Annotated in this window: 55 protein-coding genes, 1 other RNA gene and 1 pseudogene (1 of these 57 only partly in view); 12 read left to right on the top strand and 45 right to left on the bottom strand. The window is 40.6% G+C overall.

Annotated features, from left to right (window positions below):
• From xerD to PCY16_RS03785, 6 genes are all read right to left on the bottom strand, one after another.
• Positions 1–728, bottom strand: the 5' portion of a protein-coding gene (xerD, locus tag PCY16_RS03810; RefSeq protein ID WP_195413367.1) for a site-specific tyrosine recombinase XerD. Its footprint begins 34 nt before the window's first position; only the first 728 of its 762 coding nucleotides appear in the window; it begins with the start codon at positions 726–728; its stop codon lies off the left edge, out of view.
• Positions 682–1164, bottom strand: coding sequence for a cyclic-di-AMP-binding protein CbpB (gene cbpB, locus PCY16_RS03805; RefSeq protein ID WP_195413366.1), 483 nt, complete (start codon positions 1162–1164; stop codon positions 682–684). The genes xerD and cbpB overlap by 47 nt, the downstream gene beginning before the upstream one ends.
• A complete protein-coding gene (locus tag PCY16_RS03800) occupies positions 1161–1682 on the bottom strand; it encodes a metallophosphoesterase (protein ID WP_073685703.1) in 522 nt (173 codons plus the stop codon). The genes cbpB and PCY16_RS03800 overlap by 4 nt, the downstream gene beginning before the upstream one ends.
• The gene (locus PCY16_RS03795) at positions 1664–2638 is read right to left on the bottom strand and encodes a nucleoside-triphosphate diphosphatase (protein ID WP_195413365.1); all 975 of its coding nucleotides are present in this window, start codon (positions 2636–2638) and stop codon (positions 1664–1666) included. The genes PCY16_RS03800 and PCY16_RS03795 overlap by 19 nt, the downstream gene beginning before the upstream one ends.
• On the bottom strand, positions 2631–3446 hold the full coding sequence (racE, locus tag PCY16_RS03790) for a glutamate racemase (protein WP_195413364.1): 816 nt from the start codon (positions 3444–3446) through the stop codon (positions 2631–2633). The genes PCY16_RS03795 and racE overlap by 8 nt, the downstream gene beginning before the upstream one ends.
• 63 nt (positions 3447–3509) lie before the next feature.
• A complete protein-coding gene (locus tag PCY16_RS03785; RefSeq protein ID WP_002883695.1) occupies positions 3510–3761 on the bottom strand; it encodes a YneF family protein in 252 nt (83 codons plus the stop codon).
• 245 nt (positions 3762–4006) lie between these two features.
• Between PCY16_RS03785 and PCY16_RS03780 the strand changes: the two genes are divergently transcribed.
• Positions 4007–4549 (top strand): TetR/AcrR family transcriptional regulator, encoded by a 543-nt coding sequence (locus PCY16_RS03780; RefSeq protein WP_060972193.1) that lies wholly within the window; start codon positions 4007–4009, stop codon positions 4547–4549.
• A gap of 32 nt (positions 4550–4581) precedes the next feature.
• Here PCY16_RS03780 and PCY16_RS03775 read toward each other — a convergent pair whose 3' ends face one another.
• Positions 4582–5835: a diaminopimelate decarboxylase gene (locus tag PCY16_RS03775; protein WP_195413363.1), complete on the bottom strand. Its 1254-nt coding sequence runs from the start codon at positions 5833–5835 to the stop codon at positions 4582–4584.
• Positions 5836–5972: 137 nt separating this feature from the next.
• On the opposite strand from PCY16_RS03775, the gene PCY16_RS03770 reads away from it, so the two are divergent.
• Positions 5973–7109 (top strand): DUF5105 domain-containing protein, encoded by a 1137-nt coding sequence (locus PCY16_RS03770; RefSeq protein ID WP_070575863.1) that lies wholly within the window; start codon positions 5973–5975, stop codon positions 7107–7109.
• 37 nt (positions 7110–7146) lie between these two features.
• On the opposite strand, the gene PCY16_RS03765 is transcribed toward PCY16_RS03770, so the two are convergent.
• The 3 genes from PCY16_RS03765 to PCY16_RS03755 form a co-directional block, all read right to left on the bottom strand.
• A complete protein-coding gene (locus PCY16_RS03765) occupies positions 7147–7836 on the bottom strand; it encodes a Bax inhibitor-1/YccA family protein (RefSeq protein ID WP_049545705.1) in 690 nt (229 codons plus the stop codon).
• Between the two features lie 23 nt (positions 7837–7859).
• The gene (locus tag PCY16_RS03760) at positions 7860–8363 is read right to left on the bottom strand and encodes an HD domain-containing protein (RefSeq protein ID WP_002883682.1); all 504 of its coding nucleotides are present in this window, start codon (positions 8361–8363) and stop codon (positions 7860–7862) included.
• A 101-nt stretch (positions 8364–8464) separates the two neighbouring features.
• Entirely contained in the window at positions 8465–9202 is a 738-nt protein-coding gene (locus PCY16_RS03755; protein WP_073949339.1) for an RNA methyltransferase, read from the bottom strand.
• Between the two features lie 102 nt (positions 9203–9304).
• On the opposite strand from PCY16_RS03755, the gene PCY16_RS03750 reads away from it, so the two are divergent.
• Together PCY16_RS03750 and yidC are read left to right on the top strand one after the other, a co-directional pair.
• A complete protein-coding gene (locus PCY16_RS03750; protein WP_037597401.1) occupies positions 9305–9583 on the top strand; it encodes an acylphosphatase in 279 nt (92 codons plus the stop codon).
• 86 nt (positions 9584–9669) lie between these two features.
• On the top strand, positions 9670–10587 hold the full coding sequence (yidC, locus tag PCY16_RS03745; protein ID WP_037598962.1) for a membrane protein insertase YidC: 918 nt from the start codon (positions 9670–9672) through the stop codon (positions 10585–10587).
• A 167-nt stretch (positions 10588–10754) separates the two neighbouring features.
• On the opposite strand, the gene greA is transcribed toward yidC, so the two are convergent.
• The 11 genes from greA to PCY16_RS03690 all read right to left on the bottom strand — a co-directional run bounded on the left by greA (position 10755) and on the right by PCY16_RS03690 (position 24027).
• Positions 10755–11237 (bottom strand): transcription elongation factor GreA, encoded by a 483-nt coding sequence (gene greA, locus PCY16_RS03740; RefSeq protein ID WP_002883697.1) that lies wholly within the window; start codon positions 11235–11237, stop codon positions 10755–10757.
• A gap of 84 nt (positions 11238–11321) precedes the next feature.
• Entirely contained in the window at positions 11322–13298 is a 1977-nt protein-coding gene (gene mltG / locus PCY16_RS03735; RefSeq protein WP_195413362.1) for an endolytic transglycosylase MltG, read from the bottom strand.
• 96 nt (positions 13299–13394) lie between these two features.
• Positions 13395–13889, bottom strand: a complete 495-nt coding sequence (locus PCY16_RS03730) for a GNAT family N-acetyltransferase (protein ID WP_195413361.1) — start codon at positions 13887–13889, stop codon at positions 13395–13397.
• A gap of 59 nt (positions 13890–13948) precedes the next feature.
• Positions 13949–15277: a UDP-N-acetylmuramate--L-alanine ligase gene (murC, locus tag PCY16_RS03725; protein WP_002889872.1), complete on the bottom strand. Its 1329-nt coding sequence runs from the start codon at positions 15275–15277 to the stop codon at positions 13949–13951.
• A gap of 26 nt (positions 15278–15303) precedes the next feature.
• Positions 15304–16020, bottom strand: a complete 717-nt coding sequence (locus tag PCY16_RS03720) for a hypothetical protein (protein WP_002886515.1) — start codon at positions 16018–16020, stop codon at positions 15304–15306.
• 155 nt (positions 16021–16175) lie between these two features.
• Positions 16176–19271, bottom strand: a complete 3096-nt coding sequence (locus tag PCY16_RS03715; protein WP_195413360.1) for a DEAD/DEAH box helicase — start codon at positions 19269–19271, stop codon at positions 16176–16178.
• A 105-nt stretch (positions 19272–19376) separates the two neighbouring features.
• On the bottom strand, positions 19377–21377 hold the full coding sequence (locus PCY16_RS03710; protein WP_195413359.1) for a cell division site-positioning protein MapZ family protein: 2001 nt from the start codon (positions 21375–21377) through the stop codon (positions 19377–19379).
• A 2-nt stretch (positions 21378–21379) separates the two neighbouring features.
• A complete protein-coding gene (locus tag PCY16_RS03705) occupies positions 21380–22546 on the bottom strand; it encodes a class I SAM-dependent RNA methyltransferase (protein WP_064525716.1) in 1167 nt (388 codons plus the stop codon).
• A 142-nt stretch (positions 22547–22688) separates the two neighbouring features.
• Positions 22689–23056: RNase P RNA component class B (gene rnpB, locus PCY16_RS03700), an RNA gene on the bottom strand.
• 14 nt (positions 23057–23070) lie between these two features.
• On the bottom strand, positions 23071–23403 hold the full coding sequence (gene gpsB / locus PCY16_RS03695) for a cell division regulator GpsB (protein WP_037598953.1): 333 nt from the start codon (positions 23401–23403) through the stop codon (positions 23071–23073).
• Between the two features lie 108 nt (positions 23404–23511).
• Positions 23512–24027, bottom strand: a complete 516-nt coding sequence (locus PCY16_RS03690; protein WP_195413358.1) for a DUF1273 domain-containing protein — start codon at positions 24025–24027, stop codon at positions 23512–23514.
• 76 nt (positions 24028–24103) lie between these two features.
• Between PCY16_RS03690 and recU the strand changes: the two genes are divergently transcribed.
• Together recU and pbp1a are read left to right on the top strand one after the other, a co-directional pair.
• Positions 24104–24700: a Holliday junction resolvase RecU gene (gene recU / locus PCY16_RS03685; RefSeq protein WP_002886506.1), complete on the top strand. Its 597-nt coding sequence runs from the start codon at positions 24104–24106 to the stop codon at positions 24698–24700.
• Positions 24700–26991, top strand: coding sequence for a penicillin-binding protein PBP1A (gene pbp1a / locus PCY16_RS03680; protein ID WP_195413357.1), 2292 nt, complete (start codon positions 24700–24702; stop codon positions 26989–26991). The genes recU and pbp1a overlap by 1 nt, the downstream gene beginning before the upstream one ends.
• A 103-nt stretch (positions 26992–27094) precedes the next feature.
• Here the strand turns inward: pbp1a and pepC are convergent, their stop codons facing one another.
• The 14 genes and pseudogenes from pepC to leuS form a co-directional block, all read right to left on the bottom strand.
• The gene (gene pepC, locus PCY16_RS03675; protein WP_195413356.1) at positions 27095–28432 is read right to left on the bottom strand and encodes an aminopeptidase C; all 1338 of its coding nucleotides are present in this window, start codon (positions 28430–28432) and stop codon (positions 27095–27097) included.
• Between the two features lie 101 nt (positions 28433–28533).
• Positions 28534–28977, bottom strand: coding sequence for a DUF805 domain-containing protein (locus tag PCY16_RS03670; protein ID WP_195413355.1), 444 nt, complete (start codon positions 28975–28977; stop codon positions 28534–28536).
• Positions 28978–28992: 15 nt separating this feature from the next.
• Positions 28993–29814, bottom strand: a complete 822-nt coding sequence (gene nadE / locus PCY16_RS03665) for an ammonia-dependent NAD(+) synthetase (protein WP_073688877.1) — start codon at positions 29812–29814, stop codon at positions 28993–28995.
• Between the two features lie 11 nt (positions 29815–29825).
• The gene (locus tag PCY16_RS03660) at positions 29826–31280 is read right to left on the bottom strand and encodes a nicotinate phosphoribosyltransferase (RefSeq protein WP_195413354.1); all 1455 of its coding nucleotides are present in this window, start codon (positions 31278–31280) and stop codon (positions 29826–29828) included.
• Positions 31281–31464: 184 nt separating this feature from the next.
• On the bottom strand, positions 31465–32766 hold the full coding sequence (locus tag PCY16_RS03655; protein ID WP_195413353.1) for an ABC transporter permease: 1302 nt from the start codon (positions 32764–32766) through the stop codon (positions 31465–31467).
• Positions 32735–33418 carry an ABC transporter ATP-binding protein gene (locus tag PCY16_RS03650; RefSeq protein ID WP_183137067.1) on the bottom strand — a complete coding sequence of 228 codons (684 nt, stop codon included), beginning with the start codon at positions 33416–33418 and terminating at the stop codon, positions 32735–32737. The genes PCY16_RS03655 and PCY16_RS03650 overlap by 32 nt, the downstream gene beginning before the upstream one ends.
• A 211-nt stretch (positions 33419–33629) precedes the next feature.
• The gene (locus PCY16_RS03645; protein WP_183137066.1) at positions 33630–34340 is read right to left on the bottom strand and encodes a MerR family transcriptional regulator; all 711 of its coding nucleotides are present in this window, start codon (positions 34338–34340) and stop codon (positions 33630–33632) included.
• An 89-nt stretch (positions 34341–34429) separates the two neighbouring features.
• Positions 34430–34855 carry a DUF3021 domain-containing protein gene (locus tag PCY16_RS03640; RefSeq protein ID WP_014633849.1) on the bottom strand — a complete coding sequence of 142 codons (426 nt, stop codon included), beginning with the start codon at positions 34853–34855 and terminating at the stop codon, positions 34430–34432.
• Between the two features lie 9 nt (positions 34856–34864).
• Positions 34865–35320: a LytTR family DNA-binding domain-containing protein gene (locus tag PCY16_RS03635; RefSeq protein WP_014633848.1), complete on the bottom strand. Its 456-nt coding sequence runs from the start codon at positions 35318–35320 to the stop codon at positions 34865–34867.
• A gap of 18 nt (positions 35321–35338) precedes the next feature.
• Positions 35339–36181 (bottom strand): ABC transporter permease, encoded by an 843-nt coding sequence (locus PCY16_RS03630; RefSeq protein WP_195413352.1) that lies wholly within the window; start codon positions 36179–36181, stop codon positions 35339–35341.
• Entirely contained in the window at positions 36181–37047 is an 867-nt protein-coding gene (locus tag PCY16_RS03625) for an ABC transporter ATP-binding protein (protein ID WP_195413351.1), read from the bottom strand. The genes PCY16_RS03630 and PCY16_RS03625 overlap by 1 nt, the downstream gene beginning before the upstream one ends.
• A 267-nt stretch (positions 37048–37314) precedes the next feature.
• Positions 37315–38544, bottom strand: a pseudogene (locus tag PCY16_RS03620) (acyl-CoA thioesterase/BAAT N-terminal domain-containing protein); the annotation flags it as partial.
• 58 nt (positions 38545–38602) lie between these two features.
• Positions 38603–39058 (bottom strand): MarR family winged helix-turn-helix transcriptional regulator, encoded by a 456-nt coding sequence (locus PCY16_RS03615; RefSeq protein WP_195413350.1) that lies wholly within the window; start codon positions 39056–39058, stop codon positions 38603–38605.
• A 181-nt stretch (positions 39059–39239) separates the two neighbouring features.
• Positions 39240–41741, bottom strand: coding sequence for a leucine--tRNA ligase (leuS, locus tag PCY16_RS03610; RefSeq protein ID WP_195413349.1), 2502 nt, complete (start codon positions 41739–41741; stop codon positions 39240–39242).
• Between the two features lie 193 nt (positions 41742–41934).
• On the opposite strand from leuS, the gene PCY16_RS03605 reads away from it, so the two are divergent.
• Entirely contained in the window at positions 41935–42702 is a 768-nt protein-coding gene (locus tag PCY16_RS03605; RefSeq protein ID WP_195413348.1) for a DeoR/GlpR family DNA-binding transcription regulator, read from the top strand.
• Entirely contained in the window at positions 42695–43504 is an 810-nt protein-coding gene (locus tag PCY16_RS03600) for a Cof-type HAD-IIB family hydrolase (protein ID WP_155164412.1), read from the top strand. Before PCY16_RS03605 ends, PCY16_RS03600 begins: the two co-directional genes overlap by 8 nt.
• 130 nt (positions 43505–43634) lie before the next feature.
• Here PCY16_RS03600 and PCY16_RS11230 read toward each other — a convergent pair whose 3' ends face one another.
• The 5 genes from PCY16_RS11230 to pbp2a all read right to left on the bottom strand — a co-directional run bounded on the left by PCY16_RS11230 (position 43635) and on the right by pbp2a (position 47705).
• Positions 43635–44123, bottom strand: a complete 489-nt coding sequence (locus PCY16_RS11230) for a phosphatase PAP2 family protein (protein ID WP_145516993.1) — start codon at positions 44121–44123, stop codon at positions 43635–43637.
• 128 nt (positions 44124–44251) lie between these two features.
• Positions 44252–44791, bottom strand: coding sequence for a transcription termination/antitermination protein NusG (gene nusG, locus PCY16_RS03590; protein WP_002883644.1), 540 nt, complete (start codon positions 44789–44791; stop codon positions 44252–44254).
• Between the two features lie 200 nt (positions 44792–44991).
• The gene (gene secE / locus PCY16_RS03585) at positions 44992–45168 is read right to left on the bottom strand and encodes a preprotein translocase subunit SecE (RefSeq protein ID WP_002883656.1); all 177 of its coding nucleotides are present in this window, start codon (positions 45166–45168) and stop codon (positions 44992–44994) included.
• Positions 45169–45176: 8 nt separating this feature from the next.
• Positions 45177–45329: a 50S ribosomal protein L33 gene (rpmG, locus tag PCY16_RS03580; protein ID WP_081051369.1), complete on the bottom strand. Its 153-nt coding sequence runs from the start codon at positions 45327–45329 to the stop codon at positions 45177–45179.
• A gap of 48 nt (positions 45330–45377) precedes the next feature.
• Positions 45378–47705 (bottom strand): penicillin-binding protein PBP2A, encoded by a 2328-nt coding sequence (gene pbp2a, locus PCY16_RS03575; RefSeq protein ID WP_195413347.1) that lies wholly within the window; start codon positions 47703–47705, stop codon positions 45378–45380.
• Between the two features lie 65 nt (positions 47706–47770).
• On the opposite strand from pbp2a, the gene PCY16_RS03570 reads away from it, so the two are divergent.
• The 4 genes from PCY16_RS03570 (at position 47771) to PCY16_RS03555 (ending at position 50266) form a co-directional block, all read left to right on the top strand.
• Positions 47771–48640 (top strand): RluA family pseudouridine synthase, encoded by an 870-nt coding sequence (locus PCY16_RS03570; RefSeq protein ID WP_195413346.1) that lies wholly within the window; start codon positions 47771–47773, stop codon positions 48638–48640.
• A 182-nt stretch (positions 48641–48822) separates the two neighbouring features.
• Positions 48823–49155 carry a TM2 domain-containing protein gene (locus PCY16_RS03565; RefSeq protein ID WP_045769224.1) on the top strand — a complete coding sequence of 111 codons (333 nt, stop codon included), beginning with the start codon at positions 48823–48825 and terminating at the stop codon, positions 49153–49155.
• Complete coding sequence (locus PCY16_RS03560) at positions 49155–49460, top strand: DUF2752 domain-containing protein (RefSeq protein ID WP_145516997.1); 306 nt, start codon at positions 49155–49157, stop codon at positions 49458–49460. The genes PCY16_RS03565 and PCY16_RS03560 overlap by 1 nt, the downstream gene beginning before the upstream one ends.
• A 101-nt stretch (positions 49461–49561) precedes the next feature.
• Positions 49562–50266, top strand: a complete 705-nt coding sequence (locus tag PCY16_RS03555) for a superinfection immunity protein (protein ID WP_145516998.1) — start codon at positions 49562–49564, stop codon at positions 50264–50266.
• A gap of 75 nt (positions 50267–50341) precedes the next feature.
• Here PCY16_RS03555 and groL read toward each other — a convergent pair whose 3' ends face one another.
• The 5 genes from groL to PCY16_RS03530 form a co-directional block, all read right to left on the bottom strand.
• Positions 50342–51961: a chaperonin GroEL gene (gene groL, locus PCY16_RS03550; RefSeq protein WP_070838903.1), complete on the bottom strand. Its 1620-nt coding sequence runs from the start codon at positions 51959–51961 to the stop codon at positions 50342–50344.
• A 44-nt stretch (positions 51962–52005) separates the two neighbouring features.
• Positions 52006–52293: a co-chaperone GroES gene (gene groES, locus PCY16_RS03545; protein WP_002883604.1), complete on the bottom strand. Its 288-nt coding sequence runs from the start codon at positions 52291–52293 to the stop codon at positions 52006–52008.
• 165 nt (positions 52294–52458) lie between these two features.
• Positions 52459–53262 (bottom strand): ABC transporter ATP-binding protein, encoded by an 804-nt coding sequence (locus tag PCY16_RS03540; protein ID WP_002889814.1) that lies wholly within the window; start codon positions 53260–53262, stop codon positions 52459–52461.
• On the bottom strand, positions 53262–55202 hold the full coding sequence (locus tag PCY16_RS03535; protein WP_084915090.1) for an ABC transporter substrate binding protein: 1941 nt from the start codon (positions 55200–55202) through the stop codon (positions 53262–53264). Before PCY16_RS03535 ends, PCY16_RS03540 begins: the two co-directional genes overlap by 1 nt.
• Positions 55203–55808: 606 nt before the next feature.
• Positions 55809–57671 carry a proline--tRNA ligase gene (locus PCY16_RS03530; protein WP_096832809.1) on the bottom strand — a complete coding sequence of 621 codons (1863 nt, stop codon included), beginning with the start codon at positions 57669–57671 and terminating at the stop codon, positions 55809–55811.

The raw sequence follows: 57671 nt of genomic DNA, 5'->3' as shown, positions 1-57671 counted from the left end.
CTTTTTAGTCCCAGTAAACGAGCAAGTTCAAAGGCGCCCATTCCCTTTTCAATTTGTCTAAGAATAAATTGCTGACGCAAGACTTGAGCAGTCACATTCGATAAGCCACAGTCACTAACATAAGTCTGGATTTGCTTATACAGCCATTGTCGAGTATAGACCTTACCCAAAAGCAATCCCTGACTGTTCACATCTTTTATAGCCAACAAATACTGTTTCAAATCTGCTTCAAGTCTAAGAACACGCTTAGTCGTTCCCTTGGCCACAGTTACAACACCAAAATCCAAGTCGATATCAGACCAGTCCAACTCCAAAATCTCTGAAGGCAAGAGCCCCAACTCTAGAATCAGCAGACAGGCCAGTTTCCCAGCCCCTTCACGTCCCTCGTAAAGCGACGAAAGATCCAGTATCTGCAACTTATCCTCCTGAGAAGGTAGCGTTACCATCTCTGATAGTTTGAAAAATTTCGCTAATTCACCCTTTTGATAGAGATATAGCAAAAATTGATTGACCGCAGAGCGCTTACGTTTTTGTACGGATGGCTTCCATTCCTTGAGTTGGTTTTCATAGAGCTTTAAAGTGGTTTGATCAATTTGTCCTGAAATCAAAGTTGTAAACTGCTTAAGATCATAAGCATAAGCTTGCTTTGAACTCTCTGAAATGACCTTAGTAGCCAGAAAATCAGTGATCTGAGTTGTCAGTTGTTTTTGGAATGATGATATAGTCATGTGTAAAGTCATGTAAGAGGCTATTAACCGCCTTTAGAATCGATTTTCGTGTGATAATTCCTTTGAAAATACCTTGGCTATCAACCACAGGAAGGAAAGGATTATCAACTAACTTGTGCATTATCTCGTTTAGATTAGCATTATCTTCCACTGTTTCCACGACATCTGATGTCATCGGCCCGATATCACGGTTAACCATCTCCCACTCTTGCAAGTTATGTTCATCTTGATAACGCTTAATATCTGTCAAAGATATGGTCCCAAGATAATGCTTATCCTTAGTCAAAACGGGAACGCGCGAATAACCGTTACTCGTCAAAAGCAAAACCACATGATCAGCGTTATGACTATCAATAAAAATAGCAACCTGATCTGATGGAATTAAATAATTATCTAAACGAGCCAACAAAAAATCTTCAAATTCTTTAGCAATCATCGTTCAAATTCCTGTGTAAGTTCTGAATAAAGTTCATGGTCACGTGTGTAATATTCCACACGAATTTTTGCATCGTTTATAATCACCTTAGCATAAAGTTTCTCATGGATAGGTCCACGTGGCTGTGAAACAGAACCTGGGTTGATAAACACTGTCTTACCATTTCGCCAAGCTGTTGCCGCATGCAAGTGGCCATAAAGACAAATATCAGCATCCTCTTGTTGCGCCCAAAGATCTAACTTGTCCCAGGTAAAATTAATGCCATAGAGATGACCATGTGTTTGTGCAATAATCACATCTCCAAGTTTAACGACCAAACGTTCTGGATAACCTGAATCATAATCACAGTTTCCTCGAACTACATAGATACCTTTCCAAATAGGATCACTTGATTCTAACTCCGAATCTCCGTTGTGGAAAATGGCATCCACCTTTCCTTGATAACGATTTTTTATATCTGCTACAATATCACGATCCCCATGGGAGTCGCTCATTACGATTATTGTTTGTTCTGCCATGCTGGGAAGACCTCCATAAGTTTCTTAACAGCTTGTCCACGGTGAGATTGTTCATTTTTCTCTTCTGCAGAAAGCTCTGCTGCTGTTTTACCCGTATTACCAACTAAAAAGAGAGGATCATAACCAAAACCATTGTCACCTTTAGGTTCTCGGCCAATATAACCCTTCCAGTCGGCATCAACAACCAAACTATCACGTCCAGGTGCTGCAACAACTAGGGTTGTATGGAAGTTCGCCGTACGTTTGCTATCATCAAGCACCATAGCGAGCTCATGCAATAATTTAGCATTATTTTCAGCATCTGTGGCATCAGGGCCTGCAAAGCGTGCAGACCAAACACCTGGTAAACCTCCAAGAACATCTACCTGCAAACCAGAGTCATCTGAGAGGACCATTTTACCAGTTAATTCAGAAATGGTTTCCGCCTTCAAGCGTGCATTTTCCTCAAAGGTCATACCTGTTTCAGCAACTTCAGGAAGGTCTGGATAATCATTAAGATTCTCTACCTTAATGCCTAGTTTTCCAAATAGTTTACGAAATTCCTTAGTTTTTCCTTCATTGCGGGTCGCAATCAATAGGACATCACCAAAATCTGATTTGTTATCAGAACCAAAGAAATCACTCAAGGTGACACCTTCTCTTGGCACATGGACATAGACAAGCTTATCCCCTTCACTAACTACCAAGGCCCCTTGATGTTGCGTAACAGCTAGGTCACGACCAGTTTCCTCTTTCAAGCAATCCAAAATAAAGGATACCAAGCGAATGTCTGAAGAATGTTTAGCAATATGTAACTGGAAACCACTAACAGCCAAAACGTTAGTCAAGGCTTGGAAAAGGTCAACAAATTGTTCATAGGCCTCATCACCACCAAAACAAGTCAAGTGATTGTAGCTTCCAAAACTAGCCAAATACCAGTCTTGTTCGTCTTTATATTCTAAAATTGATTTAGTCATTTTCTAACTCCTTGTCCAAATCGACATGTTGGACAGCAACTTCTTCACCCAGCCATTGTTCTGCGATTTCTTTAAAACCAAGCACACTAGCTGTGGTGTAATATTCTTCCATCTTGTCTTCGACTTCACGGCTACGATTAATTTCAAAATAATTGAGCAAAACGGAAACATCACGAACTGTTTCAGCTCCGCTATCAATTAGCTTGACACTTGGCCCCATTACATTCTGGATGATAGGACGTAAAAGCGGGTAATGGGTGCAACCTAAAACCAAGGTATCTACCTTACCGACTAAAGGTGCCATGCTCTCATAAACAATCTTTTTAGCCACACTTGAGTTAATTTCATTGGATTCAACAATAGGAGCAAAGCGAGGACAAGATAAACTCAAGACATTCATTTGTGGTGCCAGATGCTTAATTTTTTGTTCATAGATGTTAGAGGCAATCGTCATAGGAGTCCCAATGACGCCAATATGACCCGATTGACTAGACTTAATGGCAGCACTAGAACCAGGCAAAACCACACCTAGCACTGGGATATCCAAGGCTCCTTTGATTTCCTCCCAAACTACTGCTGTTGCCGTATTACAAGCAATAACGATCATTTTTACATCTTTGGTCAGAAGAAATTTAACCAACTGCCAGGTATACTCTCTGATTTGTTCTGCTGGTCTAGGACCATATGGCGCCCTAGCAGAGTCACCAATATAAACAATAGACTCGTGAGGCAACTGACGTTTAAGTTCACGTACCACCGTCAGTCCTCCGACACCAGAATCTAAAAATCCTATAGGTCGATTATCCATCTTGCCTCCTTATCCCCTAGGTTACATGTAAAAAGCTGAGATTCACGTCCCAGCTCCCCACCATTATTTTTTCTTTTTCTTGCTATCTGCAAGTGCTTGTTTTTGTTGTTTGATAATTTGGTTATATGTTTGACGCACTTTTGCTTCATTTGGCTTTTGACCCGCAGCCGACATCATGGTACGAACAGCGTCCACATTCAAACGAGGATTTTCAGCCAATTCTTTCTCCATTTGTTTGCGGGCAAAGTATGCGCCTCCATAAAAACCACCTAAAAGGGCTACAAAAACAAGAATAATCCAAAGGACGGTGTTCATAAATTTAATTCTCCTATAACGTTGATTTACCTTATATTATAGCAAAAATGGACCCTACTGACAAATAAGACGTTGGTTCTTAAAAACGTATAGAAAAAAAGTTTTTTCGTTTAAAATATCGATAAAATGAGAGTTTCAGTATTTTTCACTTACAACTGTAAAGGACTTGTAAGATTTCTAGAAAAAAAATAGGTTATTATATAAGTTGTGGAATTATTATTATGTTTATATAAAGGGGTTTATTTATGCTCAAGGAAGCAACTATTTCCGAACGAAAAATTGTCAACGCATTTATTGAACTCTTAGAAGAGAGTTCACTCGAACAAATCAGCATCACAGACATCATCAAGAAGGCAAATCTCAGCAGACCAACTTTCTACTACTACTATTCAAATAAAGAAGATTTGGTTGAAACAACCTTCTCAAAGATTTTAGATAAAGTTTCAAGTATTCTTCAGGAAGACATGACCTACCAAGAGGGTGTTGTTACTGAAATGCTAGGATATCTTAAAGAAAATCAAAGACTCTGTCTCACCTTAATGACACACATTCCAAACATCAATGAGATGATTCGTGAATTCATTATCGAGACCATCCTTAACTCTGATATCGAAAATGTTACAGAGCTCATGGAACAAAGCTATCATATTCCTGCCAAATATTCATTGGAAATTTATGTTAGCACTATTGTTACCATTTTAACACTCTGGCTCAAAGAAGGCTGTGTCGAATCCCCTGAGGAGTTAGCCGATATCATTCTTGAAGCTGTAATCATTAAAGTAAAATAAGCTAGGGCCTTTAAGGCCTAGCTTATTTTTTGTTAAATGTCAAAATCAAAACCATCAAGAGTAGCAAAGTAATCATCCATCGTCTCTGCACGGCGGATCATACGAGCCGTTCCATCTTCTTGGTAGAGAATTTCTGCAGAACGAAGACGTCCATTATAGTTGTAGCCCATTGAGAAACCATGTGCACCTGTGTCGTGGATAACCAAGGTATCTCCAATACGAGCTTCTGGCAATTCACGGTTCTTAGCAAACTTATCATTATTTTCACAAAGAGAACCTGTCACATCAACTACTTGAATGTCACCATCTGGATTAGTCATATTCGTGATGTGGTGGTAGGCATCGTACATAGCTGGACGAAGCAAGTTAACCGCAGAAGCATCTACACCAACGTAACGACGATAAGTGTCCTTAATATGAAGAACCTTAGTAACAACAAGGCCATGAGGTGCTGTCATGAAACGTCCAAGTTCAGTGTAAATACTGATATGTCCAAGATCATTCGGAACAAGGATCTCATCAAATTTAGCATGAACCCCTTCACCGATAACAGCAATGTCATTTTGCTTATTAGCCGGTGTGTAGTCTACCCCAACACCACCTGATAAATTGATAAAGTCAAGACTAACTCCAAGTTCATTCTTGATTTCTACTGCCAATTCAAAGAGTTGAGCAGCCAAGGTTGGATAGTACTCATTCGTTACTGTATTTGACGCTAGGAAAGCATGCAAACCGAATGATTTCACTCCTTTTTCTTTAAGGTAGGCATAACCTTTGAAGAGTTGTTCCTTAGTCATCCCAAATTTTGATTCTTCAGGATGATCCATGATATCAGTACCAAGAGAGAAGACACCTCCTGGGTTAAAACGCAAAGAAAGGGTTTCAGGAAGCCCTGCAGACTCTTCCAAGAAAAAGATATCTTCGTAAGCATCAAGGTTAATTGTCGCATTAATATCACGCGCGTAAACAAACTCTTCTGCACGTGTATCATTAGATGTAAAGCTAATCGCGCTACTATCAAAACCAATTTTCTTACTCATGACAAGCTCTGTATCGGTCGCACAATCGACACCACACCCTTCTTCTTTCAAAATTTTGAGGATTGCTGGATTAGGTGTGGCCTTTACAGCAAAGAATTCTTTAAAACCTGGATTCCATGAAAAAGCTGCATTAACTGCACGTGCTGTTTCACGAATACCTTTTTCATCGTAAAGATGGAAAGGTGTGGGAAATTCTGCAGTGATTTGTTCAAGTTTATCAGCTGCAATAAAAGGTGTTTTTGTCATTTTATTCTCCATTTTTTTACAATAGTAATCTTATTATAGCATAAGAAAAGGCTTGAAACCCAATTTTCTAATAATCTCAAGGCATATTTCATGATACAATAGACCTATAACCTAAATAAAATAACGGGGGATTATTTATGAAAAAATATCTTTACTCTGGGGCTCTTGCTCTAGCAGCCATCTTAACGCTCTCAGCATGTGCCAAGCCAAAACTTGATGCCAAGCTTTCTGTTAACGATATTGTCTATATGTCAGGAAGCGACCTCAAGCTCAAGGATGACCAAACCCTAGTCGAAGTCTCATTCAAACTCGAGAATACTTCGGAAGATATGGAAAATGAGCTCAAAACATCTGCTAAACAATTCTACCTCAAAGATAAAGATGGTAAAAAAGTCACAGCAAGCAAGATCGACAAGGGTGACCTCCCTACTCTCTTCAACAAAAATAAGAACGTAGAGGATGCTACAGATGACTTTGGAAAGCTTGAAGCTGACGACTACAAAACTGTCTCACTTTTTTTCGAAGTTAACAACGACGAAAGCTATAAACTCTATTTTGAATCAAAGGATGAGAAGACAGAAGGACAAACTGTTTCTACTAACCTAAAAGATTTCGATGGTAAAACAACTACCAATGTTAAAAAGGCTGTTGATGCTTACTTCAACGCAGTTCTTTTAGGTGGCGAAAGCAAAGACTACAGCAAATTTGTTTCTAACGACTTGGACAAAGCTAAGGGCGAACTTAACCAATATTTCTCAGATAGCCTTCAATACAGCTATGATGCAACTGATAACATCAAACCAACCGGTGATGAAGTTCCAAAAGTTTTTGGTTGGGTTCAAACAGCTAACCGTGAACGCGGCAGCTACACTGTTGACAACATTATCGTCGCTAAAGATAAGGCAGAATTCAATGTCAGCATGTCAACTATCAGTATGAAAGCTGCAGACGATGCCTATGGTGCTAATCACCCAAATCTCACAGACGAACTTAAAAACTACCTACAAAGCAATGGTGCTAACGCTGGAAATGTCGACCAACTGACAAGACAATTCTACATGGAAACTTACCTACCGAATTCAATCAAAGAAGTAAACCCATCAGCACCAAAGACTGAAGGGACAAATATCTTTGATAATTACTCAGTCGAGCTTACCAAAAAAGACGACAAGTGGGCTTTCCCAGATAAAGATAGCTATGTCGGAAAATGGGATTACTATCCACTCTTCTACGCTTACACAGGTCAGCAAGGAACACTCACAAAAAACTATTAGACAGTAAAAAAAATCAGCCATCTGGCTGATTTTTTTACTAATTACGTCTAGCAAAGAGTCGCAAGATATTCAAGAATAAGTTAATGAAATCCAAGTAAAGACTAAGTGCCATAGAAACTGCCCATCCATCTGTGACCTGACCATTGGTACCGTAATAAACCTTCTTAATCATCTGGTTATCGTAGGCAATTAAACCTGAGAAAATAAGAATTGATACAATACTAATCACAAAACTCATCATGCTACTTGCAAAGAAAATATTAATCAAGCTAGCCACAATAATCCCAATCAAAGCTGCCATAAGGAACTTGGCCATGCCTGATAGATCTCGCTTAATGGTAACTCCGATAAGTGCCATGATAAAGAAAACAATGGCAGTGCTAAGGAAAGCTTGGAAAACAATGGCTTGCGTATATTGTACGATGATAAAGCTAAGTGTAAATCCATTCAGAGCAGAATAAACCAAAAATAAAGGTAGAGCCGCAGGTGTATTCCTTCTTGCAGCACCACTAGCCAAAAAGACCAAACCAAACTCTAAAAAGAGTGCTGCCATGTAAACCCAAGAATAATTCATGAGAATGTTGACAAAAAGATGCGAAAGAGGGAAGAGCATCAGATAAGAGATGACTGCTGAAAGTCCCACTCCCATACCGACAAGACCATAAATCTTTCCGAAAAAGCGGTTCAAGCCCGCATCACTAGTTGTATAAATTGCATTTGATTCCATAGTTATCTCCTAAAAATAATGAATTATTGGTGGTGGCTTTGTAGAGTCTTGCGACGGAAAAACTTACGATTTTTGATTCGGTTTCGTAAGGGTGTCGCTGCTTCTTTAACCGCCCAATACTTATCCACCATAGTAACAATATAAGATTCCTTATACTTCGGCGGCGCAATCGTTGCTCCCCACATATGCTTGAGGATAATATCCTCTTCTTTTTTATTCAGATTAACAAGCTTTCTGGCATTACGAACAGCAATACGTGGGTGTACCCAAGCATGACTCTTGTTAAATTTAGTCACTCGCCAATCATAATAGAAAAAGTCATGTAAGAGACCACCTCGAGCTGTGCTCTTGGCATCCCAGCCAAATTTTTTAGCAATCTTATAGCTGGTGTAACTAACATTAACCGAGTGTTCTAAACGTGTCGAATGATGGTGTTGTACAATCCCATCCAATTTTTGAAAACGTGGATGAGAAATCAAATGTCCCACAACTTCCATGAATTCTTTATCATCTTCTGGTCGTTTCATAATAATACCTCATTAATGTTTCTAATGCTTCTTCATTATACCACTAGTACTTAAAATTACTTTAAAAGTCAGTTGTTTTCTCCTAAAATCATCCTTGAGACCTAGAGACTAAACATGAGAATTCCTGCTGCAACAGCAACATTCAGACTCTCCGCCTGACCTGGCATGCTAATATGTACGAGTTGATCAGCAGACTCAGCCATATCCTGACTAATTCCCTGCCCCTCATTTCCCATCACTAGGGCAAAATTGCCATCTGTCTTAACTGCTTTATAGTCAACGGAAACATCGGAAAGAGTCGTTGCTAAGACGGGTATACCTTGTTTTCTGCAAGCCTCAACCATGTCAAGAATTGGTCCACGATAGATTGGAAGGTGGAAATGACTTCCCTGCATAGAACGCAAGGTCTTCTGATTATAAATATCAGCTGATTTGTCTGACAAAAAGACTCCGTCATAACCTGCGGCATCTGCTGTTCGAATCATTGTTCCTACATTACCAGGGTCCTGAACATCCTCCAAGAGCAGATACTTCCCTGAGAAAGACTTTGGCAAGGATTGAGATTGTTTAGCAACTTCTGCCACAATCCCTTGAGGTGTCTGAGTTTCACAGAGTTCCTTAAGCACCTCTGGACTAACCAACTTAACCTTAGACATATTAGCCACACGATCAGCCATTTCCTCAAGTACGAAAACTTGAAGAATCTCGGCACCGCTTGCCTTTGCTTCCTCAAAAAGATGCCATCCTTCTAAAAGATAGCTAGTTTTACGGTGCTTACGCTGCAATAATTTTCTAGCAGACTTAATGCTAGCATTTTGCTTTGATTGAATGATTTCCATACATTCATTATAGCAGAAATCCCCTGATAAATCTTGGACTTGACCGACTTTATAGCAAGGATTATACTAAAAGAAAGAGCTTTCAAAAGGAGGTCATGGACCATGCAAAAAGTACGATTATTAGTCTCAGGAAGAGTCCAAGGTGTTGGTTTTCGTTATTCAACCTATGCTCTAGCACTAGATATTGGAGATATATGCGGTCGGGTTTGGAATAATGACGACGGTACTGTTGAAATTCTAGCTCAGTCAGATAACCCTTCTAAGTTAGCTAAATTTATTCAAGAAGTTCGAAAGGGACCTTCAAAATGGTCTAAAGTAACCTATGTCGATGTGACCATGGCTAACTTCCCTAATTACAGCGATTTTCGCATGGCTAATTAAGGTCGGAGTTCCGTTTTTAACTTGTTCTCTTCCTTAAAAAAAGGTAAAATAGACAAGTATAACTAAAAAACAAAAGGAATGATACTGTGAATAAAAATCAAAAACGTCTAGCCCTGATGGGGCTTGCTGCCAGCATGCTTCTCTTCCTATCAGGATGTGTGAGCCTTGATAAGTCTGGTAATCCTACTGGTTGGGTTTGGAACCTACTTGGTCGCCCTATGAGCCACGTCATCACCTACTTCGCACATAATTTAAATCTGGGATTTGGTCTTGGCATTATCTTCGTAACCATCATTGTTCGTTTGATTATCTTGCCACTTGGTCTTCACCAATCTCGTAGCGCAGCCTACCAAGCAGCAAAACGTGAATACCTTGCGCCTATCTTAGAACCAATTAACGAACGTTTGCGCAACGCTGAAACTCAAGAAGAAAAAATGGCTGCCCAGTCTGAACTCATGCAAGCTCAGCGTGAAAACGGTCTAAGCTTGATGGGCGGTGTCGGCTGTCTTCCTCTATTGATTCAGTTCCCATTCTTCTCAGCACTCTACTATGCAGCACGTTACACTCCTGGTGTACTCAAGGATAACTTCCTCTGGTTTAACCTTGGTCACCGTGACTTCCCATTGATTATCATCATCGCAGCGCTTTACTACTTCCAATCTTGGTTGTCTATTCAACAAGTTCCTGAAGAACAACGTAAACAAATGGCAGCGACGATGTACAGTATGCCAATCATGATGATCTTCTTTGGTATTAGCTCACCTGCAGCCGTAATCCTCTACTGGTTCGTTGGTGGTATCTTCTCTATTATCCAACAGTTGATTACCAACTACATCATCAAACCTCGCTTGAAAGAAAAAGTTGCTGAAGAGTTCAAAAAGAACCCTCCAAAAGCACCTCGTACAACACCAAGCAAGCGTAAAGATGTGACACCAAAAAATACTCAAGCAATTGCGAGCAAACCAAAGAAAAACCGTAACGCCGGTAAGCAAAATCGTAAATAAGCTACAAAGCACTCTTGGAATTTTCCAAAAGTGCTTTTCTTATAGACTAATTCAGACTAACCTAATTCCTAATAGCGCCAACAAGCAAAAAAGGAGTGAGACAGAACAACTGTTTTGTCTCACTCCCACTAGTTTCAAATATTGAACACCTTAATTCCAACAGTCGCTTAGGCTGTTTTTTCTACACTAAGGATTTCCACAGAGTAGCTACCTGCTGGTGATTCGATAGCGACTTTGTCGCCAACTTTCTTACCAATCAAGGCTTGAGCAATCGGGCTTTCATTTGAAATCTTACCTGAGAAGATGTCAGCACCGGCTGCACCAACAATATGATAAGTATCTTTGTCGTTTGTACCAACTTCTTGAACAACAACAGTTTTACCAATTGCAACTTCGTCATTAGCAACAGCATCACTATCAACGATTTCCGCATAACGAATTTTTGTTTCAAGAATCTGAATTTGTCCTTCAACAAAGGCTTGTTCGTCTTTGGCTGCTTCATACTCAGAGTTTTCTGAAAGGTCACCATAAGAACGAGCAATCTTAATACGTTCTACAACTTCTGGACGACGGACGAGTTTGTATTCCTCCAATTCCGCTTCAAGTTGTTCTTTCTCCGCTTGTGTCATTACATATGTTTTTTCTGCCATTTTTTTCTCTTTCCTATTTTTTGAGCCCTTGGCTTTATTTTCAAAATCACTATTTGTTTGCTTGATTTTAATGAGCCAATCAGACTATTTATCTTTTAGTTTGCTATTAATGTAAGTTTCAACGTTATGCTGATGCTCTTCATAGCTTTCAGCAAAATAAACATTACCAGTAGTTACATCTGCAACAAAGTACATGTACTTGGTAGATGATGGATTGATAACCGCTTCAATTGCAGACAGACTAGGGCTGTCCACAGGACCTGGCATCAACCCCTTATGAACATAATCATTATAAGGGGAGTCAATGTTTGTGTCAATAGTTGCATCTTCTTTCAAGGTCGTTTCCTGACCAAGTTTTCCAAGAGCATAAAGAACTGCAATATTACTTTGTAGAGCCATGTCTGAGTTAAGACGATTATAGAAGACGCTCGCAATATTTTTACGGTCGTCATCTGTAGCTCCTTCTTTTTCCACAAGAGAAGCTAGGGTCAAAATCTCATTAACATTGTGCCCGCTAGATGAAATCGTCGCATAGTAAGGTGATAGGTAGGTGTCCATCGTTGACAACATTTCCTCTGCCAAAGATTCCACCGTCGTATCGTCATGAATGTTATAAGTCGCTGGGAACAGATACCCCTCTAGGACATACTTAGCATCCGTAGAATTCGGAAGGTTTGCCAACAAGGTTGGGTACTTCGCTTTCATCTTAGTAATGAAAGCATCATCCTTCATCAGCTTCAAGAAATCTTTTGCCTTAAGTCCAGTTGATGTTTTTTTGCCTTTTTTCGCTGAGGAATTAACTTCAACTGCCTTAGCAATTTGATCAATGGTGTATCCTTCTTTGACCAAGACCGTACCAAGAGATGGCTCCTGAGGTTTATCACTTCCTTTTTTCTGAAGTGCCTCAATAATTTCATCCATGGTCATGCTAGCCTGAAGGTTGTAATAACCACTTTTCAGATTTGAGATATTTTTAAACTTGGTATAGTAATTAAAGACCTTACCAGACTTAATGACACCAGCTGATTCCAATAGTTGACCAATGTAACTGCTACCTGAATTTTCAGGAATTTCAACACTAACAAACTTAGTTGAATTAACATCTTTTGCACCAACAGCATCACTAACATAACGATAACCAAAGAATGCAGCTACTGACAAGATAAGTAGCAAGAAGATAATAATATTTCTTGCAATTTTACCAGCACGACGGTTATTTTTATTGCGTTTGTGATTTCGGTTAGAACGTGAAATCGGCTCTTCGTCGACAATGTCAGCCTGTTTAACATCTTTTGGCGAAGACTTTTTCTTCTTCACTTTCTTACCTTTCTTTTTCTTAGGTTTTCCAGAGGGTTCTAGAGAAATACTCTCATCATCCTCATTACCATCAGCCACTATCTCTGATTGAACCTTTTCTTGCGACGCTTGGTCACTTGTTGCATGATGTTCCTGCAAGAATGCTTCTTTTTGACGTTCTGAGGTCAATTTGGCCTCCAATTCTTTAGGGTCTGTATAAATAGCTTCGTTAGACTTAGCTTCAATGAGCTCCTTGGCAACATCTGCAGGAATATACTCCTCTTCAGATGCTTCGTTAAGGCTAGTTTCCCAAACTGGACGTTTAAAACGGCGTTTCGACGTTTCAGTCTCCTGAGGAATATTTACCTTTTTCTCCCCCTCAATAGGCTCTTTAGAAATAGACGCTACATTTGAATGAGCATCAGACACTAAAGACTCAGCTTGAGAAACAGAAAACAAGCCAACACTATCTTGTTGAGAATCTTGAGCCGTCTCAGAAGTCATAGATTTAGCCAAAGCACTGTGAGAAACAGAATGTGAGCTAAAATCTTGGTTACTTACTTTATTGGACGCTGAGGTACTATGTGTTGTAGCGCTCTCAGCTGACGTTGAACGTGGTGTCTCGGGCATAGTTGCACTTTTATTATGCTCCTCCTCGCGAAGAGAACGGAGCCGTGTTGCTTCTTGTAAATCTCGAAGAATCTGATCTTTAAAGCTTAGGCTATCTTCAGCAGATTCCGAGTGTTCATTAAACTTGTCCGTCAAGGCATACCTCCTCTATAGTAACAAACGCCATTATATCTTAAAAAGTCAGTTAATGCAAATCAATTGGTCCTTTGTCACAGTAACGTAACACTGAATTCAATGGGTTTCTGGATTCTCCCAAACCATATTATACCAAGTGCTACCGCCATGATTTGATTCTGATTCTCCTTCATCAGTGAAACCATTCATCTCATAATAGGCAATCAGGTAATCATGGCAAGTCAAACTAATACCTTGGCGTTTTTGGGCGATAGCCAGATCCTTAAGCGCTGCAATCAAGGCTGTCCCAACACCTTGCCCTTTAAAATCTTTGGAGATAGACAAACTAGTAACCGCAATAAAGCCTCCTTGACTAGCATTAGGAACCACCTTATGGAACAAGTCATCTGTAAGATAACGTTCCGCAATCACAGGCCCTTCAATGTAGCCAGCTACAACGCCATCAATTTCAGCAATTAGAAAGGTATCACAAATCGTCTTTAAACGCTCCGCAATAGCCTCTGGAGTTGCAGCCTCTTCAGGTGAAAAATTATCTTGTTCGATACGGACAACATCAGCCCAATCATCCTCTCGGGCATGTCGAATAAGCATATTAAATTCCTTTCTATTAAGAGAAAGAGCTGAGCGAAATCGCTACAGCCCTTAATATATTACATGTGTGTTTGCAAGCTTGCTAGGAGCTCTTCAAACGAGCGTTCGTAAAGTTGGATGTCCCCAGCTCCCATAAAGACATAAACAGCATTGTCATGGTCAAGGAGAGGTGAGACATTTTCAACTGTAACCACTTTGGCCGGTTTATTGATCTTAGCAGCAAGATCTTCAACCTTAACATCACCATGGTCAACTTCACGCGCTGAACCATAAATTTGCGCTAAATAAACAGCATCTGCTTCGTTCAAAGCTTCAGCAAATTCATCAAGAAGAGCAATGGTACGTGTGAAGGTATGTGGTTGGAAAATAGCAACAATCTCTTTAGATGGGTACTTTTGGCGTGCTGCATCAAGCGTTGCAATAATTTCAGTTGGATGGTGAGCAAAGTCATCGATGACAACAGTACCACTGATAATTTTTTCTGTGAAACGACGTTTAACACCTGAGAAAGTTTTAAGGTGTTCTGCAACCAAATCCATGTCGAAACCAGCTACATAGAGGGTCCCAATAACCGCAGTTGCATTCAAGATATTGTGACGACCATAGGCTGGCACATGGAATTCTCCAAGAATTTGTCCATCGTGTTTTACCTTGAAATTAGACCCTGTCGTTGTACGAACAATGTCTGTTGCCATAAAGTCATCATTTTCTTCGAAACCGTAGTAATAGATTGGCGCATTGGCTGTAATCTTACGAAGGTGTGGATCCTCACCGTAAACAAAGAGTCCTTTTTGCACTTGCTTAGCATAATCATCAAAGGCAGAGAACACATCATCGATACTTGTAAAGTAATCAGGATGGTCAAAGTCAATGTTAGTGATGATTGAGTATGCTGGGTGGTATGGCATGAAATGACGTTCATATTCATCAGACTCAAAGACAAAGTATTGTGCATTAGCAGAACCTCGACCAGTTCCGTCACCAATAAGGTATGACGTGTCTGTGATATTTTTCATAACATGTGACAAGAGACCTGTTGTAGAAGTCTTACCATGTGCACCTGCCACACCAAAGCTAGTGAATTGATCCATGAAGTGACCCAAAAACTCGTGATAGCGCTTAAAGCTGTAGCCATTTTTAATCGCATAAGCAACTTCAACGTTGTTGTCTTCACGAAAGGCATTTCCAGCAATCAATTCAACATCTTCTGTGATGTTTTTTTCATCGAAAGGAAGGATAGGAATACCTGCTTGCTCAAGACCACGTTGTGTGAAGTAATATTTTTCCACATCTGAACCTTGAACCTTGTGTCCCATTTGGTGGAGCATCAAAGCCAAAGCTGACATACCAGATCCTTTAATTCCAATAAAATGATAAGTTTTTGACATAGTTTCTCCTTACAATCGCACTGCGATTAGTTTGCGTCTTCTAAATGCGTCAAATTTAATTCTTGAGCAACTCGGTGTTCACGGTAAGTTTGACGTTCTGGGTAATTATAAACCTGGCTACGTTTCAAGAAGTCATAGCTATTTTTCTTGACGTTCTTACGAGATGGGTTACTAGGCTGTTGATAGGTTGGAGCCACTTCTGCCAAGATGTAAGAATCCTGTTGCAGACGATTTGCCAAGTGATGGATTTTTGAGTGTTTCCCGTTAGGTGCTAAAGTTCGCTTGATAGCACTTACAGGAGCTCCCAATATAGATGCTGTCACTGGCCCTTTATCCGTTGTTACAGCAGCTGGCTCAACAGTAGCCTCAAAGCTTGGCTTAGCTTCTACCTTAGGCTTAGCAGTTAGTTGACGGCTATTAGTATGTTTGGTTTGTTGAACTTCTTGGCGGAGGAATTTTTGGCGTTTCTCACGGACATCACGCTTAGCCTTTTCACGGGCTTCCTCTGCATAAGTCATGCCAGCTTCTTGTGTCTCCACTCGTTTTGAAGCCTGCTTACGATTGCTAGGCTTAGCTGACAAGAAATCATAGTTCGGCAACAAATCATTGTAGTCCTTATCTTGGTAAGGGCCACGGATATTTGTGATTAAATCTTCATTTTCATATAGGCGCATAGAGACCGGTTCTTGCAAGCAAGATTCCCCGTCTGGAATCAGCGGAAATTGTCGTCTTTGGCGATGCATAAAAGACTTCCTTTCGTTTTCGAGATAATGCGTATCTTAATATAAACAATCGGGAATGGGAAGATACGTCTTGCAGTATTCTATTATAGCCTAATTCAAAAGATTTGCCTAGTAGCATTTTCACGTATTAGTATTCCAATATCAAATATAACAAATTAAGATATTGCAATACCAAGAATTTCTTTAATGTCCTCAACAGTCATGATGGCACGGCTTTCATTGCCATCCAAGACAGTTGTCACCAGGTTTTTCTTGCCTTCTTGAAGCTCAAGAATTTTCTCTTCAATAGTCCCTCTTGTAATCAAACGGTAAACTTCGACATTTTGTTCCTGACCTATACGATGCGCACGACTAATAGCCTGCATTTCTACCGCTGGATTCCACCAAAGGTCAATCAGAATAACCGTATCAGCACCAGTTAGATTCAGTCCCACTCCTCCTGCTTTTAGAGAAATCAAAAAGGCATCTCGACTTCCTTGATTGAAGGCTCTGGTCATCTCTTGACGACTATCAGATGGCGTTGACCCTGTTAGCTTATAAGAGGAAATACCTAATTCTTGTAAGAGCCCCTCTGTAATATCTAACATCCCACGAAATTGTGAAAAGATAAGAACACGGTGGTCTGATTCCTTAATTTGACTAAGCAACTCTCTTAGGCTATCTAATTTTCCGCTATCTCCAGCATAGTCCATAAAAAGAGCTGGGGTATCACAGATTTGTCGTAAGCGGGTAATTCCTGACAAAATTTCCACCTTACGACGGTTGATTTCCTGATCACTTGCAGAAATTAAACCTTGCTGCATCTGTTGCAATTGCGCTAAATAGATAGCCTTTTGAGCATCTGACAATTCACTTTGGTGAGTGATTTCAATCAAATCTGGTAAATCAGGAAGGACCTCTTCTTTCCTACGTCTTAGAATAAAGGGAGAAATATACCTAGCCACTTCCTTTGGTGTTAACTTAAGGAAAGTTTTCTTAGCCGGTAAAAGTCCTGGTAGAATAATTTGGAAAATAGACCAAATCTCCAACAAATGATTTTCAATAGGCGTTCCAGATAGTGCTAAGCAATGTGGAACAGAAAAATCACGTAGATATTGGGCAATCTTTGTCTGTGTATTCTTCATGACCTGAGCCTCATCAAGAATGAGATAGTCATATTTACCAGCCTTGTAGGCATCAAAATCCTGACGGAAGGAAGCATAGCTTGTAATAATAATATGGTGGTCTTCAGCAATGATGTCATCACGTCTTGGCTTGAGTCCATAAGAAACCGCTACATCTAACTGAGGAGCGAACTTTTTAAACTCATCCTGCCAATTGTAAATCAGGCTTGATGGTGACAAAACCAAGACTCGTTGCTCTTCTTCTAAATGTGCAGAGAGATAGGCAATGGTCTGCAAGGTTTTCCCCAACCCCATATCATCGGCCAAGATACCGCCAAAACCATAGTGATGCAACATAGATAGCCACTGAACACCCTTTTCCTGATAGGGACGAAGGTCAGCTTCTACCTTATAAGTTGGCAAATCAAAGGTCTCTGGTTTACTCAAATGTTGCGTTAAGAGTTGGAAATCTTTTGAAAATCGAACAGAATCACTTTCTGAAAGAGCCTCCATTAATTGATAGGCAGTCAATTGATTTAGTTCTAGGTGACCTTGCCCTGAATATCGAGCTCTTAGAGTTTTGAGACTCTCACTAATACGATGCGTCGCTTCGTCAAAAACAATCAACTGACCACTACGATTGATAAAATAGGGCGAACTTTTCATCAAAGCTGCTAAAGCATGATCCACATCTTCATCGTCAAGACTTGAAAAATCAAAGGAAATATCTAATAAATTCCCCTGACGCTCTACCTGAACCTGCGGACTCTGTTCAACCCGTAAGTCACGCAACTCCTGCCCAATCAGAACCGTCCCTGTATTTTCAAATTCTGGTAGAGTATTCGTAAAGAAATCATAGAGCTCTTGACTGCTAATTAATCGTTTAGATGACTGAAAATCAGGGGTGAATTCATGCTTAGCCATCAAACGGAAAACAGCCTGCTCATGACGATAGTTACTCGTAAATCCTAAATGACTCAACTCTTGTCGATTATGGACTAGGAAACCATCAAAATCAAAGGCTAATGTAAGTATAACCTCACTGTCACCTTTCAGATCAAAGTGAAATCTCGGTGTGAAATCCTTGATATTAAAGGCTTTAGGAGCTTTAACTGGTCCCATAGTCCTAAAATCAAAAAGACTAGCAGCCAAGATGGCTTGTTCATCAAGATTAAAGCTGACATGCTTATTCAAATCGCTTCCGATTGGAAGAGAGCGTAAACCAACCAAAAGTTTTTGTTGTTTTCGATTCAAACGATAAAAAACACCTTGATAAAAGAGAATACGATTATTAAAAAAGGCCTGACTATTCTTCTCAGCAACAGTCAATTCAATCATCTTAGGCTCAACAGAAATATCAAACGAGAAGAGATGGGCATCAGCAGTCAAATCCTCAACCAAAAGTCGGTGATATTCGGTTCCTTCCCATTCAAACCTAAAGCCATCCAAATCTTGCATCCGTCTCAAACCTTCCTCAAAAAAACCGTAGGGGAGACAAAGATGACGTGCATTATTCGGTAAAATAAAGTCTAAATTAGTCTTGGCTTCATCTGGAATCATCCGTCCTAAGAAGTCTAAAAATGCCTGTGAAGCCTGGTCAAATTGAATAAGCGATAGGGGTTCATAATAGTTCTTACCTATCTGATAATAACTCTCAGCCTCTACAAGTTTGAGAAAGGCAGGAATATCTCGAATAACATAAGAACGTTCATCTGGTAAGCGACGTAAACGTATACTCCACCAAATCTCTGAACCAAAGGTAGATTCCTCTCCCTCTACCATCAAGCAATATCTAACAGTATCATCCTCATTTAGGGAAAGGCCTTCTAAAAATAAACCACCAAAAGAGTGTCCTCGCTCTTGGCCCTGAGAGGACTCTTGTTCCTCTTCCAATTCTGCCAAGAGACGCTGGCCTTCTTTATCGTTTTTTAGATAATACTCAATCGCTGCCAAATGGGGACAATAGCCTTTTTGAGCGAAATAATCACAGTCACACGTGATTTCAGAATCATTGAGTGCATAAATTAAATGATGTTGGTCAACTGTTGTATCCAACTGAGTTTCTGAGACCTGATGAATGGTAATGAGATCCTTTTCAAAAAGTTCAATACCCTCATTACGGACTCTACCCGGCATCAATTTTGCCATAGTATTCACCCCTATCTTATCCCTCTATTATAGCACAAAATCCTTATAAACTAGGCCTTCTCCAAGATAAAACAAAAAACACTCCCGAAGGAGTGTCGCAGATTATTATTCGTAATCAAGTTTATCTGAGTGACCTGAACCATTACCAACATAGTAACCTGTCTTACAGTTAATACTGAAGAGGTAAGTTCCATCTGGAAGGTACAAGTTGTAGTAACCATTACCATTGATGATGTTGACTGGCTCAAGGATGAAGTTATCTCCTGAGAAGTAACCACGTGAGTGTGATGTTTCGATAATCTTATCAAGAACACCATCAGCCCATGTCCAAGCTGGGTTACTTGTATCTGCTACTACGTTTGCATTATAAGGCACACGTGAGCGATTACGTTGAAGGATTGATGGGTTATAATTTGTGATTCCGCGTGTTACAACTGTTGAAGCTGCAGCTGAGCCACCAGTAGTTCCTCCAGTCGCACCAGTTGAACCTGCTGAACCTGCTGAGTTAGCTGCTCCATTTTGCGCTCCAGAAGTATTTGATGCGGCCGCACCATCACCATTAGAAGCTGCTCCAGATGCGTTATCACCTGAAGGTGCAGCAGGACTAGCAGTATTAACACTTTCAGAAGCTGTCGCTGCAGACGTTGCACTCGCAGCCTTAGCTTTTTCTTCAAGTTGAGTCTTACCACCCTTAATAGCTTCTTGGACAGTGCTGTCGAGACTCGCATTTCCAGTTGTTGTTACACTTTCTGGAAGATTATTAAAGTTAGCATCTGATTTAACAGCAATAGAGGCATTATAGTTACCATCTACAAGAGCATCTGACTCAAACTGACTGTTAATCTTTTGTACAGCTTCAATTTGTTTCTTCAAGTTATCATATTTTTTCTTAGCTGCATCATAATACTTGGTTTTCTCCAATTTCTTGAGCAGCTTTTCCAAATCTGATAACTTACCAAATTGGTCATTAGCGAGTTTTGTTTGCTCGTCATCTGTGAAGAAATTATTATACATTTCTTCAAAGGCCTTATTATCAGCAGCTGACGTATCCTTGCTTGATGATGATGTCACTGCTGAAGAAGCTGTGCTTGTTGTTTTCGCCGATTGGCTATGTGTTCCTTTATAAAGAGCATAGCTACCACCGATAATAGCTAAAGCAAGAACTGCTAGAGCACCGATAACAACACCTTTACGACGGTAAACTGGAATGTCACCATCAAAGGCACTCTTATGCGATGGTGAAATAGACTCTGAAGAGATTCTGTCTTCTGCAGATGGGCGATTAACTGCCATAGACACTTTTGGTGTTGTCTTTTCTTCATCAGCTTTTGCTCCAGTTACCCCTGCCACTGTTGATGCAATAGCTGCCAAATCAATAGTGTCTGAAATAGCAGCATCATTCAACAAAGGTTTTGAAGCTTGTGGCTCAGTATCGTCAATATTGGCAATAGCAGGATTTTGTGGTTCTGGATCATCAATGTTAGCAATCAAAGGATTGTCATCATCAATATTATCTACCAATGCATCGTTATAGGGTGACTGATGAGTTGAAGTAGATGAATCAGCGAGTGCATCACCAAGGTCAAATTTTTCTGTTTCTGACGTGATGAAACGATCAGCATTTGTTGACGTAATGATAACTTCAGAACTTTGACTTTCTGGTTCTGCAATAACCTCAGGTTCAACAGGGGCATTTGGCAACTGCTTGTCAATATGAGATTGAGTTTCATCAGCCTTGTTATCTGTAGCACCAAAACCAAATGTGACCGGTGTTACTTCTTCAGTAGCTGTTGTTGAGTTGATTGACTCATTAGCCATTGATTGACCAATCAAACCTGAATCCGCAAACTCCTGACGTTGCTTTTGAATAAAAGCATCCAAAGGTGATGTGTCGCCGTCAGCTTCAATTTTCTTTGAAAATTTTTGTGAGGCAACTTCTTCGCGGTGTTGCTTGATATACTTATCCAAAATGCTATCTGTTTCTGTTACACCAGCATTAATCTCGGCTTCTTTTCGGACAGCCTCACCGACCGTCATTTCCTTGGCATCTTGGAAATCTAGCTCTTGGCTACCTTCATAGCCATTTTGTGTTTTATCTTCTGACACGTTTAATTTACCTTTCTAGCCTCAGAACGGCGAACACGCTCTCCAAAATATTGATATAAATCAACACGGAGGGTCCCGTTATAAAGCTTACGTTTTTTATCGGCTTTCATACCGTATTTGCTTTCAAATTGTTCATCGCTGGTCAAGATAAACTTGCTCCAAGTTTTAAGTGGCGCAAAAGTTTGACCCATTTCATTATACAAGATATCCACAGCCTTGTCATCCAACAAACGCTCACCATAAGGAGGGTTTGAAATAATGACACCATTGATTTTATCTGTTTTCAGGTCCTGTAAACGCATTTGTTTCAATTTAATAACATCTTCAAGACCTGCCTCACGAGCATTGGCTTTTGCAATTTCAACCATACGGCCATCAATATCACAACCCATAATATCTAATTCAATATCGTAGTTTGCCTTGCTATCTGCTTCATCACGTACCGACTGTACTAAATCCTTATCCACCCAATTCCATGCTTCAAAGGCAAAATCACGATTAAATCCTGGTGCAATGTTCATGCCAATCATTGCAGCCTCAATACAGAAGGTCCCTGAACCACAAGTCGGGTCAATCAATGGTTTATCCGGATACCAATTACTAAGTTCAAGGATAGCAGCCGCCATATTTTCTTTAATCGGTGCTCCACCTTTATCAGTACGGTAGCCACGCTTAAAGAGACTAGCACCTGTGGTATCAATCAAAACCGTAGCCTTATCCTTCAAAATAGAGACTTCAATCTTAAATTCCGCTCCTGTTTCTTGGAGAGGCACTCCTTCTGGACGGTGGAAATACTTCTGCAATTTCTTAACGACAGCTTTTTTTGAAATCGCCTGAACAGATGGCTCATTATGAAGCTTTGATTTAACACATTTAGCCTTAGAAATTGGGAACTTTGCACCTAGCGGAAGATAATTTTCCCAGTCTAAAGCAAAAACTCCCTGAAAGAGTTCCTCAAAGGTACGTGCTGGAAATTCACCCACTACAATCTTGATACGATCTGCTGCTCTCAACCAAAGGTTGGTTTCAGCAATTGCACGAACACCACCTTGGAAACGCACCTTACCATTTTCAACCTGCGTGTCATAACCTAACTCACGCAATTCACGTCCAACCACAGCCTCAAGACCTGCTGCTGCAGTTGCTACTAATGTAAATGTTTCTTTCATTGTTATCCTTTTATCTCATTGTTACGCGTACAAACTTTCTTAACCGATAGCTTATTTCCCACTCTTTTCTTTAAATATAAAAGAGAGAATTCTTGCTAAAAGAAGGCTGAGACATGTGTCCCAGCCTCACCTATATGCAATTTTCTATAAGCCATGTTTTGTTCCAGAAGTGACTAGGTACCACTTCCTTCGATAATCATCTGTCTACTGCAAAGCAGTCAGGATGGTCCGTTCGTTTCCAGCCATCCCATGCCCCTACCAAAGTTTGGGTTGCTAGCTTGAGGGGTTTACCGCGTTCCACTTTTTAGGTTTCCCTAAAAACTCCGTCACTGTGGCACTTTCAGAGCTACTAAAACCTATCCTAAGACTTAGCCAGTTCACTCGCCGTAACTTGAAAATCAAGTCCCTAGGCTTATTAATTCACCTAGCACAAACACTACTGGCATCACAGCCAGTGCTAGCATGGACTTTCCTCATGGAAGACTAGCAACCATGCGATTATCCAAAAATTGCACAAACCAGTTTTACTCGACGATTTGTTTTCCAAAGACCTCTTTCTCCAAACGACTGATACGTTTTAAGATATCATAGTTTGAAGCCGAAGCAACATTGGCATTCGCAGGTGATGGCTCACTTGTCGCACTCGCGTATGCTGGGCGACTAGCAGGAGCTGATGAAGTCTTAGCTTTCAGTTTTGCATTTTCTTCTTGCAATTCCTTAACTAGAGCAATATAGACACCGTAATCTTTGATTACATCGTCTAGAAACTCATCAACTTCTTTTTTATCGTATCCACGCATGCTTGTTTTAAATTCTTGTTCGTAGATTTTCTTGGGCGTTAAATTAATCTTAGCCATTTTTATTCTCCAATACTTGTCTTATCTAACTTACTAATACTTTACTGTCTAATGTTTTTATGATACAGAAAAAAAGATAAAAATGCAAGTTTAAAATTCAATTATATCCTATTCCGACATGACTTCATTGAGGTCATCAAAAGTCAGTCTAGATACGGGATAACCCCTTGCTTCTAACATCATACCGTAAAAATATTTCAGATTTGTTTCATTTTCAGGTTCATAAAATAAATAAGCCTGATCTGTATTGTCAATGAGAAACTGATTAAATTGTTTAAACTGTGCTGGAGATTGGTAAGCGGGGAAGCTGTACTTGACAAAATCAACCTGCTTAAAGGCTGCTAGTTTTGTTTGATTCGCTTCATTCCAATTCTGACCATGCGTTTCAAAAGGGAAGATAGTCGCTAACTTCAAAGGATAGTCTTTTTGAAGTTCTTTGGCTACTTCTAGTGCCCAAAATTCAAAACCGAGGTTCCCAGTAAAAATCATCCAATCCACACCATCATCCAAGAAACGCATCAAATCACGTTTGATTGCTTTCTTGATAATGGTTACTTTAGGGTCCTTGTCTTTAAAAATACCGAGTTCAAAGCTCTTATAGCCAGTTACCAGTAGTGATGTCATTTGTTGTTTTCCTCGTTCATTTTATGGTATAATGAAATAGTCTTTATGCATATCTTATAAAGAAGAAGGGAAAGAAATGGTAAACTATCCCCATCAGATATCTCGTAAGATAGCACAAGTACGTCCTAAAAAATCAAATAGAGTTGACTTTGCCAATCGGGGGATGAGCTTTGAATCTGCTATTAACGCGACTAATGATTACTATTTGTCGCGTGGTTTAGCCGTTATTCATAAAAAACCTACCCCTGTTCAAATTGTCAAAGTCGATTATCCCAAACGCTCACGAGCAAAGATTGTAGAAGCTTACTTTAGACAAGCTTCTACTACCGACTACTCCGGCGTTTACAAAGGATACTACATTGATTTTGAAGCCAAAGAGACACGACAAAAGACATCCATGCCTATGAAAAACTTTCATGCGCATCAAATTGAGCACATGTCTCAGGTCATCAGTCAAGATGGGATCTGCTTCGTGCTACTTCACTTCTCGACGCTTAAGGAAACCTACCTTCTGCCTGCCAAAGACTTAATCGCTTTTTATCAGATTGATAAAGGGACGAAATCAATGCCTCTTGATTATATCAAAAAAAGAGGCTATGCAATTGCAGAAGCAGCTTATCCTCAAGTTCCTTACTTAGAAATCATTGAAAAATTATTAGGTGGTAACACATAATGGCTAAATTTAATTTCAGCAACTTTAAAGAATCACTTAACGGTTTGACTAAACGTGCTAAAAACATCAAGGTCAAGCGTTCAGATTCTTCTCGCTATGGCAAAGGAAAACGCTCTGCCGCTTCAGACCAAAGTTTGGGCTGGCGTATTGCAAAATACGGATTTATTGGACTGCTTACTTTCTTTGTAGTCTGTGTCATCGCTGGTGGTAGCCTCTTTGCCTACTATGTTAGCAGTGTTCCTAAACTTACCGAGAACAAACTGCAATCAACAAACTCAAGTAAGATTTACGACGCTAATGGTAGTCTTGTTGCCGACTTGGGAGCTGAGAAACGTGAGAGTGCATCAACAGATGAAATTCCAACAACTCTAGTTAATGCCATCACCTCTATCGAGGATAAACGTTTCTTCACTCACCGTGGGATTGACGTCTACCGTATCATGGGGGCAGCTGTTAACAACCTTCGTCGTAGCAGCACCCAAGGGGGGTCTACGCTCGACCAACAGTTGATTAAGTTGGCTTACTTCTCAACTAACACTTCTGACCAAACCCTTAAACGTAAGTCACAAGAAATCTGGTTGTCACTCCAAATGGAGCGTCAATTCACTAAACAAGAAATCTTGACCTTCTATATTAATAAGGTTTATATGGGTAATGGTTACTACGGTATGAAGACTGCAGCTAAATCTTACTTTGGTAAGGACTTGAGCGACCTCTCTGTTGCCCAAGCAGCTCTTCTTGCTGGTATTCCACAAGCACCAACACAATATGACCCTTATGCTAATCCAGATGCTGCCAAAGAACGTCGTAACACTGTTCTTGACGAAATGTATGAAGACAAGAATATTTCTAAAGAAGAGTACGAGCAAGCTAAAGCAACTGATGTATCAGATGGCCTTCTTCCACTTACGAAGAAAGCTAGCTATGAGCCATACTTAGATAACTACATCAAACAAGTTATTGAACAGGTATCTACCGATGCCAACGCTGATATTTACTCAGCAGGTCTCGACGTCTACACTAACCTTAATCCAGATATTCAAAAATATATCTGGAACGTCTATAATACTAACGACTACGTATACTATCCAAACGATAGTCTCCAAGTTGCTTCTACTATTATTGATGTTACTAATGGTCGTGTCGTTGCCCAATTGGGTTCACGTCACCAAGACGAAAACATTGCACTTGGTACCAACCAAGCTGTTCAAACAGACCGTGACTGGGGTTCTACAATGAAACCAATCACTGACTATGCTCCTGCTATTGAAAAAGGTGTTTATACAAACACTGGTACGACTGTTTACGATAATCCTTACAATTTCCCAGGTTCTTCAACACCAGTTTACAACTGGGACCGTAAGTATTACGGAAGCATTTCATTGACTTATGCACTTCAACAATCACGTAACGTTACAGCCGTTAAAGCTCTCCAAGCTGCTGGTTTGGAATATGCTCAATCCTTCTTGAAGGATTTGGGTATCGAGTATCCAGAAATGTACTACTCAAATGCCATCTCATCTTCAACATCATCATCAGATTCTAAGTATGGTGCATCAAGTGAGAAAATGGCCGCAGCTTATGCAGCCTTTGCAAATGGTGGTACTTACTATAAACCTTCTTACATTAAATCAATCAAGTTTGAAGATGGTTCAACTAAATCATTTGATTCTAAAGGTGTCGAAGCCATGTCACCACAAACAGCCTACATGATGTCAAGTATGTTGAAACAAGTATTGACAGGTGGTACAGCAACTGAAGCTTATGTTCCTGGTACAATCAATGCTGGTAAGACTGGTACATCTAACTACGGTGACGATGAGTACTATAAAGTACAAAAAGAAAGTGGTGTCTATGCTGACCTTATGGTTCCGGATGAAACTTTCGTTGGTTACAATACTAAGTATGCAATGGCGATTTGGACAGGTTACAAAAACCGTAAAACACCACTTTATGGTTCAGACCTTGATATCGCTAAACAAATCTACGGTGTAACAAGTAGCTACCTTAACCAGATGTATGGTGCGGGTTCTGAAGATTTCGATATGCCTAGCGGTGTTTATAATAATGGTAGCTATGTCTTCCTTACTGGTTCTTCAACATCAAATGTTTACACAGGATCACTTGGAACATCTAGCTCATCATCAAGTTCGGACTCCAGCCAAAGCAGTGACTCATCAAGTTCACAAGATAGTCAACAGTATGGGCCTGATGCTTCAACAAATCCATCGACATCGGCCTCTAACGGCTCTGAGCATTCGAATTCAAACACTGCTACAGCAGAAGAATAAGAAATAAGAAGGGTTATCCGATTGGATAACTCTTTTTTTACCGATAAATTTTAAAGAAACTATAAAAAACACTGGAAAATTTCCAGTGTTTTCATGTATTGTCTTATTTTGAAGCAAGGGCTCCCATTGGGTCCCAAGGAGCAAGTACTTGTGGCTCTGCTTCATAGGCTGCTAATTCTTCAGCTGTAAGGAAGTCTTTGCGGACAACGATTTGATAAGTGTATTCATCCATCCAGGCATCAGAAGCGACAAAGTAACCTTTTTGTCCAACCTTGTCTCCCCAAGAGTTTTCAACCTTCCATTTAACAGGTTTGCCATCGGCATCCAAATCAACCCCAGTCAATACCATGGCATGAGTCATGAGAGATTCACTGTAGTCCAAACGTCCTGCCTTATCTTGAGTCAAGTTAATATCCATGCTAGCTGTAAAGTCATAAACATTAGTTGCAAGAATACCTTTTTGACGGTCTGAAACTTGACCAACATCTGAACCAAACCAAACAGTTTCTCCAGACTTCATCTGTGCAATAGCAAGCTCTTTGAAACGGTCCATTGGGAGGTTGATATAACGAACACTTGGTGCACCTACAACATTACCTAACATCTCAACAGTATAAGATTTTCCGTAAGGTTTATCAGTTGTTGGAGCGTTGATAACTGACACATAGTCGCTGAGTTTGAGACCCACATATTTTTCAAAGAATACTTGTGGTGTGATATTTTTCTCAGATTGATAGTTGTCATCCTTATCTCGGTAGGCAAAATCAAACTGACGTGGTGGTAAACCAAGAGTCATGGCAAGATAATTGAAAATTTCTTGAAGAAGCTCTTCCTTCTTAGCTTGAACAGTAGCCTGATCAGCACCACCTGCAATTAGGTCACGTAAGATTTGAGCATCTTGACGAAGAAGCTTATTGAGATATTGGTTAAGCTCACGACTATTGCTTGAAGATACAGATTCTGGATAAACCGATTTTGGTACAACACCGTATTTTTCAAAAAGTGATACGACCATATCCCATTGTCCACCATCTTGTTGAGGGGTATCCAAAAGGAATTTAACCTTACGACTGCCAATCTCTTGATCTGCTGTAGCAATGATTTGTTCCAAGAACCAGTTTGATTTTTCATACTTGTCCCAGAAGAAAGTGTGAGCTTGAGAAAGTTCGAAACTTTCCAATTTAAAGTCTGAGATTAATTTGTGACGGAAAGTATTTAGTGCCGCAAACATCCAGCAACGTCCTGAAGCTTTCTGGTTAGACACCTCATCTTTAGTCAAATCGATTGAGAAAACGTGGTCGTTTTCAACTTCTGATTGACGTGTTTCGATGGATTTGAGCAAGCCATTATGAGTTACAGCATTCTCAATAGCACTGTACTTGGCATTGGCCTCATATTCTGCAAATAGTTTATCTGTGAAATCTGTTGATAATGAAGTCATAAGATTCCTCCTTTTAAGCCTTATTCTTCTCTATTTTATCACTAATTTCTGAAAATTCAATTTAAAAATACCCCTAGGTTAAACCTAGGGGTAGGACAATCTTATTCAACTTTATCAACCAGTGTTTCTGGTGCTGGTTTCGTTGGTTGACAAGACATGATAAGGAGGACAATGCTTCCAATCAATGAGAAGATAGCCAAGAATGGTACAAGCCCTATATAACTTAGAAGTACCCAAGCCGGATGAAAGCCTGCATCTCTTAAACGACGGATTTGTAGAGACAATTGAGGGATAAGTTCAATTAAGCTAAAAAGTATTAGTGGCCAAGCATAGGTAATAATTATTTTTTGCAGTTCAGTCTGATTATTCAACAGAGCTGGATCACTAAGGTCAACATTACTGAAGAAAGGAATAAGAACACAAAAAACAGTAAGAATAGTAATAATAATGACATTAACCAAGTAAGCCCACCAGTAGTCTGGACGAGTCGAACGTCCGCTAAAGTCAAAGGCACGTTTCCAAAAGTCAATATAAGCTTTAATCATAAATCAATTCTCCTCTTATTTCCAAAACTCATCAAAAATAGTGATTGGCAAGTGACGTTTGTGTTGACCTTTACGCCACCAATTCTCAATAGTATCCTGGGCTTTGGCTGATACTTCCTTGCCTTCAAGGTAATCATCAATTTCACGGTAGGTCACACCAAGTGCCACTTCATCAGCGATTCCTGGTTTATCCTCTTCCAAGTCCGCTGTTGGCACTTTTTCATAAAGGACCTTGTCCGCACCAAGTTCTGCAAGAAGGGCTGCACCTTGACGCTTGTTTAGACGAAAGAGCGGCAAAATATCCGCACCACCATCGCCAAATTTTGTGAAGAAGCCAGTAAGGTTTTCAGCGGCGTGGTCTGTCCCGATAACTGCCCCACTATTTTCTCCCGCAACCGCATATTGGGTAATCATACGTTGACGGGCCTTGATATTACCCTTGTTAAAGTCAGAAACGGTTACGCCTGCCTTGGCAAGTTCCGCAACCTGACCATCAACAGCTTCTTTGATGTTAACCACAAGACTCACATCTGGCTTGATAAAAGCAAGAGCACGTTGGGCATCATCTTCATCTGCTTGGACACCGTATGGTAAACGAATGGCGATAAACTGATAGTCTTTTCCTGTCTCTGCACGGAGCTCTTCAACCGCAAGTTGTGCTAGACGGCCAGCCAAGGTAGAATCCTGACCTCCTGAAATTCCCAAAACATAGGTTTTTAGGAAAGGATGCTTTAGCATGTAGGCCTTCAAAAAATCAACAGATTTTCGAATCTCTTCTTTTGGATCAATGCTAGGTTTAACGCCTAGTTGAGCAATAATAGTTTCTTGCAAAGTCATAATTTCTCCTTTTACTCTGACAAGTCATGGGCTTTCTTACGGACATTATCAATCAAGGTCATCTTGTTATCCCAAACATCTTTAGCCAAGTCAACTGGATAATCTTGAGGGTTAAGCACGCGCTTGTACTCATTCCAAAGCTCATCCAATTCCTTAGTCGCATAAGCCTTGATTTCATTAAGACTAGGCAAGTCATAGATGAGTTGCCCCTTGTCGTAGATTGGGACCAAGAGTGGTACTGCATCAAAATCACGAACAGTCTTATTAATGTAGGTGTATGTTGGGTGGAACATATTAATTTCTTCTAGAGCGTTAACATCCGTGTCTGCGAAAGTGATATAGTCACCTTCTGATTTGCCCTTAGCACGACTCGTAATACGCCAGACTTGCTTCTTACCTGGTGTCGAAACCTTCTCAGCATTGTTGGACAATTTGATAGTATCATGCATGACTCCTTGATCATCTTCCATTGAGACAATCTTGTAGACAGCACCCAAGGCTGGTTGATCATAGGCAGTGATAAGCTTAGTACCCACTCCCCAGACATCAATTTTGGCCTTTTGCATCTTCAAGTTGAGGATGGTATTTTCATCAAGGTCATTTGAAGCATAAATTTTGGCATCAGGGAAACCGGCAGCATCCAACTGCTTACGGACTTGCTTCGATAGATAAGCCAAATCACCTGAATCAAGACGGACACCCAAGAAATTGATCTTATCACCCAGCTCTTTAGCTACGCGAATGGCATTCGGAACTCCAATTTTGAGAGTGTCATAGGTATCTACAAGGAATACACAGTCCTTATGAGTTGATGCATAGGCTTTGAAGGCATCGTAATCATTGCCATAGGCTTGAACAAGAGCATGAGCATGAGTACCAGAAACTGGAATGCCGAAAATCTTACCGGCACGTACATTGGACGTTGCATCAGCACCACCAATCACGGCTGCACGCGTTCCCCAGATTGCTGCATCCATCTCTTGTGCACGACGTGTCCCAAATTCCAACAGAGGAGCATCCTCAATGACAGAACGAATACGAGCTGCCTTAGTAGCAATAAGAATTTGGTAATTGAGGATATTTAGCAAGGCAGTCTCTACTAGCTGACACTGGGCCAAGGGACCTTCCACTTGGAAAATCGGTTCATTAGCAAATACCAAATCACCCTCAAGGGCCGAATTGATAATCAACTCGAGTTTTAGGTTGGCTAGATAATCCAGAAAATCCTCAGGATAACCTAAATCTTTTAGATAAGCAATATCAGTTTCTGAGAAAGTCAGATTTTCAAGATAGTTGACAATACGCTCCAGACCTGCGAACACAGCAAAGCCATTTTTAAACGGAAGTTGACGGAAATAAACTTCGAAAACGGCCTTTTTATTGTGAATACCTTGGTTGAAGTAAACTTGCATCATATTGATTTGATACAAGTCAGTGTGCAAGGTTAAACTATCATCTTTATACATGGAACTCCTCCAATCGAATAGGTACTTCTTTTTTGTTATTAATAGCCTGTATATGCTGACTATTATAGCATTTTTGAGCAATTGTCTCCACTTTTCAGAAAGTTAATTATTGTTAGGATTTTCCGAATTTTCTAATGCTTGTTTTGACAAAAAAAGAGTAGCCTAGGGAGACTACTCTTCATTTCTATTCATATCTTAGGGACTCGACAGGATCCATTTTACTGATTTTACGGGCTGGAAGGTAGGCTGACACATAGCCCATCAAGAGTGAAAAGCCAAACATGATGAGAATTGAGGTCAGATTTAGGTCAAACACCTTGCTGACACTTGGGTAGAGATGTGAAACAATCATGTTGGCCAAGCTTCCAATGCCCTGCGATACAAGGAGGGCAAGGGCTAGTGAGATACCCGTAATCCAAAGTGCCTCATAAACAAAGATAGCTTTCACGTCACGATTAAGGTAACCGACGGCCTTCATAACACCAATCTCTTTTGAGCGTTGCATAATATTAATATAGATGATAATTCCAATCATAACAGCTGAAACTAGGATAGCTTGTGACGAAAGGATAATCAAGAGGGCCTGGATCACACGGATGAATTTAATAATGACATCTAGGATGGCCTGCTGTGAAAGAACCAGATACTTCTTGTTTTTCTGCAATTTTTTAGTGACTTCCTTAGTCTTGGCTGGATCTTTGAGCTCCAAAAGCATGTAAGAGACTGTTTTGGTAAAGCCATTTTCTTTGAGCAATTCTTCCAATTGTTTAGCTGGCATATAGCTATTGCCCTCTTCAGCATCCTCGCTGTCATCAACAATACGGACAATCTTAGTCTTGATATCCGCTACTTTAGTTCCCTCAGCAGTATTTTCAACAATCTGAGCTGAAATTTCTTTACCGATAAAGTCTTTAGCCCTGAGCTTCTTCCCTGTTTCTTGGTTGTAGCGTTTGACAAAACTCATCGGAAGGGTTAAGCCCTTTTCATCTTCAGATTTAAAAGGTTTCCCAGCTGAAATTTTATCCTTATCATTGCGAGATGTAGAGATTTTTGTGTTCTTGTAGAGACTGATAACCTGAGAATAGTTAGGAAGGTCCTTGCTGAAATCCATGGTCTTGCCATCAAGGGTAAGACTTGCCATGTTCATTCCAAAGGGACTCTCCAAATACTTAATGTCATCACTCTTAATCTGGCTACGAATAAACTTCTCGTCATCCGCATTTAGAACCCCTCTGGCTGCTGATTTAGCACTAAGACTGATCTGAATTTGGGATGGAATGTTGCCACCATCGGTACTGTCATTAATCATACCAACAATAGCATTTCCCAAACCAAAGGAAATCAAGACACCGATAAAACCAATGGAAGTTGCCGTCGCAATCAAAAGATTACGCCACTTACGTTCCATAAAGTTGTTCAATGACAATTTGAGTTTATTCTTGAGGGTCAATCCCTTATTTTTCGATTGTTTCAACGACTTCACCATCCTTCATTTTAATGACAACATCCGCATAATCCGCCACTTCAGGGTTATGGGTTACGATAATCACAGTTTTACCTGCCTCGGCTAGCTCTTTAAAAATTTCGAGAACATTTTCCTGAGACTGAGAATCAAGAGAACCTGTCGGTTCATCAGCCACAATCATTTCTGGGTTATTGACCAAGGCACGGGCAATTGCCACACGTTGTTTTTGCCCACCAGAAAGCTGCTTAACATTTTTCGTGATAAAGTCTCCGATTCCAAGACGGCTGAGCTCCCTTTCCGCAATCTTGACCATCTCTTTATCAGTCATATTTTTAACGTAAAGAGGCATCTTGACATTTTCAAGGACTGATTGATGAGGGATAAGATTGAAATTCTGAAAGACAAAGCCAATATGGGCCTTTCTAAAATAGGTCAAGGCACGCTCTGAAAAATCTCGCATGTTTTGATTTTTGAAATAAAGATTTCCTTGATACTGGCTATCCAGACCACTAATAATACTAAGCAGACTGGTCTTACCACAGCCAGATGGACCGTAGATAGCAGTGATCTTTCCTGGTGCAATCTCAAGTGTAACATCGTTCAAAGCGCGCTCTTGGTTCGTACCGTCGAGATTATAGTACTTTGAGATGTGGTCGATGGTTAAAATGGACATGATTTCCTCCATAAATTTGATTTAGGTTAGAATTTGATTGACTTTTCTCCGCTTATCTGCAAGAAAATTTCAAGCAAAATAGCAGAAACACTTAACCAATCGCCTTCTAAAACGATACATTAATTATAAACATTAAATGATTATAAAAATAGTGACATAAATGTCACTATGGCATGAAAAAAGCCAAAGTCCCTAAGACTTTGGCTTTAGTTTATTGACAATAAATACGAATAGCTTCTGCGAGAAAAGTGGCAGTCCCTGCTCCTCCAACTTTATCAATAAAACTAGAAAAGCGATTATCTGTTTGATACATCTGACCGAGACCAGCTAATACCGTTTGGTCACATGGATAAAAATGCTGACTAATATAGTCTTGTAACACCTTTACTTGCTCCTGAACACTATCATCCCCAGGATTATACTCCTTGAGCTGTCCAAAGGTAGACATGATTGCAGTCATCTCTTTTGTAACTTCAGGGAAGGACTCCTCTTCCTTAGCCGCGAAAGCTTGATAAGCTTCTGTCTGACCCCATCTAGCCTGAGCTTCTTCCTGAAAGGCTTCCACAGCTTTTTGATCAAATGCTTCAAATGACATTTCTTCTTCCTCCATTTGTAAGGCCTTGGCATGAGCTATTACGGCTTCTAAACGGGACCTTTTCAGCTCTAAGAGCTTAATCTGATCCCTAAGTGCTTGAACTTTGTCATAACCTGGTTGACCTACGATTTCCTTAATTTTTTTGAGAGGAAAGTCTAACTCACGGTAAAGCAATATTTCTTGCAAACGGACAACCGCATCGCGATTATAGTAACGGTAACCATTTTCAGCCACAACTGACGGTTTCAGCAAATCAATTTCGTCATAATAATGAAGGGTGCGCACACTGACACCTGATAGTTGGCTCACTTCTTTTACAGATTTCATTAGAACTCCTCTCTGATTAAGAGTATAGGCTATGACGTGGCGTGAGGGTCAAGAGGAAAAAGAGTATTTTTGAAGTTTACTATAATTTATTACTTTTCTTTCTTTTTCTGGCTTCGACGATGTAGTAAAGCTTGATTAATACGCTGTGTTCTCATATGCATTTGCCAAATGAGATAAAGCCAGATAATACTATAAACGGAAATGAAAACAATCCAGATAGCAGGGTTCGTTAAAGCCTCATACCAGCCTGATAGTAGGCAAGTCAGTGTAAGTACAATCGCCGTCAACAAGAAATGCAAGATTACTCTAAGTCTGTACGACATGCGGTCAAGCTCTTCCAAAATCCACGAGAGCATTCCCATCAAACCACTCATCATAAAGAGGGCTAAAATATTCCCAACACTAACTTTGGGATAGATAAGCTGCGGAAATAATTGACCAAGTAAAAGGAGTGCAAGGTAAAAGAACGATCCCGTTCTCACGCCGGATACAAAATAAGCAATTAAACGTTTCATTGGTTCCTCCTACACCCCTAAATAATCCATCAAGGATTTGACATATTTTCGGCTGACACTGGACTTCACTCCACCTGTCATTTTAGCCATCATATTGCCAGAAAAACTATCTGATAGGGACTCCAAATGGTCTATATTCATAACAGCATGACGTGATATCTGTAAAAAACTTCGACGGTTGATGCGATGCTGAAAGTTTGTCAGTGTCTCTCTCATCGTATAGGTATTGTTTACGGTATAAATCGTTAACACATTCTTCTCAATCTCAGCTAGGATAATATCGTCAATTTTTACCATAACCAAATGATCATCCGTTTTAATAGGAATCACCACTTGATTTACAACTGAAAATTGTTCGAGATAATCCATTACCTCTCGTGCTTGATCAGACAATCGCTCTGCTTGGATGACCACACAGGGATCCTTTGCCGAAATATCCGATTTTTCTTCAAAACGAAGTTTCATTCCTATTCCAACTCTCACTTATTTTTTCTGACTAGTTCTTTTCACTAAAATAATCCAAAGAATACTTGCTAGAAGAATACCTCCTAACACTATAAGGTAAGTATTTTCCTTTGTCAATAAACCTTGCCACTTGAGCTGAATGCCCATTTTTTCTTGAAACTCTTGAAGAAGGTTATCTTGACCTTTAAAGGTCTCACTTAATGTTTCTTTCATGAGGACTTGTCGATAAAGTGCAGCAATATAAGTTGCTGGGGTACATTTCATTAGTAGTTGTGCAAAATCAGGTAAAACGCCCAAAGGTACATAAGTTCCTACCAAAAAACCAGAAGCTGTCCCCACTATGGTCGCAAACTTTCCAAGACTGTCTACGGATTGGAAAAAGTAAACAAAAATGGCATTCACTAAGCTAGAAAGCAGGCTACTAAGCATCATAATGAGGAGCACTTCAGGTAGTATGTATAATTTTGGCACTTCTCTAAAATAGCTACACATCAACACATACATAAGGACCTGCATGGCAAAAGAAATGATGATTGCACTCGCTAGATACGAAAACGGTAACCGCCATTTCCCATGATTCGATAAATAAAGATCCTGATCTACTTGATGTTCACGGTCCTTTACCAACTGAGTCAGTGCGGCCAGACTCGTCGTTATCCCTGTCACAGCCAGCGTCCCGCTCATCAACCAATTATTTAACAAAGGACCACTATTGGGGAGCTGAGCCCAAGCATCTGTTAGATTTTTTTGAAGAAAAATAATATAGAGAATAAAGGAAATCAAGGCTCCCAACAAGGAGAAGAAAACTCCTGAACGATTCCTGAAGTACAATAAAAAATTTCGCTTTAGTAAGGCTAGCATTAGCGAACCTCCCTTCCTGTAAGTGCAATAAAGGCATCATCCATGGTCCCGGGACGAAACTCAAAATGGGCTATTCTATCTCTAACTTGTGCCAGGTAATCAATGGCTTCCCTTTCACTCTCGGGTTGAAAAACATACTCCAATTGACTTTGTTGCTCTACTGACATTCCCGAAGTTTTAAGACTTTCTATCTGCTGCATCTCCTTGAAACGAATTTTCAAGATATTTTTTGCATACTGACTCTTAATATCTAATGCTGATCCCTGAGCAATCACTTTTCCATGGTCCACAATATAAATCAGATCAGCTTCATCCGCTTCGTCAAGATAATGCGTGGTCAGTACAACAGTCATCCCCTCTTCTCTCTGCAATTGATAGAGCAAATCCCAAATAGACTTCCGAGTTTGGATATCCAAACCTGTCGTTGGCTCATCTAAGAACAGAATATCTGGTTGTGAGAGCAAAGCACGTGCAATGTCAACCCGACGCTTTTGGCCACCTGAAAGCGTCCCATATTTCTGCTTTTGAAAAGCTGATAGCCCTAGCCGACCAATGAGATCAGACACACGATCGGGTTTTAAGCCTTTATACTGTTTCGCACGAATGGTCAGATTTTCCCTAACCGTCAGCATCTCATCTAAAACACTGGTTTGGAAGACCACACCAATTTTAGTACCGGGTTCATAGATGATTTCACCTTGCGTTGGTTGTTTCAAACCAATCAACATGGAAATCGTCGTTGATTTCCCCGCCCCATTTGGTCCTAGAATCGCATTAAACGTTCCCTTTTCAAACTGTAAGTGAATATTGTTTACGGCTAAATGATTTCCATACCGTTTACTTATGTTTTTAGCTTGTAATATCATGTTCTCTCTCCTTTTGATAGAACCAGTCTAGCAAAAAAGCCGTTTAAAAAACGGCTTTTGGGGATAAGTGGTCAAAATGAGAGTCCAAGTGGAGGGATGGAAGAGATTAACAGTGTTTTTCATAAAAATCAATTTCCCCAATAAAAAAGAAAAAACTGACTTTCAACTTTAATTGCTAGTAAGACAGTAACACAATCTCTCACTATGAGAACCCATCAAAAGGGGGAATGAATTACTTTTTATATCATTTCCATAGGATTTGTAGTATTGCTTCTTCAAATGCCTATCAAAAAAATGAATCGTAGCCAACCAAGAATCCTTACTCTCTTTCATCAGTAAACGCCAATCTTTTCGATAGCGATGATTGGGTTGATAAGCTACTGTCAACATGTGACCTGTTTCATGGTATTTTTTAAATGTAATGTGGTGGCCTTTATAATGTGAGACAATTTTGTCTATTGCTGACGAGGCATCCCATATTTCATCAACAGTACTTCCGAGTAATAAGATTGGTGAGTGCATTTGACCAATATCTATCCTAGCAGAGCAATCTTTAGGGAAGGATTTTTTTAAAAGTTTGCTGAACAGATAATCTCTAAGTCGAAACTTTTGATAAGGAAGTTCTTTTTGCAAATACGTCCAAGAAGAAGTATGGGAGTTCCATTTTCCTTTTATCCCCTCATACACCACATCAGAGGGTGAATTTAGTACCAAACATTGAACGTCATTAAAAATGCTCTCCTCAGCTAAAACTAACTCTGCTCCCTTAGACCGTCCATAGATTCCAATTCTTTCACTATCTACTTGAGGATGCTGACGTAGATAATCCTTTGCTTCCACAAGGCACTCTAAAGGAATACGTTCCAAATGTTTTGGCAACCCCTCTAAACCAAAGTAGGCAACTGCTAAACAAATATAACCTCTAGAAGATAAAAGCTGAGCTATATTCTGGGCCTTTTCAATCCGTCCTTCACTACCGCTCACAATAATCAATGCTGGTGTTTTTATTGCCTTTTTATCATAGAAGAGTCTCCCTTGAAAATATCTCCCGTAAATATCTTTATGACTAATTTGCGAAATCATGTAATATCTTGTGAAAGTTCTCTCTGCAATGACAGTATTTCCTTGCATAATTTTGATTTCCACAAAAAACCGATCTAGTAAAGGAATTTTAGAAAGAGAGGTTGGGAGCTTCTTTTTCTTATTGGTCAAGGGCTTTGCATTAGAAAATAGTCCCATTGTTGAAATGCCTTCATAAGAGCCAGAACAAGATGGAGTTTGTGACATATCAATAATACCATTCTTATCTGATACAAAAATCCCTGTTGATCTCCATAAACCATCATGAGCTAAAAGCATGGGGGCATTGATACAATAATAATCAGTTAGGTACATCTCGACTCGATATGTTTCTCTTGGTTTTAAGCCATTGATGACAATATTAAAAGATTCGTCTGCTAACTCAGACTCTGAGATAAGTTCAATTTGTATATTCATATCTTCCTCTTTTTTTGTTAATGTGATTAACAATGTAGTTTTAAAATTACCGTGATTTTTACCACGGTAATTCTCGCCATACCTGTTCAACATCATCCATCAGTTTCATAACCATTTGAAGGTCCTCTTCACTATAGTTTCTTAAAACTGAAAAAATGGTTTTTTCAATATGTTCTTGCTGCTCTTTATGGACGTTAAAAACGTCAACCCCTTTTTTGGATAATATCAGATATTTATTTTTTTCATTATCCTGTGCAAATTCAAAAGCAACGAGGTCTTTCTTGGTTAAACGTCTAACACTCTGAGTAACGGCACTCCTTGATACTTCAAGTAACTCAGATAATTTTACTAGATTCACAGGCTGATTTCGACCTATCAGGTCAATCAAATGGACTTCATTAATAGTGATTGATTTATCAATACTATTTCTATGCTGATTCTTTTTCAACCGTTCAAAGGCTAAGACAAAGCTGTTAAAACGATTATTAAACTTCTGCAGTTCTTTCTTATTCATAGTTTCCTTCTTTTTGTTAATGATATTAACAAAATATCGTTTTCTTGTCAAGAAGAGTAAAAAATCCTCCAGAGCCTAGCTCCGAAGGATTCATTTTTATTTAACAACGATGTTAACAAGTTTATTCGGCTTCAATAGTCCAGTGGACTGTTGAAGGTAGCAGATAAGGCTAATAAACTCGTTATTTAACGACAATATTAACGAGTTTATTAGGTACACTAATTACTTTCACAATTTCCTTGCCATCGATCTCTGCTTTGACTTTTTCGTTAGCAAGAGCTACTTCTTGCAACTCTTCGCGTGAAAGATCTTTAGCGACCATCAATTTGGCACGGACTTTACCTTTGATTTGAACAACGATTTCGATTTCGTCTTCAACCAATTTGCTTTCGTCCCATGTTGGCCAAGCTACGTAAGAGATAGACTCACCTGTTGCCGCCACTGTTTGCCAGAGTTCTTCTGCCAAGTGAGGCGCAAATGGAGCGATCAATTGGATAAAGCCTTTGGCGTAATCCACGTAGAGTTTGTCTTCCTTGTTAGCTGCATTGACAAAGACCATGAGTTGGGCAATGGCTGTGTTGAATTTCATAGACTCGATTTGCTCTGTGACAGATTTAACCGTTTCGTTATAAACCTTGTCAAGAGCGCCATTGTTTTCCGCAACGATTTCTTTACTTGTGATCAAACGGTAAACACGGTCGAGGAACTTACGGCTTCCTTCTAGACCTTCTTCAGACCAAGCGATTGAAGCATCAAGTGGTCCCATGAACATTTCATAGACACGAAGGGTATCAGCACCGTATTGTTCCACCACATCGTCTGGGTTCACCACGTTCTTGAGGGATTTAGACATCTTAGCCGGTGCTTGCTCCAATTCTTCCCCTGTTTCCATGTGGAAGAATGAACCATCACGTTTTTCAACCTTGTCAGTCGCCACAAGAGCACCACGGTGGTCACGATAGCTAGTTCCCAAGATCATTCCTTGGTTAAAGAGTTTTTGGAATGGTTCCTTAGTTGGAACGACACCGAGGTCATAGAGGAATTTATGCCAGAAACGAGCGTAAAGCAAGTGGAGCACAGCGTGTTCTGCACCACCCACGTAGATATCGACTGGCAACCATTGTTTGAGTAGATCCTCATCAGCCAATTTTTCTGTGTTATGTGGATCGATATAGCGGAGGTAGTACCAGCTTGAACCTGCCCATTGTGGCATCGTATTCGTCTCACGACGACCTTTGACACCATCTTCACGAGTCACTTCAAGCCAGTCTGTCAAGTTAGCCAATGGGCTTTCACCAGTACCTGAAGGGCGGATATCCTTGGTTACTGGCAAGACAAGTGGCAAGTCACTTTCTGGAACAGCTGTTGAAGTGCCATCTTCCCAATGAACGATTGGGATTGGTTCACCCCAGTAACGTTGACGACTAAAGAGCCAGTCACGAAGACGGTAAGTGATTTTTTCTTGACCAAATCCTTTTTCTTCCAACCAAGCCACGATTTTGGCAATCGCTTCTTCTTTGTTAAGACCGTTCAAGAAGTCAGAGTTGACGTGAAGGCCGTCTTCTGTGTAAGCAGCCTCTTCAACGTTGCCACCTTCAAGCACTTCTACAATTGGAAGATCAAACTGTTTAGCAAATTCCCAGTCACGTTCATCGTGGGCAGGTACGGCCATAACAGCACCTGTTCCGTAGCTAGCAAGAACATAGTCGGCAATCCAGATTGGAATTTCTTTACCATTGACAGGGTTTACGGCATAAGCGCCAGTCCAAACCCCTGTCTTTTCCTTGGCAAGGTCTGTACGAGCCAAGTCTGATTTAAGGCTAGCTTGGTGTTTGTAATCAGCTACAGCCTCAGCTTGTTCAGGTGTTGTGATAGCATCTACCAAGTCATGCTCAGGAGCCAAGACAGTAAAAGTTGCACCAAAAAGAGTATCAGGACGAGTGGTAAAGACGGTGAATTCCTTGTCTGTTCCTTTCACTTTGAAGGTGACATTGGCACCAGTTGATTTACCAATCCAGTTGCGTTGCATGTCCTTGATAGACTCTGGCCAATCAAGGTCATCCAAGTCATTGAGCAAGCGCTCTGCATAGGCAGTAATTTTAAGCATCCATTGGCGCATTGGTTTACGGACAACTGGATAGCCACCACGCTCAGATGTTCCATCAGGAAGGACTTCTTCGTTGGCGATGGCTGTTCCCAATTCTTCAACCCAGTTTACTGGTACCTCTGCTTCATAGGCTAAGCCTTTTTCATAAAGCTTGGTGAAGATCCATTGCGTCCACTTGTAGTAGTTTGGATCTGTAGTATTGACTTCACGGTCCCAGTCGTAAGAGAAGCCAAGCGCATTGATTTGGCGTTTGAAGTTGGCAATGTTTTCCGCTGTGAATTCCGCCGGGTCATTCCCTGTATCCATAGCGTATTGCTCTGCAGGCAAACCAAAGGCATCCCATCCCATTGGGTGAAGGACGTTGTAGCCTTGTGCACGTTTGAAACGGCTGAGGATATCAGTCGCTGTGTATCCTTCTGGGTGTCCTACGTGAAGACCCGCTCCAGATGGGTAAGGGAACATGTCAAGCGCATAAAACTTAGGTTTTGAGGCGTCTGTTCCTGTCTTAAAAGTGTGATTGTCAGCCCAGTATTTTTGCCACTTAGGCTCGATTTCTTTATGATTGTAAAAACTCATGGTTTCTCTCCAATATTCGTAATGCTTCTATTATAGCATTTTTGAGGGATTTTTAAAGATGATAAGGGAACTTTAAAAGGCAAATTCACCTGAGTCTGTTTTGCGTTATTTTCGTTCTTTTTAAGTTTTTTTGCGCTTTTGTATTGTGAAAAAGCAAAAAGATGCTATACTAGTATCAGAAAGAAGGTGACTCATGTATCAGGAGCAACGATTAGAGAAAATATTAACACTCCTGGAAGAGAGGGGAAACCTATCTGTCAAGGAAATGGTCGATGAATTAGGAGTTTCCAAAGACACTGTCAGAAGAGATTTCGACTGTCTCAGCCAGAGGAATCTGGCTCAACGTACCCATGGTGGCATTCTTCCAGTTAAAAATACCACTGTTCTAGGCTTCCAAGAACGTCAGAAAGGACTCACTGAAGACAAGAAAAAAATGGCAGACCTAGCGCTTAGCTTGGTCAAAGACCAATCTCTACTCTTTTTCGATGTCTCTACCTTGATGCTTGAAGTCTCACAAAAATTGACTAAGAAGGTCACTGTCTACTCCCACTCTTTGGACAACGCCTTGGTCCTAAGTGGCAAAGAAGGCGTTGACTTCCATCTCTTGGGAGGAAGATTTTACAGTAAAAACCGCTTCTACTATTCGCTTCACGAAGCCCAGCTCTTGCAACATCTACAATTTGACTTAGCCTTCTTTGGAGCGGCTAGTCTCAATCAAGGAGTGGTCAGTTATGAGGACGAGGAGGATGTTGCTGTTAAGCAACTGGCCATGCAGGCTGCCCGAACCAAGATTCTTATTGCTGAATCTGATAAATATGAAAAACATTCCAAATATATCTTGGGTAAGATTAAAGACTTTGACTACTGGATTACAGATAAAAAACCTGATCCTGATTTGGTCGAAGCCCTTAAAGACAGAGTAACGATTTTATATGATGGAAAGGATAGCGACTATGAGTAATATCCGTTTGATTATCAGTGACATTGATGGCACTATTCTCACTAGTAACCACCAGGTGGATGAACAACTGATTGAGGTAATGCCAGAGCTTGAAAAGGCAAATATTCCCTTTGTTTTAGCTTCTGCCCGTTCTCCACTAGGGATGCAACCAATCGCTCACAAACTGGGACTTCATGACAATCCCATCGCCTGCTACAACGGCGCCTTAGTACTTGAGGGCGACCGTACTATCATCCAACACCCTGTGGATAAAGCTGAAATTCAAGAACTTCTTAGCTACTTATCCACAGATTATCCAAGTGTCTCTGTGAATATCTACTCTGGCAAGGATTGGATTACCAACAAACTAGACAAATGGTCTCAGTTGGAAGGAAGCATCACGGGTGAATCTCCTATTATTAAGGAGCTGCAAGACACGGTCTCAGATTCAGAGCCTCCTATCCACAAGCTTTTGTTGATTGATGAGCCTGAAGTTATTCAGGACCTCCACCAAAAACTCCTAAGCATGGATTTTACACAGACAGCATTCTACTTATCCAAAGATAACTATCTTGAAGTCACAGCCAAACATGTTTCTAAAGAACACGCTCTCATCGAGGTTGCCAAATATTACGACCTTCCTCTTGAAGAAGTCATGACAATCGGAGATAACTTCAACGATAGTCCTATGCTGGCTCTAGCTGGCCTGGGAATTGCTATGGGCAATGCACCTGAAGGGGTTAAGGAAACTGCAAACTTAGTAACGACTTCAAATGATGAACATGGTGTGGCTCAAGCTATTACAGAACATGTCCTAAACTAAACCAATATCTAATGGTGGGAACAGCCTTTAATTGCCAACTCGAATTTTAGAACAAAAAGAAAGGTGCCCAGAGGTAGCTTTCTTTTTTCAACGAAAAAAGCCCTCCTCTTTCAAAGAAGGACTAGATTTTCTATAGGTAAAGAAGAAGACCCACAAGGATTCCAATGACATAGCCTGCTAAAACATCACTAGGATAGTGAACACCACCTAGCACGCGCAAAAGAGCTAGAGCACCCGCCAGAAAAAGCATAGCCCCACCTAGCCAGGGGTTAAGCGTCAGCGCCAACATAGCAATAACAGTCGCTGAGAAAACATGCCGGCTGGGAAAGGACTTGCCTAGACTGTCCTTCTTAATAAGGGATTGGATAGCCCAAGTCTGGTATGGACGCGGTCGATTATAGAGACTACGACCAAGAGAAAGAAGGAAAAAGCCTCCCCCCATAATAAGCACTGTCGTAGAGAGAATAAACCAACCACCCCTTAGCCAAACCCAAATAAGAAATATAGGAAAAAGCAGGTAAAAAGTCCTAGTTATAATTTTGTTCAAGCCTTCTAAAACCTTAGCGTAAGAACGCAAAGGAGTGCTAATCCTATCGTAAAATCGTTTGTAATTCATCATCATCCGTTAGAAAAAAGGGAGTGACACAGAACTAAATTTTAAAAATCTAGCTTCTAGCCTCTCCCTCAAGTTTAATGAGATAGTCTTTCGAGGTTGAAGTCTCTTATCCCAACCTCTTTTTATCCATCTTAAAGTTCAGCGATTTGGTAAAGTTCAAGTTCAGCAGCTGTTTCTGAACCAAACATGTTAATCATGATTTTAACCTTGTTGTTTTCAATTTCTACAACACGGCCTTCTTGACCCATAAAGGCACCATCAATGATTTGAACCACATCACCAACCTTGATATTAGTATCAAAGACATCAACTGTTTGACCCATTGAAATCAAGATTTGACGGATTTCTTCTTCCAAAAGTGGTGTTGGTTTAGAACGGTTACCATGAGAACCAACGAAACCAGTAACGTTCGGAGTATTACGGACAACGAACCATGCTTCGTCTGTCATTACCATCTCAACAAGAACGTAACCAGGGAAGCGGTTTTCTTCCACTTCTTTAACTTTACCGTTTTTCTCAACATTGACAGTTTGAGTTGGGATTTCAACACGCAAGATATTTTCAAGCATATTATAAGTTTGAGCACGTTGCAAAAGGTTTTCTTTAACTTTGTTTTCGTATCCTGAATACGTTTGAAGGACGAACCAGCCCTTGTCGAATGAATCTAGCATTTTAGGATTCCTTTCTTTTTTCTAAATGACATTTAAACACCATTGACCATCTTTCCTCAAGGCTCGAGTGTTAAATGTAAATGAATGCCTAGGGTTTAATTCAAAGCGTAATAAAAAAGCCTGATGGCCCTTGTTCTCGCTTTTATCTGCATTTATTATAACAAAAAAGAGCAGGCATTCCCACTCTTTTTGTGTTTTCTTTAGAAAAAGTTAATCAGTGCTGACATAGCGCGACTCAACAATTCATCAAACGCATAGATGATGACAGTGAAGAACGCAGTATACTCAAGAACTGAAATAAAATCATGCCAGCGTTGTTTACGGTCTGGCCAAGTCGTGTCTTTCAAGACTTTGAAAATACTTCCAGTTTGTCTCACGGTGTCTCCTATCTTGTTTCCTTATGCAAGGTGTATTTTTTACAATGTTTACAAAATTTGTTAACTTCTAGTCGTGTTGGTTTGGGAGTGTTACTCACATTAATTGAGTAGTTTCGGCTCCCGCATTCAGCACACGCCAGGCTTGCTTTTTTCTGTGCCATAACGCCTCCGTTCTTTTTATCTTACCACTTTTAGGTGCAATTGACAAGCTATCTAAACAGACCTGAGAAGGAGTCTGTAATCTTATCCCATAGGCTACTTGCCTGATCTTTAACGTCATTCACAACATCTGATGCCTTATCTGTCCATGACTTGTTACTACTATTACGTGAGTCATTTGGATCTGCCGTATAGTCTAGGGTTTGACCATCAGCTGCATAGGCATTTTCAACAGTAAACTCAGTACCTGGTGTATTTGGTAAAACATCCGCAGCGATATAGCTGAAGATCGTCGAAGCTGTTCCCGAGCTAGCTCCTGTTAGGTAGTGACTTTCGTCAGTCTTATCAAAACCAATCCAGGTCGTCATGACCACATCAGGAGTATAACCAATCACCCACTGGTCACTAGTCAAATCTTTGTTGAATTCAGCCTGAACAGTACCTGTCTTACCTGCCATTGTGTAACCCGTGTAGTTGGCATTCACAGCGGAACCATTTGAGAAGGTACCAAGCATCATGCTAGTCATCTGGTTAGCTACTGACTGGCTGATAACACGTTTAGACTTCTTACTATGGGTAGCAATGATATCACCACTAGCATTTTCAATTTTAGTGATGAAATAAGCTGTATTCATCTCACCACCATTAGCAAAGGTCGCATAAGCCTGAGCCATTTGAAGAGGACTGGCTGTCACACCACCACCAAGTGAAATTCCAAGTTCTTCCGGAACATTGTCAAAGTTAAGACCAAATTTTTGACCGTAACTAATCCCCTTTTGAATACCGATTTGATTAAAGAGGTAAACTGCTGGGATATTGTAGGAGTTGGCCAAAGCTTGATACATGGGCACATCCTCTGTCTCAACACCACCGTAGTTGGTTGGAGTATAGCCGTTATAGTCGATTGGTTTATTAGGAAGGTCCTTATTGATGCTCCATCCTGAAGCCAGAGCTGGGGCATAGACCACTAAAGGTTTGATGGTCGATCCAGGACTACGCTTCCCTTGAGTTGCATAGTTAAAGTTACGGAAGGTTGTATCACTAGTACCACCCACACGACCTACTAGACCACGTACCGCTCCAGTTGTTGGATCAAGTGCCACACTAGCTGACTGTGCTGTACTACCGTCACTTTCTGATGTAGGGAAGAGATAGGTATTTTCGTAGGTTTGTTGCATATTAGCTTGTGAGTTGGCATCCATCTCTGTGTAGATTTTGTAACCATTTTTAACGATTTCATCCTCACTCAAACCATAAGTTTTCGTAGCTTCTTCAATAACAGCATCAAAGTAAGACGGATACTTGTAGTCATCGCCAGTCCCTTGATAGGTATCATCCAGGCGACTAGCCATATCAACTCCAGCCGCACTGTCGGCATCTGCTTGACTCAACTTCTTGTCATCAACCATGTTGGCGAGGACAGTGTTTCGACGGTTGGTCGCATTTTGGATATTATCGATTGGGTTGTAAATTTCAGGTCCCTTAAGCATACCAGCGAGGGTCGCTGCTTCATCAACGGTTAGATTGGCAGCACTTGTCCCGAAGTATTTTTGGCTGGCGTCTTCAACACCCCAAACCCCATTTCCGAAATAGGCATTATTGAGGTACATAGTAAGGATTTCTTGCTTGCTGTATTTCTTGGTTAATTCCAAAGAGAGGAAGAATTCCTTGGCCTTACGAGTAACAGTCTGTTCTTGAGTCAAGAAAGCATTTTTAGCCAACTGTTGGGTAATGGTTGAACCACCACCAAAGCGCCCCATGGATACAATAGCCAGGAGGAATCGCTTGACGTTAACCCCGCTATTTTTATAGAAGGTACGGTCCTCAGTTGCTATGACAGCATTCTCCAAGCTATCACTAATAGCGTCTAGTTCCACATAGGTCCCTTTTTGCCCTGACAAAGAACCAGCTTGATTGCCTTCTTTGTCATAGATAACCGTAGTGGCTTTCAAGGCATCTTGAAGGTCTGAAACATTGGTCGTCTTGGCAATATAGAAAAGGTAGGAACCTACTGTCAGAACCAGCACAGCTAGCATGATAAAGAGAATTTTCCCAATATGATAGCGACGCCAGAAACGGCGAATAGGATTTCTTGGCGAAAGCGTAAACTTGCTCAAGAACGCCTGAACCTTACCTAAGGGTTTGGTGCTATCAATAGGTTTCTTTTGCTTAGAACGTTGATAACGTGACGTCTCTTGACTTTCCTGAGACATATCCAAGTCTTCAACGGCTTGTTCAACCTCATCAGGTTTCTTAGCGAACAATCCCTTTATCTTATCTTGTAAATCCTTCGATTTTCCAGCAGGCTGGGATTCCTTACTCTTTCCGCTAGTTTCTTCTTTAAAAAGTTTGTTTTTTAGATTATCAAAAAATGTCATAACCTTATTATACCAAGTTTTTACAGATTCTGTCCTCTTTTAAACGTTCATGATATAATGAAACCATGACTTTACACGTAGAAATTATCAATCCTTATCCTGCAACGACTGTCAAAGACTTGCTAGAAACTAAGCTCCTCATTCCTCGTAAGATTCGTCATTTCCTACGCACGAAAAAGCACGTCCTCATCAATGGAGAAGCTATTAATTGGCAGAGTTCTGTTGAAAAAGGCGATAAGATTAGCCTGACCTTTGACCGGGAGGACTACCCTGAAAAAATTATCCCTGTGGGAAATGCCAGTTTAGTAGAACCTCTCTATGAGGATCCTCATCTCATCGTGGTCAATAAGCCTGAAGGAATGAAGACGCATGGTAATGAACCCACGGAAATTGCTCTACTTAACCATGTTTCAGCCTATTGTGGGCAAACCTGTTACGTCGTTCATCGACTAGACATGGAAACCAGTGGGGCTGTCCTCTTTGCAAAAAATCCGTTTATCCTGCCAATTCTCAATCGACTCTTGGAAGATAAGAAGATTCAGCGTCAATACTGGGCATTAGCTGAAGGTAAATTCCAAACCAAGGAGACTGTGTACAATGACAAGATTGGACGCGACCGCCATGATCGTAGAAAACGGGTGGTTGATCCTAGAAAAGGGCAGGTTGCCTATACAACCGTCACACGCCTCAAAACCTTTAAAGGAGCTAGTCTGGTCAATTGCCAACTAAAAACCGGCCGGACCCACCAAATTCGTGTGCATCTGGCCCACCATGGACATGCCATTCTGGGGGATCCTCTTTATAGCCACCGAACCGCATCTCGACTCATGCTCCACGCCCACACTCTTAGTTTCACCCATCCCTTAACACTCGAAAAAATCACTGTTAAGGCGAATTCAGACAGTTTTGAACAAGGGTTGAGAAATCACAAATAATAGAAGTAGGCTCATTCTCAAGCATAGTGCGAAAGGATTATCCTAATGATCCTCTAGTTATGACACAGTGGAAGCTTGCAAATAAGTTGCTTTTATTGACCTCAAAAGCCTTGACCACCTTGAATCTCCCTGGACATTATGTTAAGCTTTACATATCATATAAATTAGAGGAGTATTTAATTATGAATCCAGCAGATCAATGGTTAGCTATCAATGCCAAGTATTTTCCAGCAGAACAAGTGCAGTACATCCGTCAACGTCTTGAAGCACTTCCTGAGCAACAACTTTCAATGCTTTACTCAATCAGCTTCCAAGATCCAACAATGTTGTTGATTATTTCACTTCTAGGTGGGACTCTTGGAATTGACCGCTTTCTATTAGGACAAATTGGTCTCGGTGTTGGTAAACTTTTGACGTGTGGTGGATGTGGTATCTGGTCAATCGTTGACTTATTCCTCATCATGGATGCTACTCGCCAATCAAACGCTCAAAAACTCTTTGCAGTTATTGGCTAATGAAAAACTATTTTACACGCTTGTGGGCCTACCACCAGCGTTTTTTTAGATTATATCTCTTAGTTTCAGTAGCAGTTTATGGAGTCTACCTTTTACATCTTCCAACACCACTCAGTTTAATCCTAAGACCGTTTGGCCTTAAAGGTTGGAGCGCAGGCCTAACACGCGCTAGTGTTAGACTCTTACACCTAGATTGGCAAGGAGCCTGGAACTATAATCCACTGATATATCCTCTAGTGGTCTATATCCTAACCTATTTCTTTCTCTTTCCCATCTTTAGTGATAAGAAGATTATTAGGAAATAAAGCAAACACTCTTATTCGATTCCCATTGCCGTCCCCTTACACTATTGCTATAATTGTAATTATCAACATTTTTATAATCAAGTTATCTGGAGGTTATACACATGAAACAACAAGATTGGATTGATTTTTTCCAAGCAGTTAATGGTCGTAATCCAAGTATTCAAGAAATGGCTGAAGCAGCTCAGAAAGGCGAGTTTGTCCGAGAAACTCCCAAACCAACTGTCGAAATAACAAAAACTGTCCCACAAAAAGACACTGTAGAAACTGCCGAAAATGATGTTGACAATTATGATGTTGCTGAAGAACCACTAGCTGATACCAACTTAGAGGAACTACAGGATTTACCAAATACTAGCCCCGCGTCAAGTCAGACTAATGCTACCTTCCAACATCCAAATCATAACTTTAACGAGACTTGGACGCAACACGAAAGTAAGTCTCAAACAAACCTCATCATGATAGCCATCGCTTCTATCCCAGTTATCCTCTGGGCTCTTGCAATGATACTCTTTGGAATTGCCAGTGATGAGCTTAGTGGCGGCTTGCTCACGGCTTTTCTCTCCATCATCATTTCTTTACCCTTGGTAGTACTTCAAATATTACCAGCTCTTCTAAATAAAACCGATAAAAAATGGCCAATCTTTATCCTATCCTTTCTTCTAGGATGGACATTCATCGGTTGGGTTATCTTTCTTGTTATTTCTATCAATACGAATAAGGAAGCAGAGCGCATTAGACAGCAACAAATGATGATGCAGATGTCAGGTAAACAAGGAAGTTCTGACATGTTTAACCCTTTTCACTGATTAACAATAAATAATAAAAAGAAAACCCAGAAAAAGTTTCTCGACTTTTCCTAGGTTTTTTTGCTTTCTTAAATCTTAGTAACCCATCATTCCTGGATCCATAGCTGGCGCTGCTGGAGCCTCTGGTTCAGGCTTGTTGGCAACAACTGCTTCAGTTGTCAAGATAAGACTAGCTACTGAAGCGGCATTTTGGAGGGCAGAACGTGTGACCTTAACTGGATCAATGATTCCTGCTTCAACCATATCTACCCACTCACCGTTGGCAGCGTTAAAGCCTGTACCAACTGGGCTATTCTTCAATTTATCAATGATAACTGACCCTTCATAACCGGCATTATAAGCAATTTGACGAACAGGTTCTTCCAAGGCGCGGAGGACAATATTACGTCCTGTAGCGTCGTCACCTTCAAGGTCAAGTTCAGCTACCTTAGCAATAACATTGACTAGGGCTGTACCACCACCAGCAACGATACCTTCTTCAACAGCGGCACGAGTAGCATTAAGAGCATCTTCGATACGAAGCTTCATTTCTTTGAGGGCTGTTTCAGTGGCTGCACCAACCTTAACGACAGCAACCCCACCTGACAATTTAGCCAAACGTTCTTGAAGTTTTTCACGGTCAAATTCAGATGTTGTTGTTTCCAATTGAGATTTAATGAGGTTAACACGGTTAGCAATGGCTTCTACGCTTCCTGCTCCTTCAACGATAACTGTGCTATCCTTATCCACAGTTACTTTCGAAGCCTGACCAAGTGCTGCCATAGTTGCATCCTTAAGTTCAAGACCAAGATCCTCAGTAATAACAGTTGCTCCAGTCAATACAGCAATGTCTTCCAGCATCGCTTTACGACGGTCACCAAAGCCAGGCGCCTTAACAGCAACGACATTGAAAGTTCCACGAATCTTGTTAAGAACAAGTGTTGGAAGAGCTTCACCATCCACGTCATCAGCAATAATCAAAAGTGGACGACTGGTCTTAAGCACTTCTTCCAAGAGTGGGAGGACATCTTGAATATTTGAAATTTTCTTGTCAGTCACAAGGATAAATGGATTTTCAAGGTCAGCGACCATTTTTTCATTATCAGTAACCATGTACTGAGAAAGATAACCACGGTCAAACTGCATACCTTCAACCACTTCGAGTTCTGTCTCCATACCACGAGACTCTTCAATAGTGATAACACCGTCATTACCCACACGTTCCATTGCTTCTGAAATGTATTCACCAACTTTTTCAGAACGTGATGAAACAGCTGCAACTTGGGCAATGGCTTCCTTATTGGCAACTGGTTGAGCAATAGCTTTAAGCTCTTCCACGGCTGTAGCTACAGCTGCTTCAATCCCACGACGGATACCGATTGGATTAGCACCAGCCGTTACATTTTTGAGACCTTCACGGACGATAGCCTGTGTCAAAACAGTGGCTGTAGTTGTTCCGTCACCGGCAATATCATTCGTTTTTGAAGCTACTTCGCTGACGAGCTTAGCACCCATATTCTCAAAGTGATCTTCGAGTTCAATTTCTTTAGCAATTGTCACACCATCATTAGTGATAAGAGGTGAGCCAAAAGCTTTTTCCAAAACCACGTTACGACCTTTAGGGCCGAGTGTTACCTTAACTGTATCAGCCAAAGTATCAACACCACGAACCATTGCTGCGCGTGCATCTGATGAAAATTTAATATCTTTTGCCATAGTTACTCCTTCTTTATCTTAGTTTATATCTGATTAGCATTGACCTAAGCTAGGACCGCTAAAATATCTGCTTCACGGATAATTGAAACGGAATCATCTCCGTCTTTAACATTGACACCTGCACCATTTTCAACAAGGACTTTATCGCCTGCTGCAACACTAGGTGCAATCAATTCACCAGTAAGAGTACGGATTCCTTCACCTACTGCTAAAACCTCAGCAGTCTTTGTAGCTTCATGACTGGCTCCTGCCAATACAAAGCCACTAGCTGTTTTTTCTTCTGTTTCTTCAAAACGGACAACGATACGATCGCCCAATGGTTTCAATGCCATACCAATTACCTCCAAATGTTATTTGTTATTAGTAACGTGTGAAACGTTATTTTTAGCACTCATTAACCAAGAGTGCTAATCTATATATTTATTTTAGCACTTGGTCAAAAATAGTCAAGAAAAAACTACCCAAAATCTGAACTTTGGATAGTTTCTTTTTGCTTATTAACCGAGTACCAAGGCATCGTCATTGAGGACTTGTCCACTATTTTTGTGGAAGAGGTCCATAAGTTCTGCAACAGTGAGATTTTTCTTTTCCTCACCTCGCACATCGACGACGATTTTACCATGATAGAGCATGACCAGACGGTTCCCATATTCGATAGCATGTTCCATATTATGGGTAATCATAAGAGTTGTCAACTCTTGTTCTTCAACAATCTTACGTGTCAAATTCATAACCATATCACTTGTCTTTGGATCTAGCGCAGCTGTATGTTCATCTAAAAGCAAAATCTTTGGACGAACCAAGGTCGCCATAGCAAGTGTCAAGGCCTGACGTTGTCCACCTGACAAGAAATTAGCATCGGTCTTCATACGATTTTCAAGCCCAAGACCAAGATCTATCAAGGCTTCCTTGAACACTTGACGTTCACTCTCAGTAATAGACTTTTTAAAGAAGCTACGTTTCTTACCTCGACGATAGGCAATCGCCATATTTTCTTCAATAGAAAGGTTTGTCGCTGTCCCCATTCGAGGATCTTGGAAAACACGGCTAATGTCTTTAGAGCGCTCATCTACAGATGCTTTCTTAATAGATTGACCCTCCAACAAGATATCCCCTTCATCAATACTAAGAACACCAGCGATTGAATTCATCAAGGTTGATTTACCAGCACCATTTCCTCCAATAACAGAGATAAAGTCTCCCTGCTCAATGTCGAGATCCAAACCACGAAGGACGTGATTTTCATTGACTGTGCCTTTTTCAAAGGTCTTGTGAATCTGTTGTAAACTAAGTAAAGCCATTACTTGTCACCTCCTAAAGTCAAGGATTTGTTAGGTTTGATTTTCAATTTTTGTCGTACTTCTGGTACATATAGGATGACAGCAAGCAAGATGGCTGAAGCCAATTTCAACATTTGAGCATCAACGTTCATGGCAAGGATAATAACCAAGACCAGACGGTAAAGAACAGCTCCTACAACAATTGACCACAGGCGTTTACCAAGTGGTAGATACTTGACGATAACTTCAGCCAAGATAATTGCAGCCAAGCCATTTACGATTGTACCAGTACCCATATTCATATCCGCATAGCCATTGTTTTGAGCTAGGAGAGCACCTGATAGGGCAATCAAACCATTGGAAATCATGTAGCCAAGAATCTTCATACGGTCAACCTTGATACCATTGGCTTCACCCATGGCAAGGTTATCACCTGTCGCACGAAGGGCCAGACCAACCTGCGTATTAAGGAGAACAACCAACATAAGCACTACCAGACTAACAAAAATCAGTCCTAATAGAATCACACCATTCAGCTTAGACAAACCGAGTCCCATCACCATAGTTACTAGCGTATTATGTCCTGAAAGAGAGACATTGGCACTTCCAAGAACCAAAAGGTTAACGGAATAGAGCCCCGTTAAGGTAATAATCCCTGTTAAAAGTGCTGGTATCTTCATTTTCGTATGCATAAAGCCAGACACAGCTCCAGCAAGCATACCAGCTACAAAACCACCTAAAGTCGCAAAGATTGGGTTGATTCCACGGATAATCATGATAGTTGTCGTAGCAGCACCAAGTGGGAAAGCCCCTTCAGCTGTCAAATCAGCAAGGTCCAAAATACGGAAGGTAATGAAGACCCCAATAGCCATGATTGCCCAGAGAAGTCCCTGAGAAATGGCTGTTAGCACCACATTTGAAAATCCATTCTTCGATGACTTATTCACCTTGAGCTTAATGACACCCTTATCTTTTTTGGCAATCGGTTTGTCATCTTTCGTTGATACTTTAGATTCCTCATCACTAATGCTAGAAACATCAATGCCAAGTTCTTTAGCCATGTCATGGTTAACCACAACATTTAGTGTTTTAGGATACTCTGCATCGACATCCTTGACCTTCTCACCTCGGAGAACACGGCCTGCCAACTTACCTGTTTGACGACCAAGAGCTTCATAGTTGGTTCCATAAGTGAATAGGACACCTTTTTCTACACTACCAGCGTCACTACCAACAACTGGGACCTTAGTCTCTTTAGAAAGATCTACCAAGGTATTAATAGCACTAACAATAGTATTGTCGGTTGGGATGAAGATGACTTGGGTCTGACTCATCAAGCTCTTGGCTGTGTCTTGGATATCATTGGTGGATGAAATTCCCTTAATAACCGTTTCAATACCAGCTTCCTTGAAGTATTTCTTGGCTTCTTCAACCTGAACCTCTGAGTTACGCTCGCTGGTCGTGTACATAATCCCAACTTTTTTAGTATTTGGAAGGACCTTTTTCAACAACTCAACTTGTTTGTTGATAGGTGACATGTCACTTGTCCCTGTCACATTTCCTCCAACATTGTCCATAGACTTAACCAATTTAGCTGAGACAGGATCTGTAACAGCTGTAAAGAGAATTGGCTTGTCCTTTGTCAAACTACTCAAAGACTGAGCTGCTGGGGTTGCGATAGCCAACATAAGATCGTTATCTTCAATAAGCGACTGAGAAATCGTCTGCAAGTTAGACTGATCCCCTTGTGCATTCTGATAATCAATTTTGATGTTCTTACCGTCAACATAACCTTCCTCTTTGAGTTCTTCAATGAACCCTTTACGTGTCGCTGACAAGGAAGGATGTTCCACATATTGGAGCACACCGACGTGAACCAAATCTTTATTAGAAGCATTGGAACATGCTACCAAGAGGACAGCTGTGATAACAGCCATCATACTGACCAAGAATTTCTTCATCTTGTATACCTCTATTTTTTATTCTATCTATTTCCAATTTTCTTTTATGCTTTTTCCGAGACGATATGGTCAAAAGCAAGCAAATTAGACCTTACATCGCTTCATCAGATCCTAAAGTCCGTCGTCCAAAGACCATCACCTTTTGACCTTATAAAAAGTTGGCTAGAATTCACCATTTTTTAGACATCTAAAGGTCAAAAGAAAACTAAAAATAGACCACGGTATGAAAAAACCAGTTAGGACAGGCCCAACTGGTTTTCTGCATCTTGACTAGCATAGGCTAGCTTATGTCACCGGTTAGACCTATTCATCTAATCGGCTAATCCATCACAAAATGCTTTAGCTTCATAGATACAAACTGACTGACGCTTGTATCCTGAAACACAAACGTCCTATCTAAAGAAACTAAAGTAATAAAAAGCTTTAAGATTTCCCAAATGGGTCGCTTTATTAAGCATGTGATGCCTCCGTAGTTATGATAGTCTTAAGTTTACACTATTTAGACAATTCTGTCAAATTGGAATTTACTCTCTTTTCTCTCAATTCATCACTATCACTACAAAAGAAAAATCTCTTCTTGCTCCTGCAAGAAAAGATTTTTTAATCTTAAGCATCTTGTTCTGTTGTTAAGATAGCAAGTGTCTCAATCAAGTTATCGGCATTAACTTCAATAGTATCACCTGTTGCCTTGATTTTAACTTCGACAACACCTTCGCTGGCTTTTTTACCAACTGTCACACGGATCGGAAGTCCGATAAGGTCACTGTCAGAGAATTTAGAACCAACACGCTCATTACGATCATCTGTCAAGACATCATAGCCTTCAGCCATAAGAGCAGCTTCCAAACGTTCTGTCAAAGCATTGGCTTCCTCATCCTTAGTGTTAACTGTGATCAAGTGAACATCATATGGAGCCAATTCTTTAGGGAAGTTAATTCCCCATGCATAGCGGTATTGACCTTTTGGGGTCTTGTTAACAAAGAGACGTGCATGTTGTTCGATCACAGCTGACAAGATACGGCTAACGCCGATGCCGTAACATCCCATGATAATTGGAACAGCACGGCCATTCTCATCAAGAACATTAGCACCCATACTTTCAGAGTAACGTGTACCAAGTTTAAAGATATGACCAATCTCGATACCACGCGCAAACTGAAGGACACCTTGACCATCTGGTGAAATTTCACCCTCTTTAACTTCACGAATATCCACGTATTCTGCCTTGAAGTCACGCTCTGGGTTAACCCCTGTCAAGTGGTAACCATCTTCATTGGCTCCAACAACCGCATTAGCCACGTCTTGAACCTTACGGTCCGCAACGATGCGAACATTTTCAGGAAGGTTAACTGGACCAAGAGAACCGAAGTTAGCGCCAAAGACTTGACGTGCTTCATCTTCTGTAGCTGGTTCAAGGAAATCAGCTGCAAGGTAGTTTTTCAACTTCACATCGTTAACCTGATCATTACCGACAAGAAGAGCCACCACTGGTTCATCATCAGCGATGAAAAGCAAAGTCTTGATGGTTTGTTCTTCTGGAACATTCAAGAAAGCAGCGACTTCATCAATTGACTTGCAGTCTGGCGTTTCAACTCGAGTCACTTCTTCTTGAGTCACAACCTTGGTCGCTGGTGTGTAGGCGTTTGTTGCCATCTCAAGGTTAGCTGCATAGCTTGACTCTGTAGAGTAGGCGATTGTGTCTTCACCAGATACCAACCATGATGTCAATTCTTTTTTGATTTCTTCCATGACATCTTCTGGAATCTCATCCAATGAAGCAATTGACTTGTCAAGAACTACCCAACGGTTGAGATCTGTACGCTCAGGAGTGACCGCCATAAATTCTTGAGAATCCTTACCACCCATGGCACCACCATCACCGATGATTCCCTTAAATTCAAGGCCAGCACGTGTAAAGATAGCCTCGTAAGCTTTACGGTAGTCTTCATAGGTTACATCCAAATCTTCATAGTTTTGGTGGAAACTATAAGCATCCTTCATGATAAATTCACGTGTACGAAGAAGACCGTTACGAGGACGTTTTTCATCACGGTATTTTGATTGGATTTGGTAGAGATTAAGTGGTAATTGTTTGTATGATTTAACTGCATCACGAACCAAGGCTGTAAACGTTTCTTCGTGAGTTGGACCGAGGATAAAGTCAGATTTATCACGGTTTTTCAATTTATAGAGGTCTTCACCGTAAGTTTCATAACGGCCTGACTCACGCCACAAATCTGCTGTCAAAAGCGCTGGCGCCAACATTTCAACCGCACCGATTTTTTCAAACTCCTCACGCATGATGGTTTTGAATTTCTCGATAGCACGATTTGCCAATGGCATATAAGCATAAATACCAGCAGAAACCTGACGCACGTAACCCGCACGTACCATAAGGGCATGACTGATAACTTGAGCATCACTTGGCATTTCACGAAGTGTTGGAATCAACATTTTACTTTGTTTCAT

Source organism: Streptococcus sp. SS4 (assembly GCF_030440125.1).
Lineage (GTDB): Bacteria > Bacillota > Bacilli > Lactobacillales > Streptococcaceae > Streptococcus.
This window is presented reverse-complemented; position numbering and strand designations above follow the sequence as displayed.

What these genes read in the sequence shown, in the direction of transcription:
- cbpB (WP_195413366.1), bottom strand. Translation starts at nt 1,164, where the DNA reads ATGATTGCTAAAGAATTTGAAGATTTTTTGTTGGCTCGTTTAGATAAT.
- PCY16_RS03800 (WP_073685703.1), bottom strand. Translation starts at nt 1,682, where the DNA reads ATGGCAGAACAAACAATAATCGTAATGAGCGACTCCCATGGGGATCGT.
- PCY16_RS03795 (WP_195413365.1), bottom strand. Translation starts at nt 2,638, where the DNA reads ATGACTAAATCAATTTTAGAATATAAAGACGAACAAGACTGGTATTTG.
- racE (WP_195413364.1), bottom strand. Translation starts at nt 3,446, where the DNA reads ATGGATAATCGACCTATAGGATTTTTAGATTCTGGTGTCGGAGGACTG.
- PCY16_RS03785 (WP_002883695.1), bottom strand. Translation starts at nt 3,761, where the DNA reads ATGAACACCGTCCTTTGGATTATTCTTGTTTTTGTAGCCCTTTTAGGT.
- PCY16_RS03780 (WP_060972193.1), top strand. Translation starts at nt 4,007, where the DNA reads ATGCTCAAGGAAGCAACTATTTCCGAACGAAAAATTGTCAACGCATTT.
- PCY16_RS03775 (WP_195413363.1), bottom strand. Translation starts at nt 5,835, where the DNA reads ATGACAAAAACACCTTTTATTGCAGCTGATAAACTTGAACAAATCACT.
- PCY16_RS03770 (WP_070575863.1), top strand. Translation starts at nt 5,973, where the DNA reads ATGAAAAAATATCTTTACTCTGGGGCTCTTGCTCTAGCAGCCATCTTA.
- PCY16_RS03765 (WP_049545705.1), bottom strand. Translation starts at nt 7,836, where the DNA reads ATGGAATCAAATGCAATTTATACAACTAGTGATGCGGGCTTGAACCGC.
- PCY16_RS03760 (WP_002883682.1), bottom strand. Translation starts at nt 8,363, where the DNA reads ATGAAACGACCAGAAGATGATAAAGAATTCATGGAAGTTGTGGGACAT.
- PCY16_RS03755 (WP_073949339.1), bottom strand. Translation starts at nt 9,202, where the DNA reads ATGGAAATCATTCAATCAAAGCAAAATGCTAGCATTAAGTCTGCTAGA.
- PCY16_RS03750 (WP_037597401.1), top strand. Translation starts at nt 9,305, where the DNA reads ATGCAAAAAGTACGATTATTAGTCTCAGGAAGAGTCCAAGGTGTTGGT.
- greA (WP_002883697.1), bottom strand. Translation starts at nt 11,237, where the DNA reads ATGGCAGAAAAAACATATGTAATGACACAAGCGGAGAAAGAACAACTT.
- PCY16_RS03730 (WP_195413361.1), bottom strand. Translation starts at nt 13,889, where the DNA reads ATGCTTATTCGACATGCCCGAGAGGATGATTGGGCTGATGTTGTCCGT.
- murC (WP_002889872.1), bottom strand. Translation starts at nt 15,277, where the DNA reads ATGTCAAAAACTTATCATTTTATTGGAATTAAAGGATCTGGTATGTCA.
- PCY16_RS03720 (WP_002886515.1), bottom strand. Translation starts at nt 16,020, where the DNA reads ATGCATCGCCAAAGACGACAATTTCCGCTGATTCCAGACGGGGAATCT.
- PCY16_RS03715 (WP_195413360.1), bottom strand. Translation starts at nt 19,271, where the DNA reads ATGGCAAAATTGATGCCGGGTAGAGTCCGTAATGAGGGTATTGAACTT.
- PCY16_RS03705 (WP_064525716.1), bottom strand. Translation starts at nt 22,546, where the DNA reads ATGAAAGAAACATTTACATTAGTAGCAACTGCAGCAGCAGGTCTTGAG.
- gpsB (WP_037598953.1), bottom strand. Translation starts at nt 23,403, where the DNA reads ATGGCTAAGATTAATTTAACGCCCAAGAAAATCTACGAACAAGAATTT.
- PCY16_RS03690 (WP_195413358.1), bottom strand. Translation starts at nt 24,027, where the DNA reads ATGACATCACTACTGGTAACTGGCTATAAGAGCTTTGAACTCGGTATT.
- recU (WP_002886506.1), top strand. Translation starts at nt 24,104, where the DNA reads ATGGTAAACTATCCCCATCAGATATCTCGTAAGATAGCACAAGTACGT.
- pbp1a (WP_195413357.1), top strand. Translation starts at nt 24,700, where the DNA reads ATGGCTAAATTTAATTTCAGCAACTTTAAAGAATCACTTAACGGTTTG.
- pepC (WP_195413356.1), bottom strand. Translation starts at nt 28,432, where the DNA reads ATGACTTCATTATCAACAGATTTCACAGATAAACTATTTGCAGAATAT.
- PCY16_RS03670 (WP_195413355.1), bottom strand. Translation starts at nt 28,977, where the DNA reads ATGATTAAAGCTTATATTGACTTTTGGAAACGTGCCTTTGACTTTAGC.
- nadE (WP_073688877.1), bottom strand. Translation starts at nt 29,814, where the DNA reads ATGACTTTGCAAGAAACTATTATTGCTCAACTAGGCGTTAAACCTAGC.
- PCY16_RS03660 (WP_195413354.1), bottom strand. Translation starts at nt 31,280, where the DNA reads ATGTATAAAGATGATAGTTTAACCTTGCACACTGACTTGTATCAAATC.
- PCY16_RS03655 (WP_195413353.1), bottom strand. Translation starts at nt 32,766, where the DNA reads ATGGTGAAGTCGTTGAAACAATCGAAAAATAAGGGATTGACCCTCAAG.
- PCY16_RS03650 (WP_183137067.1), bottom strand. Translation starts at nt 33,418, where the DNA reads ATGTCCATTTTAACCATCGACCACATCTCAAAGTACTATAATCTCGAC.
- PCY16_RS03645 (WP_183137066.1), bottom strand. Translation starts at nt 34,340, where the DNA reads ATGAAATCTGTAAAAGAAGTGAGCCAACTATCAGGTGTCAGTGTGCGC.
- PCY16_RS03640 (WP_014633849.1), bottom strand. Translation starts at nt 34,855, where the DNA reads ATGAAACGTTTAATTGCTTATTTTGTATCCGGCGTGAGAACGGGATCG.
- PCY16_RS03635 (WP_014633848.1), bottom strand. Translation starts at nt 35,320, where the DNA reads ATGAAACTTCGTTTTGAAGAAAAATCGGATATTTCGGCAAAGGATCCC.
- PCY16_RS03630 (WP_195413352.1), bottom strand. Translation starts at nt 36,181, where the DNA reads ATGCTAGCCTTACTAAAGCGAAATTTTTTATTGTACTTCAGGAATCGT.
- PCY16_RS03625 (WP_195413351.1), bottom strand. Translation starts at nt 37,047, where the DNA reads ATGATATTACAAGCTAAAAACATAAGTAAACGGTATGGAAATCATTTA.
- PCY16_RS03615 (WP_195413350.1), bottom strand. Translation starts at nt 39,058, where the DNA reads ATGAATAAGAAAGAACTGCAGAAGTTTAATAATCGTTTTAACAGCTTT.
- leuS (WP_195413349.1), bottom strand. Translation starts at nt 41,741, where the DNA reads ATGAGTTTTTACAATCATAAAGAAATCGAGCCTAAGTGGCAAAAATAC.
- PCY16_RS03605 (WP_195413348.1), top strand. Translation starts at nt 41,935, where the DNA reads ATGTATCAGGAGCAACGATTAGAGAAAATATTAACACTCCTGGAAGAG.
- PCY16_RS03600 (WP_155164412.1), top strand. Translation starts at nt 42,695, where the DNA reads ATGAGTAATATCCGTTTGATTATCAGTGACATTGATGGCACTATTCTC.
- PCY16_RS11230 (WP_145516993.1), bottom strand. Translation starts at nt 44,123, where the DNA reads ATGATGAATTACAAACGATTTTACGATAGGATTAGCACTCCTTTGCGT.
- nusG (WP_002883644.1), bottom strand. Translation starts at nt 44,791, where the DNA reads ATGCTAGATTCATTCGACAAGGGCTGGTTCGTCCTTCAAACGTATTCA.
- rpmG (WP_081051369.1), bottom strand. Translation starts at nt 45,329, where the DNA reads ATGGCACAGAAAAAAGCAAGCCTGGCGTGTGCTGAATGCGGGAGCCGA.
- pbp2a (WP_195413347.1), bottom strand. Translation starts at nt 47,705, where the DNA reads ATGACATTTTTTGATAATCTAAAAAACAAACTTTTTAAAGAAGAAACT.
- PCY16_RS03570 (WP_195413346.1), top strand. Translation starts at nt 47,771, where the DNA reads ATGACTTTACACGTAGAAATTATCAATCCTTATCCTGCAACGACTGTC.
- PCY16_RS03565 (WP_045769224.1), top strand. Translation starts at nt 48,823, where the DNA reads ATGAATCCAGCAGATCAATGGTTAGCTATCAATGCCAAGTATTTTCCA.
- PCY16_RS03560 (WP_145516997.1), top strand. Translation starts at nt 49,155, where the DNA reads ATGAAAAACTATTTTACACGCTTGTGGGCCTACCACCAGCGTTTTTTT.
- PCY16_RS03555 (WP_145516998.1), top strand. Translation starts at nt 49,562, where the DNA reads ATGAAACAACAAGATTGGATTGATTTTTTCCAAGCAGTTAATGGTCGT.
- groL (WP_070838903.1), bottom strand. Translation starts at nt 51,961, where the DNA reads ATGGCAAAAGATATTAAATTTTCATCAGATGCACGCGCAGCAATGGTT.
- groES (WP_002883604.1), bottom strand. Translation starts at nt 52,293, where the DNA reads ATGGCATTGAAACCATTGGGCGATCGTATCGTTGTCCGTTTTGAAGAA.
- PCY16_RS03540 (WP_002889814.1), bottom strand. Translation starts at nt 53,262, where the DNA reads ATGGCTTTACTTAGTTTACAACAGATTCACAAGACCTTTGAAAAAGGC.
- PCY16_RS03535 (WP_084915090.1), bottom strand. Translation starts at nt 55,202, where the DNA reads ATGAAGAAATTCTTGGTCAGTATGATGGCTGTTATCACAGCTGTCCTC.
- PCY16_RS03530 (WP_096832809.1), bottom strand. Translation starts at nt 57,671, where the DNA reads ATGAAACAAAGTAAAATGTTGATTCCAACACTTCGTGAAATGCCAAGT.